Here is a 47528-nt window from a genome sequence, read left to right on the forward strand (position 1 = left end):
CTTCCACCACGGTCACCTTCGCTCCTGCGCGACGCAGCTCGCGCGGGATCACGTCGCGCGCGACTCGAGCGCGCACAAGCAGAACGCGCTTCCCTTTTACTTTGTATCTAAGTTCGCGCACCACTGCTTCAGCCACGTAATCCTGCGGCATCACGTCGGTGGGCACTCCGTGAGCCCTCAGCGCCTCCCGGGTCGCCGGTCCGATCGCTGCGACTTTGAGTTTACGAAGTGTTTCTGGTGGTACCTTGTGCCGTTGTAGCCGCGCGAAAAGCGCATCAACGCCGTTTACGCTGGTGAGAATGAGCCAGTCGAAGCGTGTGATATCAGCGAGCGCCGCATCCAACCGCCGGTAGCTCCGTGGCGCCCGTATCTCGATGGTAGGGACCTGACTCACGACTGCGCCGCGCTTGCGCAGGAGATCGGCCAGCGCGCCCGCCTGCTTACGCGCCCGGGTGATCAAAACCCGTAGTCCAGTTAGCGGCCTTCTCGCGGACTTACGGCCAGATGCGCTCACGGCTGCTCAGGCGCTGCCACGCTCTTGCCGTAGACCTGCTCGAGGATCTTGGTAGCTCCTCGCGCCAGCAATGCCTCCCCCACACTCCGGCCGAGCCTCTCAGGATCCGTGCCGGTGCGGCTTTCCCGCAGAACGCTTCCTCCGGATGGATCGGCAACGACGGCCATCACAGCGATCTCTTCGCCTTTGACACGTGCGTAGGCGCCGATCGGCACCTGGCATCCTCCCCCCAAAGTTCGGAGCACAGCACGCTCGCAGTCAGTGGCGGAGCGATCTTCGGCGGAATCAAGGAAGGCTAGCGCATCGCGCACCTTACGGTCGCCGGTGCGGACCTCGATCGCCAGCGCCCCTTGCCCCACCGCCGGGCACATCTCGCTTGGATCGAAGTGGGCGCGAACGTGGCCTCCAAGTCCCAAACGGTTCAATCCCGCTGCCGCCAGGATGATGGCCGCATATTCGCCCGATTCAAGTTTGCGCAGCCGAGTATCCACATTGCCCCGCAAAGGGTGTAACTCCAGATCGGCGCGAAGCTGTCGCAGCTGCGCTTGCCGCCGCAGACTGCTGGTTCCCACACGAGCGCCCTTGGGCAGCGCGGCCAATGAGTCATGGTGAGCAGAGATGAACGCGTCGCGCGGATCTTCCCGTTTGGTGATGGCGGCGATCTCGAACTGTGAAGCTAACTCAGTCGGTAGGTCTTTGAGCGAGTGGACCGCCAGATCCACAGTTCCGGCGTCGAGCGCCTCTTCGATCTCTTTGGTGAACATGCCTTTCGTCCCGACCTGCGCCAGGGCGACGTTGGCGATCTTGTCGCCTGTGGTCTTGATGATCTGGATCTCGACCTCGAGTCCGCGGCTACGCAGCTCTGCGGCAACGTGGTTTGCCTGCCAAAGGGCCAGCTGCGAACCACGGGACCCGATCCGCAGGAGGGGCATCAACGGTCCTCGCCCGCTTTTTTCTCGTGGAGATTGAAGACGCGCCGGATCATGTCGATCACCGTGGTCGCCTCCGCTTCCTTGGCCACCGACTTGAGGGTAGTAATGGGCGCGTGCAGCACTTTGTTCACTATGCCACGCGTCATCGCCTCGACCGCGAGTTCTTGCTCGGGCGTAAGCTTGCCAAGCCGGCCGCGCACGCGATCGATCTCCGCTTGCCGGATAGTCTCGAGCTGCTCCTGCAACGAGACGATCGTCGGCACCACGGAGAGCGTCTGTAGTCGAGCCTGGAACTTACTGACTTCCTCCTCCACGATCTGCTCGGCGCGCGCAGCCTCATGCTCGCGACCCGCCACGTGCTCTCCCACTACGTGCTGAAGGTCATCGATGTCGTAGACGAAGATGCCGTCGAGTCTTGCCATCTCCGGGTCCACGTCCCGCGGCACGGCAATATCAATGAAGAACATGGGCCGATTCTTGCGTCGCTCGAGGAACAGCTTGCCGTGCTCTTTGCGGAAGATGGCGAAGGGCGCGCCGGTGGAGGTGATCACGATGTCGGCTTTGTCGACTGTTTCATAGAGTTGCTCAAAAAGGTATGCCTGGCCGTTGAAGCGCTTCGCAAGTTCCTCCGCGCGCTCGAACGTCCGATTCGCAACGAATATCGTCCCCGCCCCGTGAGCAATAAGGTGCCGGGCCGCCAGGTCGCTCATCTTGCCTGCGCCTATCAGATAGACGCTTCGGCCTTCGAGCGTACCGAATATCCGTTTCGCTAACTCGACTGCCACCGATGCTACCGAGACTGCCGAACTACCGACGGCGGTCTCGGAGCGCACTCGCTTCGCTACCGCGAAGGAGCGCGCTATCAGCACATCGAGCTGTGAGGTGACAGCGCCCACAGCTCGTGCTGTCGCATACGCCTCTTTCACCTGCCCGAGGATCTGCGGCTCCCCGACCACCAGCGAATCCAGCGATGCGGCGACGCGAAAGATATGTCGCACCGCGTCGGGACCCTCTCTCTCATAGAGGCAGTCACTGTAGGCGGAAACATCGGCTTGGTAATGCTCTCGCAGGAACCCACGCAGGTCGGCATGGCCATTCGTCGTGCGCGTGAGCAGTTCGACGCGGTTGCAGGTCGAGAGCACCATGGCCTCAGCAACGCCTGGATGCTTCGCCAACCGGACCGTGACTTCGGCCAAGCGCGATTCGGGGATGGCAAGCTTCTCGCGCACCTCGACCGGCGCGCTCTTGTGATTCACGCCAATGAGTTGGAAGCTCATTGCCGCACCACGAAACTGTGGACGCCGCTGATGTAGTTCGCGCCCCACGCGGCTAAGGCCGCAATGAAGGCGCAGGTGACCAGATATGCCGCTTTGCGGCCGCGCCACCCGGAGTTCCACCGGGTGTAGAGCAGCACCATGTAAACGGCCCACATCAGGACCGAGAGCAGGATCTTGGGATCGAGCAGGAAGCGCGGTCCGAACGCCGCGCTCGCCACCACGGCGCCGGCTATCAAGCCGAAGGTCATGAAGGGGAAGCCAAGCAACAGCGAGCGATAACCGATCTCGTCTAGCGTCTCGAGCGGCGGCAGCCACGAGAGCACGCCACCCTTCTTCTTCGCCTTGAGATTCCTCTCCTGCAGGATGTAAAGAAGGCTGCTGACAAAGCTAAAGAACAGGAGCGCATAGCCGGCAAAGATCAGCGCGATGTGGACGATGATCCAACTCTTGCGCAGTAGCGGACTGCTGGTGAACTGTGGTGGCTCCTGGGCGATCGCGGCCGCGAATGTAAGCAGAAAGACGACCGGGAACACGAAGATGCCTTGCGACGTCACGCGATAGCGCAGAAAGATCGCCGCGAAGAACAGCATCAGCAGGAATGCCAGTAGGGATTCGGACTGGTGGAGCGTGGCCGGCGCGAAGTGACCGGCTTGGATCGTCAGCTCGGTGAGCGAGACGAAGTGGAATGCCAGCCCGAGGCCTGCGAGAGGCATCAGGAAGCGGGCTGCGGTGTCGCTCCGGCGCGCCAGGGCACTCAGGGCATAGAGCGTCCCCACGCCGTAGAACAAGAGCGCGACACGCAACCAGAAGATCGGCATTAGCACCTAGCCCGCGATCGTGACGGCCTCATCTGCGGGAAACACCAGATTATAGGCGGTTGCCGCACCTCCCCGGTGAGTAAGTCACAAACCGGTGTGCGGCGCTCTGTTCACCACAAGCTGCTCAGGGCTCATCCGACGCCAAGCTGCTCCAGCAGGGGCTGAATGGCGGCGCCATCGATGACCAGCCGGCGGCCTTCCTGCTGCATCCTCTCGACCTCGTCGAAGCCTTGGAAGAGGCGCAGCTTTGCTGCGGCATATTGCTCTGCATCGGTCAAAGGACGGCCGTGGGCGGCCTTCCAACTTTCTATAGCGCTTCGTTTGAGATAAACGCTTACCGCGAACATGGTCTTGCGGTCGGCGGTGACGTCAAAAATGTACTCGACCGCCGGTGACGCAGGGTCTTGCGGCATCGCGTCCCGCTGGCCAACGAAGTAGTACTGATACACGCGGCCGGTCTGGGCGGTATAGGTCTTCATCCGCCGCGTGGTCATCGCGAGGCCTTTGGCAGCAGGGTCATTGGTTCCTTGCCGCCGGTGGTAGCCACACCTCGGGGCCGGATCCGGCCCGACCTGGCGACAGGATATGCGGAGTCACCATCAGCATGATCTCGCTCTCCTGCACCTCCTTGTGGCGGCTGCTGGTCAGGAACGACAAGCCGGGGATCAGCGAGAGTCCCGGCAGACCGCCTAGCGACTTGGTCTCCGCTACTGTCACGTAGCCGAGTATCATCGCGCTCTCCCCTTCCTTGAGCCGTACGCTTCCTTTGTACTCGCGGTTCGTCAACACCGGTATCCCATTCAAGCTCGTTCCGCCTAGTCCTTTGATCGAGGCCTCGAGCGCCAGCGTTACCTCGCCGGCGTCGTGCACCCTCGGCGTAGTCTTCAGCGTGATACCGAGATCTTCGAACGTAAATGACGGGAAAGGCGCTATGAAACTGCTGTTCCCGATGACCCGTGCCAGCGCCGGCGTGTTGAATACTGGCGAGAACGTCGCATTCAGGACGGGATACCGCGTTCCGATCATGAACGTTGCAGGTGCGCCATCCCCGGCGCGCAGCGTCATATGTTGAAGCGTCTTGGCCTGGGACTCATGATGGTTCAGATTCAGCGTGATCGGACTCACGCTGATGCCGCTCAAGGAGAGGCCGCCTCCGAACGTAGCAAAGGATTGCGAGAAGATTCCGCCCTGCTGGCCCTTCAGTGCCGCAAGCAGGGCTGCCACGTCGGCACTGTTCGCCTGATTGATCCCCCCGGAGGCGATCAGTTGATTGATGAGTTGCTGTAGATCCGGGCTCTGTTGCAGCGCGAGTGCCGCTGCCGGAATGTTGAAGATGCGAAACTGCAGCGGGAGGGCTACGCCGAGCTCGCGCAGCAGGTTGCGATTGATCTCGTATGCCTTGACCTCGAGCAGGATTTGCGGGCGCCGGCGTGCCGTATCCTCAATCAGCCGGCTGGCCGCGTCCAGTGAACTCTTTGGGCCGCGCACCTGGATGACGGACTGCGTCGGATGCAGAGAAATAAAACGGATATCGAACAGGTTGCGGAATATTCCGGCGACCTGGTTCAGCTCCTCGGCTGAGGTCGCGCCCGAGAGATAGTAAGTACGCATCGACATCCGTTCGAACTGGCGACGGCTCTCGCTCGTGTCGGCCGCAACCAACATCTCCCGAGGGGACAACGGTACCCAAAAAGCCTTCGAGACCCTTGCCGCGGTGGCCATCGCAGCAGCAAAGTTGGCGCCTTCCACATTGAAATGGATGGGACGGGGCGTGAAGGAAGCATCAAAGATTGCAGCCACGCCAAATTGCCGCGCAACCTCCTCGATCAGCCCACGAGTGTCGCCACGGTAATGAAAGTCGCGCATTCCCACCTGCGGTGCGAGCTCCGTCTCGCTCGATTCCTCGGCCAACCGTAGGGATCCCGAGATCCTTGGGGTGTCGTCACCGAGGGCGTCCCGCAGTCGCTGTTGAGCGAAATCATTGGTGGGATCGAGTTCCACTGCACTGCGAAACTCGGCCAGCGCTTCGACCTGCCGTTTCTCCGCCAGAAAGAAGTTGCCGCGTTCGAGATGTTTCATCACCATCCGCTGGCGGACGATCTCGCGAGCGCTGATGTATTCCGGATGGGACGGGACCAGCTGCTGGGCCAGACCGAAGGACGTAAATGCCCTGTCGAGCTTATCTTGCCCTTCTAACTTCAACCCTTGCGTGAAGGCGTGTTGGGCATCGCGGATGTCGCTGGCGGAGGGTGTACATCCGGAAACCGCCGCAAACTCCCCGGTGGCACAGACCGGGGAGGCGGGGTCTCCGGCCCAAGCCAAGCCCGCCAGCAGCAGCACCGCGATGAGGGCGCGCACAGACATGACCCGCCATTGTACTCGGCTAGCCGCCGGGTCTGTCAGTCGCCGGCGAGCAAGTCAGCGCAGCATGAAAAGCACGCGTCGGGATGGTGCTTGGCCAGCCGGCATTGTGGCTGACCTCCTCGCACATATGCTCGATAAGTTGAGGGATCCCACTCTCGAAGCGCTCCGCCGGCACTCCCTCTCGCTCGAGGACCGCGCGCACGATGCCCAAGTCGGTATTGCCGTGCACCGGCACTCCGTCGATATGCGAAGCCACACCGAACACCGACGCGATCACATTGTGGAATGCGTGATAGTGAACGCCATCGCGGCTGTTCAGCAGCGTTCCATCGGTGTCGAAGAGGTAAGCGTCGCCATCGAGCCAGCCTCGGCCCTTCGAGCTAGGACTCACTTCTTTTCGGATGCGCGCGCCGCGCCTTCCGCCTGATCCTTCAGGATAAGGTGCTCGATCGAACGTGCTTCGCCGGTGTGCTCGTCAGCGTCCACCACAACGGCGCACAGCCAGGGGTCGCCGCTTGCTGGCGAGAACTTCCCCGGCATGTTGGTGAGGAACCGTTGCAGCACCTGTTCCTTCTCTACGCCGATCACGCTGTCATACGGTCCGGTCATGCCAACGTCTGTGCAAAACGCCGTCCCCCCGGGCAGCACGCGTTGGTCGGCCGTGGGCACGTGGGTATGGGTCCCCACAACCGCCGTCACCCGCCCATCGAGGTACCAGCCCATCGCCATCTTCTCGGAAGTGACTTCAGCATGCATGTCCACAAACACCACCTTGGCCTTCACCCGTTTTAACAATTCGTCGACTGCACGGAAAGGGTCGTCATTGTCCACCATAAAAACGCGGCCCTGCACGTTGATCACTGCGTACGCCATACCTGATTTCGTCTTGCCTTCGTAAAGACCGTGACCAGGACTGGTCGCGGGGTAATTTGCCGGACGCAGCAACCGGCCCGCGTGCGCGGCCCCATTGCTACCCGCGAGGTAGTCGTAGATCTCTTTCTTGTCCCAGACGTGGTTGCCGGTGGTGATCACGTCCACTCCGGAGGCAAAGAAGTCTTCTGCGATCTGCGGCGTGATGCCGAAACCGGCCGCGGCATTCTCGCCGTTCACGATGGTGAGGTCCACGCGGTGCTCGCGCACAAGCTCCGGCAAGCGCTTATAGAGGATGTCGCGCCCAGCGCGGCCAAACACGTCGCCAACGAAAAGGATGCGCACGCTTCGATACTAGCAGAGCCGCTAGCGCAGCTCCGCCCGCCGCAGGAACTCGTAATTCCCCGAAGGGTTCACCTGCACGTTGGTCACCCGCGCCGTATGCACCGCGACGTTATCCAGGTACCAGAGATTGATGTACGGTAAGTCGTCGGCCAGTATCTTCTGCAGTTCGGCGTAGATGGCCTTGCGCTTCTCCTGGTCGAGCTCGCGTCGGCCGGCATCGATCAACGCATCCGCACGCGAATTCACGTAGTAGCCGCGATTCGCGCGCTTGGGCGGCGTGCTGGTCGAGTAGAAGACGTACTCGAAGATGTCGGGATCCTCGTTCCCACCGATCCAACGCAGCGAGAAGAGCTGGAAGGAGCCTTTCTGTACGTCGGAATAGAAGGTTGCGAACTCGAAAGTACGGATGTCGAGCGCGATCCCCACTTCACGCAACTGCTGTTGCAGCACCGCCGCCATCAGGCGCGTGGATTCCTCCGTCGATGTCTTCATCGTCAGGTGAAAGCGCACGCTCTTCACCCGCTTGTAGCCTGCCTCATCAAGCAACGCGCGCGCCTTTGCTGGGTCGTAGTCGTAGCGCGTCACGTCGCCGTCGTAGGCCCAATGCTGTGGCGGCAGCACGCTGTTCGCCGGACGCGCCAGGCCGCGCCATAGGTATTCGATCATCGGACGCCGATCGATGGCATAAGCCAGAGCGCGACGTACCCGGACGTCTCGCAATACTGGATCGCGAAGGTTGAACGCCAGATATGCGAGCGTGGTGCCAGCCGTCTGTTCGACCGTGAGTTTCTTCTGGCGCTCGATCGTAGCCACGGTATCGGCCGTGAGTGAGTTGATAGCAATGTCCGCACTGCCTTTATCGAGCTCCAGGGCGCGGGTAGTGGAATCTGGGATCACGGTGAAACGCAGGCGTGGAATCTTCGGCTTGGCGCCCCAGTAGTCATCGTTGCGTGCGAGCACGACTTCCTCGTCCAGTTCGGCACTCACGAACTTGAACGGACCCGAGCCGACTAGCGATTGATTGAAGTCCTTGCCGCTGCCATAAGGCACGATGCCCATCGCGCCGTTTGAGACATTCCACAGCAGCGGCGCGTACGGCTCCTTGAGATGGAAGACCACTGTGGCGTCGTCCGTCGCCTCGACCGAATCGACTAGCCGATAGGCTCCGGCTCGCGCGCTGATCACCGTGCCTTTCAGCAGCGAGTCGAAGGTCCACTTCACGTCCCGCGACGTAAGCGGCCGACCGTCGTGAAAGCGCACCCCGCCACGCAGATGGAAGATGTACGTTCTTGGGTCAGGGATCTCCCACCGCTCCGCCAGGGCCGGTCGGAGGTTGAAGTGCTCGTCGCGTTGCACCAGCGAATCGAAGATCAGGGAGCCAATGCGCTCCGAGGCAGCGTCGGTGCCGATGCGCGGATCCAGGTTCGCTGGACTCGCCTCGATGATCATTACCAGGGTCTGCCGCTCAGGTTTGGCGGTGCAAGCAAGCAGCGGCAAAAGCAGCAATAGCGGCAGCAGCCTACGCATACGAGATCTTCCCCAAGATAGCGGGACGCTTGGCTCCCGTCGCGGACTGCATGTTCGATGGTTCGCGATGCCAGGTCTGATATGCCAAGACTGCAAAGGCGACCGCCTCTTTCGCATCTGAGGGAAGGCCGAGCTCGTCGATGGTCCGCAGGGTGACTCCGATCGGAGTGAGCTGATCGCCCAGCATTCGTATCAGCGTGCGGTTCTTCGTCCCACCGCCTGAGGCGATCATCTCCACTGGGCCAGGTCCAAAACGTGACAACGCGAACCGGCGCACACTCTCGGCGATGGACACCGCCGTCAACGCTGTGGCGGTCGCAATCATGTCTTCCTTGCGCGCGCGACCGCAATGCCGCAGGAAGACGCGAACGAATCCCCGGCCAAACTCCTCCCTGCCCGCGGTTTTCGGGGGCCGCATTCGGAAGTAGGGATCGTGAAGCGCCTCTGTCAGTGCCCTCGGCAGGGGCTTTCCGGTCGCTGCGAGCTCGCCATTTCGGTCGAACTGCTGGCCAAAAAGGTGCTGCATGCAAGCGTCGATGACCATGTTTCCCGGACCAGTATCGAAGGCGACGATTTGTTGCGGCTTCGCGTCCGCAGGGATGACAGTAAGGTTCGCGATCCCACCGATATTCTGCGCAATGCGGTTCCGCTTGCGATGACGGTAGAGGAGGTAGTCGAGAAATGGGACCAGCGGTGCTCCCTTGCCACCCGCGGCCATGTCGGCCGGGCGAAAGTCCGAGACGACCGGCGCACCTGTCCGGACGGCTATGATGGCGCCCTCTCCGGTCTGCCAGGTGCAGGCGATTGGGCCACCGAGGTACGGCGCCGACACGCCTTGGTGATAGATCGTCTGCCCGTGGCAGCCGACAAGATCCACCTTTACCCCTACCTTGTGCCGCGCCTCGATCACGGCTTCGGCATAGAGCTCGCCGAGGGTGAAGTTCAACCGTGCCAAGTCGGCCACGTTCGCCATCGAAGCGTTCATCGCCGCGAGCACGACCGCCCGCACCGCGGGCGGATACTCCACGTGGGTGTGCCCTAAGAGCTTCACCCGCGTCGCCAGTCCATGCCCAAGCAAACGAACGATGGCGACGTCGATGCCGTCGGCGGAAGTTCCGCTCATCACCCCGGCCACTATCATCAGAATGCCAGCCGCCGATGCAGCGCGTCCTCGAACTTCTTCACTCCGGTGCGCAGTCGTTCCACCGTCCTCATTGTTGGCGCCGGCGACTGCCTTAGCCAGGCTGCCACCCTTTTCTTATACGCGAACACGCGGCGCGCGCGTCCCTCGATGAGGAGCGCGAACTTGCGGTCGCGCTCGGCCTCCCTTACGACTGCCTCGTAGGTACCCGTGACGTGCGCCTCATCGTGGCAGACAAGATAGAGGTCGGCGCCGGCACGCAACGTCTGAACGGCTGCGTCCTCAATCGATGCAGCAGCCAGTACACCACCCATCTCGAGGTCGTCGGAGATCGCCAAGCCGCGGTAGCCGATCTTTTCTCGCAGGACTTCTCCCATCCACTTCGGGGAGAGTGAGGCAGGCGCCCGGTCACCGCCAACCTCCGGATAAGCCGCGTGCCCAACCATCACGAACGGAAGCTGTGCCCGCAGCGCCCGATACGGCGCGAGGTCCCCCTTCCATAGCTCCTTCCACGGCTTCGCGACTGACGGTAATTCATGATGGGTATCCAGAGTTGCTTCGCCCAGCCCCGGAAAGTGCTTGCCGCAACCGAGGACGCGCGCGTCCCTAAGACCGCGCAGGAAGTCGCCAGCATAGATCGCTACTTTCTTTGGATCCGCGGAGACTGCACGCGATCCAAGCACGGCACGGGACGCCTCGAATGCCAGATCCAGCACCGGCGCGAAGTCTGTATTGAAGCCCAAGGCCCGACACTCTTCGCCGATTATCCGCCCATGAGCGCGAAACATTCCTCGGTCGGCGCTCGCAAACACGTCGTCGGCGGCGGGCACGGGACAGACAACGCTCTTCAATCGATCGACCGTGCCGCCCTCCATGTCCACGCAAAGGAACGCGGGACTCCCGATGTCCTGGCGGCAGCTGCGCAGCAGCTGGTGCGTCTGCCGCGCGGTTTCCAGGTTGCGTGCGAACAGGATCACGCCGCCAGGTCTTGTCTCCGCCAGGATCCTGCGGAGGGAGGGTCCGACTGAACTGCCGTCAAATCCCATGATGAGCAACTGTCCAGCGGCACGACGGATGTCAGGCATCAGCTCAGTCGACCTGTTTCTTGAGTTCGTTGAGTAGGTTGAGGGCCTCGAGCGGCGTGAGGCGTTCGATGTCGGTCTCTCTCAGCGCGTCCACGATCTTCTGCGATAGCGGCGTAAAGATCGTCAGCTGCGCTGCGCCGGAACTCGCTGTCGGACTTCCATGGGTAAGTTCCTCGGACACGCGCTGCTCGGCGCTCTCGTGCCGCAGGAGCACTTCACGCGCACGACTGATCACCTCCGGCGGCAGCCCAGCCAATTTCGCCACCTCGATGCCGTAGCTGCGGTCCGCTGCGCCTGGCTCGACTTTGCGCAGGAACACAATGCCGCCGGCGGACTCCTTGACTGAGACGTGATAGTTCTTCACTCCCGGCAGGTCAGCGGCAAGTTCGGTCAGTTCGTGATAGTGCGTCGCGAACAGCGCCTTCGCTCGGGTTCGCGCATGCAGGTATTCAATCGCCGCCCAGGCTAATGCCAGGCCATCATAGGTGGCAGTGCCGCGTCCCATCTCGTCGAGTAGGAGGAGCGACTTCGGCGTTGCGGTGTTGAGGATCGCTGCCGTCTCCGTCATCTCGACCATGAACGTGGAGCGCCCGCGTGCAAGATTGTCACTCGCGCCGATGCGGGTGAACACACGATCGACGGCCGTCAACCGCACCGCACGCGCCGGCACAAAGCTGCCCATCTGCGCCATGATCACGATCAGCGCCGCTTGCCGCAGATACGTCGACTTCCCGCCCATGTTGGGCCCGGTCAATACCACGATCGTCTGTGCGCCGCTGTTGAGGTAAAGATCGTTAGGGACGAAGCGATCGGCAATCTGCATCAGTTCTTGTCGCTCGACCACTGGATGGCGACCTTCGATGATCTCCAGGTCGCCAGAGTCATCGAGCTTGGGCCGGCAGTAATCACGGGTGGCGGCAAGATGCGCAAAGCAGGCGAGCACGTCGATTTCCGCCAGCGCCAACGCGGTCTGCCGAATGCGCTTAGCCTCCGCCGCGATCGCGGCACGCAGTTCAGTGAAGAGGCGCCGCTCGATCTCGACGATCTTCTCCTGTGCCTCGAGGATCTTCGTCTCGTATTGCTTCAGCTCGGGCGTGGTGAAACGTTCGGCGTTGACAAGAGTCTGCTTGCGCTCGTAGTCCGTCGGTGCGAGGTGCAGGTTTGCTTTCGATATCTCAATGTAGTAGCCGAAGACACTGTTGAATTTGATCTTCAGGGATCCTATCCCCGTGCGTTTTCGCTCGCGCTCCTCGATCCGTGCCAAGTACTGCTTGCTGTTGCGGCTGATGTCGCGCAGCTCGTCGAGCTCGCGGTCCATGCCGCTTCTGATAACCCCGCCGTCAGCAAAACTGAGCGGGGGCTCATCTACCAGCGCCTTCTCGATGAGCTCGCGAATGTCCCCGAGCTCATCGAGCAAGCGGTGGAGCTCGCCTAGACGCTTTGCCTTGAAGCGGGCGACGCACGCTCTTACACCAGGGATCTTCGCTGCTGAGACCGCGAATGCCAGTAGGTCGCGCGGATTCGCCGTCTCTAGTGTCACGCGGCTGAGTAATCGTTCCAGGTCTAGGATGCCGTCGAGCGAACGCCGCAGCTCTTCACGGCCCATCACTTCGGCAGTCACCGCCTCGACCACGTCAAGGCGACCGTCGATCTCCGCCCGATCGAGAGAGGGACGAAGCAGCCACGCCCTTAGGAGGCGCTTTCCCATTGGGGTAGCCGTTTCATCGAGCGCGCGATAGAGCGTGACCTCGCTACCGGAGCTGGCGAACAGCGGCTCAATCAGTTCCAGATTGCGCACCGTGACGGCATCGAGTACGAGACAGTTCTGCCGCTCGTAGTAGCCAATGCGGTCAACGTGCGCAAGCGAGCCCCGTTGTGTGGAGCGAACGTAATGCAGGATGGCCCCGGCCGACGCGGCGGCTGCCGGCCGTCCGGCAAGACCAAAGCCCTCTAGGGAAAGCACCCCAAAGTGGTTCTCGACCTGCGGAATGGCGTAATCAGGGGCGAAGATCCAGTCGTCTAGAGGAGTCTCGGTGAATCCGGTGCTGCCGTCGCGCCGCTCTTGCCGATCGAACAGCGGCATCGATGAGCCAAACAATACCTCGCGAGGTCTCAGTTGTTGCAGTTCGTCGAGCACACGCCGCTGGGCGTCCTCTCCCCGGAACTCGGTCGCTCGGAATTCTCCGGTCGAGAGGTCAAGTGCCGCGAACCCGAAGCCGTCGGCTACGCTCGCGTACGCGGCCAGAAAGTTGTTTTCCTCCGATGCCAAACCGGAATCTACCGCGGTCCCCGGCGTAAGCACGCGAGTCACCTCGCGGCGCACCAGCGTCTTGGATTTTTTGGGGTCTTCCATCTGTTCGCAGATAGCGACCTTGAAGCCCTTCCGCAGCAACTTCGAGAGATAACCCTCGGCCGAGTGATAGGGCACGCCGCACATCGGGACGGCCTGCCCCTTTTCTTTATTCCGCGACGTGAGCGTGATCTGCAATTCGCGAGCGGCGACGACAGCGTCGTCGAAAAACAACTCGTAGAAATCGCCCAGGCGAAAGAACAGCAACGCTGTCGGGTGTTCCTTCTTGATGGCGGCGTACTGCCGCATCAATGGCGTGGAGGATTCGGTCATGCGCGCGATTGCCCCTTGCGTGCTGCGGATTATAGTAATTGGGCGCACAGCCTCTTGCTGTGGATTTCGACGGGTTTGACGCGGGCCGCGCAAGGTGGTTTCCTAGGACGGCGTTTTTACTCTCGCACATGGAACTACGCAAAGATCCCATCACGCGTTCTTGGGTCATCACCGGCGACGAGCCGCTTGAACGTTCGCGGCCCGAAGGTTGTCCTTACTGCCCCGGCGAGCCGAATGCCCAACAGGTCATCGCCTCGGCCGGTTCCGCAGAGGGATTCCCGTGGGGGTCACGGGCGGTAGTGCATCCGCAACCGGTATATCGCATCGAAGGCGACCCCGCCCGCCGCGGCGATGGGCTCTATGACCGCATGCGGGCCGTCGGCGCACACGAGGTGCTCGTCGAGAATCCGCGCCATGACCGTCAGATATGGGACGCGCCCGAAGCTGAGGTCGAGAACTTTCTCTCGCTGGCGGCGCAACGCATCCAGGATCTCAAGAAGGACCGCCGCTTCAAGTACATCACTGTCTTCAAGAATCACGGTGCGGTTGCCGGTCAGGAATACGAGCATCCCACCTCGCAGCTGACTGCGACCACCTTTGTTCCTCGCCGGGTGCTCTACGAGCTACGTTCGGGCCGCGAGTATCACGCGCAGAAAGAGCGCTGCGTTTTCTGTGACATCTTGGCGCAAGAGGAGCGGCAAGCAGTCCGACTGGTGGAATCCGTCGGCGACTACGTGGCTTCGTGCCCGTATGCGCCGCGCGTTCCTTACGAGATCTGGCTCATGCCGCGCTCGCATCAAGCTGCCTTTGAGCAAGGCGTGCTGACGCGCCACCACAACCTGCGTGACCTCGCTTCGCTGCTGAAAAGGACGCTGCGGCGCATCCGTACTGTGACGGAGGATTTCCACCTCGTGCTGCACACCACCCCTAACACCCTGCATAAATCCGACGTGCTGGAATATTGGCGGACCATCGATGAGGACTACCACTGGCACATCGAGATCCTGCCTATCCTGGCGCGCAAGGCAAAGTCCTACAGTTTCAAAGAGGTTTACTTCACCCCGGTAACGAGTGAGACAGCGGCGGCACGGCTGCGCGAGGCCGGCATCGGCTGATCACTTGCCGCTTTCGTGCGCCATCTTGATCTCGAACTCCACCATCGCTTTCAACTCCTCATAAGGTAGCGCGCTGATCGAGGAGATCCGGCGTCCGTTGATGAACACCGTCGGCGTGGCGTCTACTTTCAGCTCTCGACCCAGATCGAACGAACGCTTCACCGCCTGGGCTGTTGCGGGTAATGCGGCGCAAGCCGCCGTCGCCTTCCCATCCGCTCCCGCGGTGGTCGCCAATTCCGTCAGCTTAGTGTCGGCAGTCGACCCAGTGATGGTGCTTTGCGCGTCGAAGACGGCCTCGGCAAACCTCCAGAAAGCATCATCGCTCTTCTGCCCAACGCAGACCGCATACTGAGCCGCCTTCTGTGCCCAGTCATGCATCGGCAGCGGGAAATGCTGGAAGATGATCTTGGCTTGCGGCTCTTCCTTCCCTAGTTGCTGCAAAGTGGGAAACGCCACCTTACAGTGCGGACATTGAAGATCGCTGAACTCGACGATGAGCACAGCCGGCTTTGCTGCCCCTTCCGCGGCGCCATTCGCCTTCTGCTCGAGCGTGCGGCGCTCGTCAATGAAAGGGTCCGCTCCGAAAGGGACAGCATCGCCGAAGATGGCGTGCTCACCGTCTGCGGTAACGTAGAAGCGCATGCGCTGCGGCTGATCGCCAGCGCTATAGGTCATCATCACCGCAGCTAGGCCGGGCGCTTCCGATGCCTGGATCGAATCGATCTTCCAGCTGAACGATGGGTTATAGCCGAAGTAGTGCCTGATGAAAGAGTCCACGGTTTCTCTCGCGGGCAGCGCCGCCGGAGCCGCGGTGCCGGACTTCACGGTGGTGGCGGTCCCCTTGGATGCAGGTTTTCTCTGTGCCGCACCTGGTTGAGAAAAACCCAAGGCGCTCAAAGCGATCAAGACGATGAAACTCTTCAAAGGATCTCCTCAGAAGCCATCTAGGCTACCTGGCTAACAGTCAGCCGTCGAATTTCTGGGCAATGGGGAAACGCCGACCGGTGCCAAATGCCTTTTCCGTGATCTTCAAGCCCGGCGCTGCCTGTTGTCGCTTGTATTCCGATCGCTCGATCATTACGATGATGGTCTTCACCAGAACGAGATCAAACTTCCGTGCCTTCGCGATCTCTTCCGCGGACTTGTAATCCTCGACGTAGTCTTCGAGGATCGCATCCAGGGTGTCGTATGTCGGCAAGGTGTCCGTGTCTTTCTGGCCGGGACGCAGTTCGGCGGATGGCGGCTTCTCAATGGTCGCCTTCGGGATGCGCTCTCGTTCCCGATTCACCCAATTCGACAAGCGGTAGACCATCGTCTTCGGCACATCGGAAATGACGGCAAGCCCGCCTACCATGTCGCCATAAAGCGTGCAGTATCCGACCGCGAGCTCCGATTTGTTCCCCGTGCTGAGCACGAGCGCGCCTCGCTTGTTCGAAAGCGCCATCAAGGTGGCGCCGCGGACGCGGGATTGGATATTCTCTTCCGTCACGTCTTCCTTACATCCCTGGAAAGCAGGTTTGAGTGCCGCAAGATACGCTTCATAGATCTCTTCGATCGGGATGACCTCAAACCCGATGCCCAGGTTGCGAGCCAGGGAACGAGCGTCCTCGATGCTTCCCGAGGACGAAAACCTCGTCGGCATCCCTATCCCCATAACGTGCTCCGGGCCGAGTGCATCCGCGGCGATGCATGCCACCAGTGCCGAATCGATGCCCCCACTCAACCCGACCAACACCTGCCTGAACCCGCATTTCCGTACATAGTCCCGCGTTCCCATCACCAGCGCGGCATAGGCGCTGGCCTCTCGGCCAGTCACCTGCGCATGCACTTCACCGGTCAACACATCCGGATCGAAGTACACCAGGTCCTCTTCGAACGACTTCGCCTGTGCCACGATGCTTCCATCGGGCGCTATAACGACCGAAGATCCATCGAACACCAGGCTGTCATTGCCTCCAACCTGGTTCACGAGTGCGACCGGCGTGTGATATTCCGTGGCGATCGCCCTGAGCATGCGACAGCGGGTCTCGCGCTTTCCCGTGTGCCAGGGAGAAGCGGAGATATTGAGCACGAAGTTCCCGCCTGCCTTCACCAGTTGCTCGACGGGGTCGACACGGTACAGCCGGTGCGGCCAGAAATGCTTGTCATTCCACGCGTCTTCGCAAACGGTAAGCGCCATCTGCTTGCCGCAGAATGGCAACAGCTCTTGCTTTTCGGCAGGTGCAAAATGTCTCAACTCATCGAAGACGTCATAGGTAGGAAGTAACATCTTTGACTGGACGAAGTCGACCTTTCCGTCGCGCAACAATAAGGCCGAGTTCATCACTCGTTTGCCGGCCTCCTGGCGCGCGGGCGTGACCGCTCCACAGATCACGGCGATTCCGCGGGTTGCGGCTGCGATCTTCGCGGCACTCTCACCATTTCTTTGTAGGAAGGCTGGCTTTTCTAGCAGATCGCGGGGTGGGTAGCCACAGATAGAGAGTTCTGGAAAGAGAATCAATCCCGCGCCGTCAGCAGCGGCGCGCCGAGAGTATTCGATGATCTTCTCCGCATTGCCGCGAAAATCACCGACCGTTGTGTTGATCTGCCCAAGCGCGATCTTCACGCTATCAGTGTAACGGGGGCGAAAGGCTTCGGCAAAACCAAGCCTAACGCGGGGGGCTGCCGGGATTATCTGGCACGCTGCTGCCGTCTGGCATGCGGGGCCCGCCGTTGTCCGGAGTCATGACGGGCGGTGTTTGTGGCCGGATCACGGAATCCCCTTCCGTCGGTGCTTCCCCTGCGGGGCGCAACGACGGGCGTTGTTCGGCGCTCGCCGGCTTTGGCGCCGGGGCGCGCTGCGCCACCGCGCTCGCTCCCGCATTCGGGAAGTCCACCTCGCGCTCGGTGCGCACGATCTTGGTACCATCCTGCTTCATGATCTTGATCTGCGTGACTTCGTCGCCGATGAAGCGAATAAACTGCATGTCAGCCGGCGGCGTGCCGTAGAGCCACTCTTCGTACTCGATCTCGCCATCCTTCTCGCGTATTTTTTGACTGGGACGCCCGATCGCGGTGACGACCAGTTCCCGATTCATCCCCACCAGCGCCTCGTGGTTTTTCACCGCGCTACGGACCTTCGGAGGCAGGCTCTGCTCGAACTGGCCGGTCGCCGACTTGCCCGCACCGAAATCAAACACCGGCAACAACATCTGCTTGACCTGTTCGACCGTCAGGTTCGGCACGTATTTATCGAACGTTAGCGCAACGAAGGAACCTTTAGCATTCGGGTTCGGTCCGGGAGCGATGGGCGTCTCACCCGCCGAGCCTGCGATCGAGATGCGCTGATACCATTTCGCCTTCTTCTTCGGTCCACCATTGATCTCGAAGATGATCTTGTTGTCGCGGAATTCGATGTTCGTGATCTGCGCCCGCTCGCCGGGACGCGCGGCCGGCCCTTTGTTCGCCACCAGCGAGATCAGCGTACGATCATCCGGCGTGACTTGACCGTCACGGATCGCGAGTCCCTTCTCCCCTTGCGGAAACGGTTTCTTCACGAAGACGCGTTCCGCGTTGAGCATTCGCACGATGCTGTAACGCGTATCTATCGTGATCGGAGCGGTCGGCGTGGGCTTGGCAGCGGTGTCGTTGCCATCCGCAAACAACTGCGGGGCAAGCAGCAGGGCGGAGAGGGCGAGGAGGACTGAAGGTATGCGCCTCATGACGGGTTCCTGTGCGTATCATTCGCCTTCGAGCAGCGATTTGCAAGCCGAACTCTACCGATCCAGCTGCTTAGGATTGGGTGCCGCCAGCGCCACCTACGTCCACGCGAAGTACCGGTTTCCTCGACTGATCGTTGATGACTTCCAGCCCGGCCGTGGGTGGCCGGTAGAGGGAAAAGATGGCAGGCAGCGAGAGCAGAACGACTACGGTAGCCACTGCGCTAGCCTCGATCCCGTAATCGCCACCGGTAAGCCATAGAGGCCCAATAGCACGCCCGTGCACGAACACAGCAAAAGCGTTCAACCCACTCACCGGCAGCCCGAAGACCGCTCCCAACATGAAGTTCCAACCGAAATGTATGCCGATCGGAAGCCAAAGCGCCCGTGTCCGCAGATATGCGACTGCGAGCACCACCCCGATCAGCACCGTGTTGGCCGTGGAAAATATTGTGCGGCTCGGATTGCCCCAGTGCACCAGCCCGAATAAGACGGACAGCACCGTGATCCCAAGCACCGGCCCCCATCGCGGCCCGCCAGCCTCCACCAGCCTTTGGAAGGGGTAACCTCGGAATACCACTTCCTCCTTCATCGCAGCCACCAGCAGCAGCCCGCAGACCAGCGCGAGCGCCGGGACACTTCGTCCCGATATCTCTACGGTGAAGCTGACGCTTCCTAGGAGACGGACCGTGAGGACGCAGGCCGTGACCATTCCGGCGCCTAGTAAGACGCCGTCGAGCCCTTGCCGAAGCCAGGGGCCGGAGCGTGGCAGTCCTTGGGCAGTGAGTCGATCCTCATTCACGCGATCGGCTACGACGAGCAGCCCACTGAAGATCAACAGCGTGAGCCCCAGCGACAGGGGCTCCTGGATGAAAACGAACATCGCCGGCGCACCGCCGCCGGCAATAGAGCTGGCCACGAAGCGACTGCTGTACTCCGCGACTATTACGCCAAGCACGCCAAGCACGAAGCGCCAGCTCGAGCGCAGTCTCTCGTCACGCGCAATGAACAGCCTCGACATTCAGTTGCGCGCGCCCATCACGCTCACGCCGTTCCGTGCCACCTTAAACGGCAGTACTTGGCCACCGGAGCGGCGCAGTGCCTCGGCAACCTGCTCTCTCTTCTCTGGTGGAGCGAAGAATACGACGCAACCACCGCCGCCTGCGCCGCAGACCTTCGCTGCCAGCGCGCCGTTCTTAGTAGCGGCGGCGATCAGCCTGTCGATCAATGGCGTAGTGATCCCCGGCGCATTGGTTCGGCGCAGCTTCCACTCCGCGCGCAACAGACTGGCTACCTCGTGCCAGGCCCCGCGTGCCAATGCCTGATGCATGCCGCGCGCGATCTTTCCTATCTCATCGAAGTTACGCACCACTCGCCGGTCACCGTTGATGTGCGCCTGGAAGACTTCCCAATTGTTGATTCCCGATCGCCGCGGCGCCCCGGTGTAGGCCAGCACGAAACGTGACTCGATCTCATTCGGGGGCACGGAAATCGCCACGCGGTGGATCCCATCGGGTTCTAGCTGGATAGCATTCACTCCACCGTAAAGCGCTGGATAGTAATCCTGACAACCAGTCGGCACCTGGATGAGTTGGGCTTCCACGTTCTGCGCGATCGTTCGGATCTCTTCGCGCGAGAGCTTGCGTCCGGTCCAGCGGGCCAGCGCCGCCGTCGTGGCGACCATCAGGGCCGACGAACCTGCGATGCCAGCGCCGGCGGGCGACTCCGAGTTCGTCTCGATCTCAAGACCACCCTCCGGCTGGAAGAACCGCACCAGATACGCGGCCAACGGATGCTTGTAACTCTTTGTACGGCACAAGGCGGCAACGTCGACGAAAGTTTCTTCGCGCTTCGTGTCGATTGACTTCAGGTGGATCCTCTTGCCGGGCAGCGGCGCAATGCGACAGCGGGTGAGGATGTTCACGGCGAAATTCACCGTGACGGCTCCGGGATGGAACAGGTACAACGGCCAGATGTCCAAGGTGCCGCCCGCGAGGTCGACGCGGCACGCCGCGTGCGCAACGATGGTTCCCTTTTTCTCCATGCCGCGTAGCCGCGGACACCTCGTCCGCTTACTTCTCCTTTGCTTGTAAGGGTTACTCGCGGTTAGCTTACTCGAGGTTCAAAGCCCGCTTGAAGGAACCGCGCTCTTGCGCGATCTTCTCCTGCAACAGCGTGATGGCGTAGATCAGCTGCTCCGGACGCGGAGGGCATCCGGGGACATAGACGTCTACCGGTATCACCTGGTTCACGCCCTGGACCAGGGCGTAGTTGTTGAACACGCCGCCCGAGGTCGCGCAGGCGCCCATGGAGATCACCCACTTGGGTTCCGGCATCTGTTCGTAGAGCTGTTTGATCACGGGAGCCATCTTCTGCGAGACACGACCGGCGATGATCATCAGGTCGGCCTGCCGCGGCGAAGGACGAAAGACCTCAGCCCCAAAGCGCGCGATGTCAAAACGCGACGCGCCCATGGCCATCATCTCGATGGCACAGCATGCCAAACCGAACGTCATCGGCCAGATGGAGCTCTTGCGCACCCAGTTGACCGCCTTGTCGAGCGTGGTGAGGATCACGCCTTCCTGGTCCGCGTCGCCACCAAAGGTCGCGCGCACCATCTGCCGCAGGTCCTGTGGGTCGCCCACGGTGTTCAGAAATCGCTGGTCGCCCGTCTCGGGCACTTCGGCCGGCGGTATGGTGGTCTTGGCCATGTCTCTATTCTAGATGCCTGACATTATCCTTCGCTACGGATTTAGTACGACTTTCCCGAACTGTTCGCGCTTTTCCAGGCGCTCGTGTGCAGCGCGCGCCTCGCGTAGCGGAAAGGTCTTGTCTACTGCCGGCTTCAGCGTGCCGTTAAAGATGAACTTTAAGACCTCGAGCAGTTCGCCCATGTTCCCCATATACGAGCCGAGCAGGTTGAGTTGCTTGGAATATAGAAAGCGCAGCTCGAGGCCCACGTCCGGCCCGGTGGTCGCGCCACACGTCACCAGTGTGCCACCGGGCTTCAGGGACTTCACGCTCTCGTCCCAGGTCGCCTTGCCTACGTGCTCGAACACGACATCTACGCCGGCATTGCTGGTGATCTTTTTCACTTCGTCCGAGATCTTCTGTTGATAGTGGTTGATGGTGTAGTCGGCGCCGAGCTCACGCCCCTGCTCCATCTTCGATTCATCGCCCGCGGTGGTGATGACTTTGCAGTCGAACAGCTTCCCGATCTGGATGGCAGCCGTCCCGATACCTGAGCCGGCGCCCAGCACGAGTATGACCTGCCCCGGATGGATGTGTGCACGTCCCACCAGCATGTGCCAGGCTGTCAGGAAGACGAGCGGCACCGATGCTGCCTCGTCATACGTCAGCTCGCCCGGGATGGGGACAACATTGACTCGTTGGGCGGCGATGAACTCGCAATTCCCACCGTCATTCCTGTAGCCGAGCACGGAGAACTCGCGGCAAAAGTTCTGCTGGCCCGAGAGGCACGCCTGACAATGGCCGCAGAAGACCATGGGCGCAAGCAGGACCCGCTCGCCCACCTTTAGGTCAGTGATGCACTCTCCGACTTCGACGATGTCACCCGAGACGTCGGAACCATTGATATGAGGTAGCTTCACGCCGGAGAGGCCCTTGCGGATCCAGAGATCGAGGTGGTTCAGAGCGCACGCCTTCACCTTTATCAATACCTGGTCTTTGCGGATCTCCGGATCGGGCACGTCCTCGTACTTCAGGACCTCCGGCCCACCGAACTCGTGGAAACGAACAGCCTTCATCGCCCACCATCCTTGAAACCGACGAGATTATCACGCACGTGGCGGTAGAATGAGCACGTGGACGTCTACGAAGAGATCGTGCAGTTGCGCCGAGAAGGCCGCAAGGGTGCATTGGCGACCATCGTCAACGTGCGGGGCTCCATCCCGTCGTTCGAGACGGCGAAGATGCTGGTTCGCGACGACGGCACGATCGTGGGCACCATCGGCGGCGGTTGCGTGGAAGCCGAGGTCTGGCAGGCGGCGAAGGAAGTAATGGCTTCCGAGAAGCCGCGTACGTTGCACTTCGACCTGAACAACGACCCGAAGTACGATACCGGCCTGGTATGCGGAGGCACCCTCGAGGTCTTCGTCGAGCCGATAGCGCCCACTCCGCACCTGTATATCTTCGGCGCCGGCCATGTTGCGCACAGCCTGTATAAAGTCGCCCGCATCGCCTCTTTCGACGTCACCGTGATCGACGATCGCGAGAGCTATGCCAGCCGCGAACGTTTTCCCGAGGCGCGCGACGTCTACGCGGACGACTTCGACCACGTGATCTCCCAGCTCGCGCCGAGCGAGGGCTCCTACATGGTCATCGTCACCCGCGGCCACCGCGACGACATGCGTATTTTGCGCTGGGCGGTTGAGCAACCGAGCCGCTACCTTGGGATGATCGGATCCAAACGAAAGGTCATCGCGATCTACAAAGAGTTGGAGAAGGCTGGCATCTCGCACGAGCGGCTGCTCCGCGTGGCTGCTCCGGTCGGCCTTGCGATCGGAGCTATCACACCCCAGGAGATCGCCGTCGCCATCGTCGCCGAGATGATCGCCGTACGCCGTCACGCTGCGCCCTCAGTCCCACGCATGCGTTACTACGAAGAGCCGACCGGTCTCGTCCTGTGACCCGCTCACCCAGCTTCGCCGGGATAATCCTCGCTGCGGGCGAGTCGTCACGTATGGGACGCGACAAGGCCCTGCTCCCCTGGGACGGCGGCACGTTCCTCTCCGGCGCGATACAGATGCTCAGTCCCCACGTCGAACTGGTACTCGTAGTGACCGGCCAGAACGGAAACACTCTCGCCCCAGTCGTGAATGCGCTCGGAGCAAAGCTCATTGAGAATCACCATCCGGAACACGGACAGTTCAGCTCGCTGCAAGTCGGTCTGCACGAGGTGCTGAATCGCGGCCGCGACGCTGCGATCATCGCGCTAGTCGATCGACCGCCAGCGCACTCCAAGACCGTGGCCCACCTGAAGCTAGAATTCCTGCGCGTCGTCGAAGACGGCCAATGGGCAGTCATCCCGGAGCATGAAGGCAAGCATGGTCATCCCATCATCGCCGGCCGCGAACTGATGGAGGCGTGCCTGCGGGCGCCCCTACACTCGAACGCCCGCGACGTGGAGCATGCGCACCAAGCGAAGGTCGTCTATGTGCACGTGTCGGACGCGAACGTGGTCCGCAATGTGGACACTCCCGAGCAATATCAGGACCTGACTCGCGGATGACCGACGAACCTTCGCTTTTCATCGACTCGATTTTGGCACTCGCGCCCAAGACTGCCGCGTTCGACTGTGACGGCACGCTCTGGGACGCCGATAGCGGTATGGAGTTCTTTTACTGGCTGCTCGACCATGGGTTGGTCGACGCTGCGACCGATGCCTGGGCGCGGCCACGCTATCAGGATTACCTGGCAGGCCGCGTGGATGAACAGACCATGTGCGGCGAGATGGTGCAGATCTGCCGCGGCATGCGCATGGAAGTGGTCACCGATGCTGCGCGCGCATTCTTTCGCGAGAAGGTCGAAGCGCGCATATTTCCCGAGATGCTGCAGCTGACGAGCCGGCTGCGCGAGCTCGGCTGTGAGCTCTGGGCAGTCTCTTCCAGCAATCAGTGGCTCATCGAGGTTGAGGCCGCACCTTTCGGATTCGCAGCCGATCACGTGCTCGCTGCCGCCACCGAAGTCGAGGATGGCTTGATCACCGGCCGGCTCCTGCGTGTTCCTACCGGCCCGGGCAAAGCCACCGCCCTGAAGGAGCACGCGCAACGGCCCGTAGAGCTCGCCTTCGGCAACAGCATCCATGACCTGGCCATGCTGGAATCGGCGACCCACCCCTTCGTCATCGCCCACAATCCCGACCTGGCAGAGCTCGCGCGGATGCGTGGGTGGCCCATCTACCACCCCACGCTGTAACACACTTAGTTCCTTGCCTCCGCGCGCGTCCCTCGATATCCGCGCGCAGCTTAGTTCCCCCGCAATCCCCTAAGTAACGAACCTCAGAAGCACTAGGCCATTCACCTAATTGGCCGAATCTTCCTTGCGCCGTATCTTCCTCGGACCGAACGGCCCCGTCACTTCGTCGGCGCGGTCAGTGGTACCGCTGCTGGGATCTGTGATGGTTACCACTGGGTACGTGTTCGGCACACAGTGCAATCTGAAGGGCTCAAAGCAGTGGGACATTTGGGATTACAATCAGCACTGGATACCTACTGGGATTCCGTGTGCGGTGCCAACCGCGTACGCCTGGCATCACTTGACTTGGGAATTCGAACGCGTAAATGGGAAAATGCACTACATCGCGGTGACTTTGGACGGGAAGAAGAGTTATGTCGACCGCTATCAAGTCCCCCGTCCAAAGACCACACCTGAGCTGAACGTTGCTGTGCAACTCGACGGCAACAGTGCGATGACTGACTACTCCGAGTGGGTAGACAAGATCTCGCTCAAGATCTGGTAACGAAGACTCTCTCCCTTCGCGCCAGAAAGGCAAGGCCCTCCGCAAGGAGGGCCTTGCTATTTCCGAGCAAGATTCATGAACGCAGCTCGCAGCGCATCGATGGCGAGGTGGCTGGCGTGCTCGCTCGCAGGCGGTAGCCCGCCGACTGCCGCAACGATTTCTTCGCGCGATAAACTCTGCGCCTCATTGACTGTTCTCCCGATGATCGATTCGGCCAGCGCCGATCCGCACCCGATCGCCGCTACGCAACCCTTTGCCCGATAGCGCGCTTCTGCGATCCGTCCACCTGCGATCTTCAGCTGTAGTGCGATCACGTCACCGCATGCCGGGTTTTCGACCTCGGCCGCGGCGTCCGGAGCGGCGAGCTCGCCCACATGGCGTGGATGTTCGAAATGGTCGATCAGCTGCGGCGAATACATGGGCTGGTATCCTAATCGTAATGTCCGCGGACTACAGCCCTCGACGCCTGGTCGCGCTGCAGCCCAGCGCCACGGTCACCCTCGCGGACCTCGGCCTGCTCGACCGCCTGGTCGCCTGCACGAAGTGGTGCGCCGATGTCGTTCCCGAAGTTCGCACCGGACGCACGATCATCGCCGATTCCTGGACGGCAGACTCGGCGCAGATCCTTGCCGCCAGACCGGATCTGGTGATCGCCTCCGTTCCGTATCAGGCCGAGGCCGTCGCTGAAATATTGAAAGCCGGCGCGCGCTTTCTTGGGCTGGCGCCGCGGACGCTCGCCGACGTCTATGCCGACATTGCTGCCATCGCCGGGATCTTGCAGGTCGCCGAGCGAGGCGATGCGCTCATCGCGCGCATGCGTCGCGATATCGAAGCTGTCTGCGATCGTACGCGGGATCTCCCACGGCGCCGAGTGTTTTGCGAGGAGTGGGGAAAGCCCATCATCCATTCCCAGCCGTGGGTTGCGGAGCTGGTCGCAGCGGCCGGAGGCGAGTTCCTCGGTACGCCCGGCGCTTGCACGGACGCCGCCGCGGTGGCTGCGCTGCAGCCAGATGTCATTGTCGCGGCGTGGTGTGGCGCCGGCGACCGCGTTCCCCTCGAGAAGATCGTGCGCGAGCGAGACTGGACCGAACTTCCTGCCGCGCGCTCGAGCAGTATCTATTGCATTGCCGATGAGTTGCTGAACACGCCCGCCTCAACCCTGGTGGGCGGCCTTCACGCGCTCGCTGCAGCGATCCACCCGGAGACCATGCCGGCGGCTGCGCGTGGACTCCGCCGCATCCAGCCCGCTACTGAGCCTGTGATTAAATAGTTGTCATGCCTGTCGCTACCCATGACATTGGTCGCGAGCTCGACCAACTCGCCGCTTCTTCGCTTTCCGTCGAGGAGTTGATGACCCTCATCGTCGGCCGCCTCAAAGAACGGCTGCCGCACTACGACTGGGTTGGCTTCTACATGATCGAGACCGGCAAGCTGCCGGATGAGAAAGACGTTCTCGTGCTCGGCCCCTATATAGGCGCGCCGACACCCCACACGCGCATCCCACTCGACCAGGGCATTTGTGGCGCGGCAGCGGCCACCGGCGAGACCATTGTGGTCGACGACGTGACCTCCGACCCCCGCTATCTCGCCTGTTCGGTAGCGACCAAGTCGGAGATCGTAGCCCCGGTACGCGTGAACGATAGGGTCGTCGGAGAGCTCGATATCGACAGCCACACTCCCGCCGCATTCACCGCCGAGGATCGCCGCCTGGTCGAGCACTGCGCTGCCCTCGTGGGACGATACCTCGAGAACATTTCCGCATGAAGGTTGAGAAAGGCACCGTTCGCGCGCCGGAGATCGGACGCATCTGGCTCAACTCGTCGCCGCTTTCCATCCGCCAGCTGCGTGGCAAGGTCATCTTCATCGATTTCTGGGATTACACATGCGTGAATTGTCTCCGCACTCTTCCCTACGTGCAGGCTTGGCACGACCGTTACAAGGATCATGGCCTGGTTGTGATCGGCGTGCATACGCCCGAGTTCACGTTCGCCCAGTACGAACCTAACGTGGAGCGCGGCGTGCGCGAGTTCGGGCTCACGTATCCCGTAGTCATCGACAGCAACTACGAACTGTGGAAGACCTTCGCCAACCGGTATTGGCCCGCACAATACCTGATCGACCAGGAAGGCTACTTGCGCTGGGCACACTTCGGAGAGGGCGCCTACGCGGAGACGGAGCAAGCGATCCAGGAGCTGGTCCGCGAGATCGTCCCTGACGCCCAGCTGCCGGCGATCATGTCGCCGGTGCGCGAGAGCGACATGCCGGGAGCTGTCTGCTATCCGCCCACCGCCGAACTGTACCTCGGCAATGCCCGTGGACGCATCGGCAACAAGACCGGCTTTGTCGAGGATCAAGTCTCGGATTATTCGTTTGACGGCCCGTCTACCGAAGGCGCCTTCTACCTCGAAGGTCGCTGGGCCTCGACGCGCGAGTTCGCCGCGCTCGATACCGCGCCGGGAAAGATCGCGCTCAGGTACTCCGCCGCCGGCGTGAATCTGGTGATGGCGTCAACCAGCGGCAAGCCGATTGCGCTTGAGCTCCGTCAGGATGGGAAGCCTCTCACCGCTGAGAACCGGACGGAGGATGTCCGGCTGCGCGAGGGGGGAAGCTTCGTCGACGTGCAGAACGCGCGCATGTATCGACTGGTCGACAATCACGATTTCGGCACGCATACTCTGGAGCTGCATTTCACCGAACCAGGCGTCGCGGCCTTCGCTTTCACCTTCACCAGCTGCGTCGATCCGGAGCGGTCCGCCGTCAGCCAAGAGGTGGCGGGATGAAGCAAGTCGCGGCTGGTCTTATCGTGCGCGAGGGCAAGCTGCTGATCTGCCAGCGCACCAAGCACCAGCCTATGCCACTCAAATGGGAGTTCCCCGGCGGCAAGATCGAGCACGGCGAGCAACCCACCGACGCGCTACGGCGTGAGTTGGAGGAAGAGCTCGGCATCGAAGCGAAGATCGGCGACGAGGTCGCACGTATCAAGCACACTTACCGCAATGGGGGTGCGATCGAACTTCGCTTTTTCGTGATCCGGGAGTATGCCGGAGACATAGAGAACCGGATCTTCAAGGATGTCCGCTGGGTCGAACGCAGCGAACTGCCCGCGTATGACTTCCTCGAGGCCGACGTCGGACTGGTAAGTGATCTCGCTTCCGGCAAGCTGCTCTGAGCTACTCGAATCCCATCCACAAGAGCGTCGCTGAGAGCACAACCATGATCACCGTGGTCGCGATGGCGATCGCGTTGTAGGTGCGCGAGTTTACGAACTTGCCCATCAGGGAGTCCTTATTGATGAGCAACAACATGAAGACCAGCACGAAGGGCAACAGGATGCCGTTCAAGACCTGCGACAGTACCGTGATCTTTAACAGCGGGAATCGTGGAATCAGAATGACGCCCGCACCCGCGGCGATCAAGAAAGTGTAGAGCCAGTAAAAGACCGGCGCTTCGCGAAACTTCTTGTCCACGCCAGATTCAAAACCGAGGCCCTCGCACACGGTGTATGCGGTCGAAAGTGGGAGGATGGATGCCGCGAAGATCGAGGCGTTGAGTAGTCCGGCAGCGAACAGGAGATACGCCCAATCGCCCGCCAGGGGACGAAGTGCCTGGGCCGCGTCGGAAGCGCTGCCAATATCGCGGGCGCCACGAGTAAAGAGCGTCGCCGCGCACGCCACGATGATGAACCACGCCACCACGTCGGTAAAGATCGAGCCGAACAACACATCGAGCCGTGCGGCGCGATACTGCCGCACGGTCGTCCCTTTCTCCACCACGGATGCCTGTAGATAAAACTGCATCCATGGCGCGATAGTTGCGCCGACGATGCCGACCATCATGTAGACGTAACTCGGGTTCGTCAGCAAATGCCGCGGTGGCGGCTGGAGAGTCGCTTTAACCGCTTCGCGCCAGTCCGGTCCGGCGAGCACGCCCGCGATGATGTACGCGATGTAGAAGAGCGAGGCGACGAGGAAGACCTTTTCCACCGTCTTGTAATCACCCTTCACCACGATGAGCCAGACTGCCGCGGCGGCGATGGGCACGCTCACGTACTTGCTCACGCCGAAGAGTTCCAGGCTGCTCGCCACGCCGGCGAACTCGGCGACCACATTCGCAAGGTTCGTCAAGACCAGCGCGATCATCATGAAGAACGTCACGCGGAAGCCGAATTCCTCGCGGATCAGGTCGCTCAGGCCCTTGCCGGTCACCACTCCCATGCGTGCCGACATCTCCTGCACCACCACCAAGGCGATGGTCATGGGGATCACGGTCCAGAGAAGGCTGTACCCAAAGCGCGCGCCGGCGAAGGAATAGGTGAATATGCCGCCGGCGTCGTTATCGACGTTGGCAGTAATGAACCCGGGCCCCACCACGGCGAGAAGGAAGAACAACCGCGTGCGCCATAACCGGAACGTTCTCTTCATCAGCGTCTTCCATGACCGCAGGCCGCCGACCAGAATAAACGAAGTGCTCGCCAGACGCGCCGCCTGCAGAAAAGCTGGCGTTTCTTCCGCAGGCTGTTGCCTTCCTCGATTCCCGTGTTTCTTCGGTTATTGTCCGTGTTTCATGGGTGTTTTACAGTTGGGACCGATGGAGCTCCCCACACTAAAAGTCGGCGACATTGCCCCGGATCTCGCGCTCGCCGCCGCGAACAGTGCTGACGTTGTCTCCTTGAGCGATTCCTTGCGCAAGGGGCCGGCCATCATCGAGTTCCTGCGTGGCACATGGTGACCGACCTGCGTGAAGCGCATGGCTCAGTTCGAGCCCCTCAAAGATCGGATCGCGAAGGTGGGTTCGCTCCTGTTTGTGGCCGGACAGAAACGCGGCGGCATGTTCAAGCCGGAGAAGTACCTCGCCGAGCATCCCATCAGTTTCCCTTTTCTGCTGGACGAAGACCGCAACGTCACCAAACAATACGGCGTTTACCAGCGTGTCGGACTCGACGGCATCAACCTCGCACATCCTTCAACCTTCGTGGTCGATGCGAGTGGGTACATTCGCTTTCTTCATATTGGGACCACCCAGTTCGACCGCGCTCCGGTCGAAGAGGTGGTCGCGGCGCTTGAAAATGCGAAATAAGTCTTCTGGAGGCACGATGAAACGTTCGCTCGCGCTACTGCTCTTCATTGCTTTGCTCGCCGTCACCGCTTTCGCGGCTGACGACTTGGCTGTGCCGGCCGGAACCGGCATCAAAATGAAGCTCGAGACAGCGATCTCGACTTCCACGACCAAGGTCGGTGATGCCTTCGCCGGTCGCGTTGTCGAACCTGTCATGCTTGATGGCAAGGAAGTTGTTCCAGTCGGCGCCACGATCCAGGGCCACGTGTCGCGCATTACCGAACCGCGTCGCCTCAAGGGAGTACCCACCATCGGCATCAATCCTGACCTGCTCATCATGCCCACGGGCGAGAAGTACACCCTCAACGCTGCCGTTGTTGACACCGCGAAAGACACGCACACGCGTGTGGACGATGAAGGTGAGATCAAAGGTAGCGGCCACGACAAGCGCGACCTGCTCGTCGCGGGAGTGGGAGCTGGCGCCGGAGCGGGCGTCGGTGCGGCGGTCGGAGGCGGAAAGGGCGCGCTCATCGGCGCGGTGATCGGCGGCGCAGCCGCGGCGGGTCATTGGCTATGGCGCAAGCACTCGGCCGAGCTTCGCCCCGGCACCGTGATCACCATGGAGCTCAGCCGCCCAATGCAATTCAATACTGGCGCCAGCGGAAAGTAGCAGCAACGGGGGCGGGCTCTGGGCGGGCGCTCGCCTCTCCTATGCTCGGCTACTCAACTCTGCTTCGCTCAAAACGGCAATCTCGATCTCACCTTCCGCCGGCAACGCATCTACCGGCAGGTTATTGCGCCAGAGGGTGCAACGAAAACGGATGCGGCTTTCCTTCTGCACACCCAGTACCTCCAATGGCAGCTTGAATTCCAGCATCTTACGAACCGCCGCGTGGAAGCCAGGCGCGGCATCAGCACGCAGCTCGATCTCCTCTTCATCCTCGGAGAGCCTCGCTAGCCTCCAACCACGGACCAGGCCAGCATCGAGGCTCAAGGTAATCAAAAACATCGTTGTCCGGCCCTGGGTCACAGTCGAGAAGTGCAATTTTATCGCGACAGATTGCTGGGGTGGAGCGCCGACGAAGTCTACGCGGCCATAGAAGTTTGCTTCATCGATGCCGGCGTAGATGGTGTCGAGCACAAACTGTTTTCCGTGCATCGCGGCAGAGCGCCGGTCCGCGGTGTACATCGCCGCGCCGATCCAGTCGAAGTATCGTCCCGGCTCGCCATCGATCTCCGGATGGATGTATGCCGTCTGGGGCACGAAGTACGCACGTCCCTCAAGGTGCGCGATCGGCTGCGCCAAGTAACCAGGCGGCGCCTGCCCCAGGGCGTGGTACACGTTCGACAAATGCTTGCGATAAAGCTCGTCGAAATCGCGGTCGTTCGCGGAGTGGTGTTCGGGACCATACCACCAGTTCCAATCGCTTCCCTCTGCGATCAGCAGCTCCTCGTATGCCAACACACGCTGCGCCGCGGAGACTGTTCCCTCCAGTTCAGCGAATCGGTCGCGAGCAGCAGCCAAGTAGTCCCAGGCTCGGTTGTCTTCGGGTGCACCGATCCAGACGTTGAAGTTGGCATTGATCCATGATCCTGGCACCAGGGAATGGAGCGTCTCCGTATCCTGCTGCCTCGCCAGCGCCTCGGAGATGGTCACCGCTTGTAGCTGCGGGTCGCGCGTGAGCTGCTCATAGACGTAGCGGAGGAAGTCGCGCCCTGATTCGGGATAGTATTCCCACGCGTTTTCCCCATCGAGGATGATCGACACGATCGCATCCTTACCGTTCGCCACAACCGGTTGCGCAGCATTCTTAATGCCTTGAATGAAGTGGTTGGCAGCTTCCTTGGCGGGCATTTTTGAATAGACAAAGCCGATCAGGTCGCTGAGAGCGTGATCGCGAAACACCAGGCGCATCTCCGTGCCAGCCTGCTCGAAGCGCCACAACGTATAAAGCTTTGCCGCGGCCTCCGGTGACATCCTCCCGTCGGAGCCACGGGTAAAGTCAACCCCTTGTGAGCGGCCCAACACGCCCTCGTCGGACGCCATCCATCGCAGTCCAACCTCGTGGCCAATACGCATCACCTCGTCCGAGACGCTGCCCTCGGAGGGCCACGCTCCCACCGGACGCACGCCGAACGTCTTCTCATGCAGTTCCAGACCACGCAGCAACTGGTCGCGCGCATCTTCGGGATGCCGGAAGCGGCGGCTGGGGAGCGGCAGCCCAGGCGCCGAGACTCGACCCATGTCGGTATCGCAAACGAGCGGCAAGATCGGGTGATAGAAGGGTGAGGTCGAGATCTCGATCCCAGACCGCTGGGCTGCAGCCGCGTACACCGGCAAAACGCGTCCCATCAACGCGCGTTGCTTTATGCTGGCGTACCGCTGATCATCTTCTGAGAAATCTGAACCCTTCTTGACCAGCGCCGCTGCCTCCGGCTCCTCAAGAAAGAATTCATCGAACCACGCCAGTTGTGAGAGGACTTGCAGGTCAGTAAAGTCGGAGGAGGTGAAATACTTCTCGGCGCGCACCGCATCTTCCCCGGCATTCTTGAATTTCTCCCAGAGCTCACGGAAGCGCGGATAACGTCCTATGAGGTTCGTTTCATTTGCCTGAAACAGGTAGGTCAGCGCGAACCGTTTCTCTTCCGAAGTCAGGGTCGTTGCCGGCCTGGCCGCAACGTCGAAATACGGGTCGCGCGCCGTTCCCAGGACATAGTCCTGGATCTGGGTGATCAGCGCTGGAACGAGGTTGAACGTCTGGTGTACGTCAGGAAACTCGTCCAGCAGTTTCACCATACCGTAGTAATCCTTGAGCGCGTGCAGCCGCACCCAAGGCAGGCGGTACTCACCGCTCACCAAGTCCTTGTAATAAGGCTGATGCATGTGCCACAAAAAGACGACGCGGATAGTGGGCATGGGGCAACACAGTGTAGCCTTGCGGTTGCAAGATTCAAGTCGCTCGCCTCTATACTTGTGCCGTGCGGATATTCACTCGCTACATCCTGAAAGAAGTGCTGGCGCATGCCGCCATCGGCACCGCCCTGTTCACTTTCGTAGTGTTCATGCGCGACGTGAGCCGCATCCTCGAGCTGGTCGTGCGCAACAGCGCACCCCTGCCGAGCGTAGCGGAGATCTTCTTTCTCGCTTTACCCTCCGCGCTCACCGTCACCATCCCAATGGGCGTGCTCGTCGGTATCCTCATCGGGCTGAGCCGGCTGGCGGCTGATAGCGAAGTCACCGCCATGCGCGCGTCGGGCCTTGGGGTTGGCCTGTTCGTTAAGACCGTCGCGATCTTTGCCGCCTCTGCCTGGCTGATCGCACTGGTCAACCAGACGCTCATCATGCCCAGATCCGCGGCATCCCTGGCTGCGCTGCAGAGCCGATTGAAGACTGCGCAGGCGTCTTTCGAGGTGCAGCCACGAGTCTTTTATGAGGACTTCAAGAATTACGTCCTCTATGTTCAGGACTCGAGCGCGGCCGACCGCGCCGCGATCTGGCACGGCATCTTCCTCGCAGACATCAGCACGCCGGGCGCACCCAAGATCACGCTGGCAGACGAAGGCATCGCGCTGCCTGAGGGCGAGAACAAGATCCGCCTGCACCTGACGAACGGCTCGCAGCACGAGACCAATCCGCGAGAACCCGGCAAATACACCATCACCACGTTCGAAGAGACTGATATCCCGATCGACGTCCCGCAAGATACAGCCCAGCAGCAGCAACGCCAGTCGCTATCTGAGATCTCGACCAGCGAGTTGCTGCGGCTCTCCCGCCTGCCCAAGTACCGTTGGTACCTGACCGAGTTCCATCGCCGGCTGGCATTGCCCACCGCTTGCCTCGTCCTCGCGCTCGTCGGGATCCCGCTGGGTCTTTCGTCGAAGAAGGGAGGGCGTTCCACTGGATTCGTGCTCACCATCATGCTGGTCTTCCTCTATTACTTCATCTCCCTAGCGGGCGTGGAGATGGCGCGCCAGGGGAAGATCCCTCCCATCGTCGGCGCATGGATGGCAAACCTGCTTTTCGCCGCGACTGGCGCCGCCTTGTTATGGCGCGTGGACAAGATGCCGATCGAGATCGGTAACTTGGGCATCTCTTTTGGTGGCGTAAAGCGGTGGTGGGACCGCCGCAAAGCAGCGAAGAGCGAGTCCGTCGTGGCGCGGCGCGGTCGCGGGATCTTTGGGGGCCGCTTCCCACAAATCCTCGACGATTACATCCTGCGCGACTTTTCCAGCTATACCGGCCTCATCCTGGCGGCTTTCGTAACGCTAACGCTCGTGTTCACCTTTTTTGAGATCCTCGGTGACGTGGTGAAGAACAAGGTTCCACTCATAACGGTGGGCGAGTATTTGCTCAACGTCGTTCCCTCGATGCTCTACCTGATGATGCCGATGTCAGTCCTGCTTGGTGTCCTGGTCACTTTTGGTCTCTTACAAAAGCAGAACGAGATCACCGCCATGAAGGCTACTGGGATTAGCGTCTATCGCCTGATCCTTCCGGTAATGATCGTCGCGGCTGGACTTTCGGTGGCGCTGTTTTTCTTCGACCACTTTTACCTCCCCCATACCAACAAGCGGCAAGACCAGCTCTGGAGCACGATCAAGGGCAGGCCGCCCGAAACCTATTTGCGCCCGGATCGTAAATGGATATTCGGACAGCACTCCACGATCTACTACTACGAGTTCTACGATCCCGACCAGAACCGCTTTGGAAACATCTCGATCTTCAGATTCGACCCCAAGACATTCGCCATCACCGAACGCATCTTCGCGGCGCGCGCGCACTGGGAAGAGGACCTTGGGCGCTGGGTCTTCGAGCAGGGTTGGCGACGCGACCTGCGCGGCGCAGCCATTGCACGCTTCGAGCAGTTTGACGCCACCACGCTCCCCGAGGTCTCCGAGCGGCCCAGCTACTTTAAGAAGGAAGTGAAGCAGTCCCAGGAGATGGATTACGCCGAGCTGCGCCAATATATCCACGACTTGCAACAAAGCGGCTTCGACGTTGGACGCCTGCGCGTGCAGCTCCACCGCAAGTTTGCTTTCCCTCTCATCACTCTTGTGATGGCTGTACTTGCGGTTCCCTTTGCGCTGACCGTAGGACGGCGAGGCGCGCTCGCGGGCGTCGCCGTCGCCATCGGCATCGCCATCATCTACTGGATGACCAACGGTTTGTTCGAAGCCATGGGCAACGTCCATCAACTTCCTGCGGCACTCGCCGCTTGGGCTCCCGATCTCATCTTTGGCATGATCGGCGGCTACCTCATCCTTAAAGTGCCTACATAAAAGCTTTCGGCCCTGGATTTCCCGCATCGCCTCGCTGCTATCATTCATCTGTTACATAGTTCCGCATGCCCAACCGCCTCAAGCCACTCGCGCCGTATCTCTGGAAATACCGCTGGCCGCTGATCTGGGGCGGTCTCTGCGTGTTGGCAAACAACGGTATCGCGGTCCTATTTCCTCAGGTCATCGGCACCGCCATCGACGCGCTTAGAGTCGGCGTCACTCGTCACAACCTCGCCATATTCTCCGAGCTGATCGTGGCCATCATGCTGGCCAAAGGCATATTCCAGTACCTGACACGTAAGATCCTTATCGGAGTCTCGCGCGATATCGAGTACGACCTGCGCAATGACCTGTTTCGTCACCTGGAAAGCCTGAGCTACAGCTACTACCAGCGGAACCGCACCGGCGACATCATGGCGCGCGCGACCAACGACCTGAACGCCGTCCGGATGCTCCTGGGCCCGGCGATCATGTACTCCGCCAACACTATCGTTTTCACACTTGCGGCTTTGTTCTTCATGTTGCACTACAGCCCGAGGCTCACGCTGTGGGCGTTTCTCCCGCTGCCGATCGTCTCGGTGCTGCTGCAATATTTCGGCCGTAAGATCCACGAGCGTTTCGAACGCATCCAGGCAATGTTTTCGGATATCTCCGCGCAAGTGCAGGAGAACTTCTCCGGTGCGCGCCTGATCAAGGCGTATGCGCAGGAGGAACCGGAGATACGGGCATTCGAGACTGCGAATAAGGAGTACATCGCGCGCAGCCTGAACCTGGTGCGGCTGATGGGAATGCTGTGGCCGACCTTGGAGCTGCTGCCCGGGCTGGGACAGATCCTTGTCCTCTGGCTGGGTGGCCGAGAAGTCCTCTTGCATCACATGACGGTTGGCGGTTTCGTCGCCTTCAACCTCTACATGGCCATGCTTACCTGGCCGGTCATCGCATTGGGATGGGTGATCAACATCTTCCAGCGCGGCACCGCCTCTCTGGGTCGCATCAACGAGATACTGGTTGAACAGCCGGAGATCCGCGACTCGAGTGCAGATCTGGTGCCCAGTCCGATCGTCGGGGAGATCGAGTTTCGCGGCTTGAGCGTCTCCTACGGCGGCGTCCCAGTGCTCAAGGACATCAACCTTCGCATCCCGTCGGGGTCGAGCCTGGCTATCGTCGGCCCGACGGGCTCCGGTAAGACCACGCTCGTCAGCCTGATCCCCCGCATTCACGACGCGCCCGCGAATGGCCATCCCAGCGTGCTGATCGACGGCCGTCCGGTCAGCGAGTATCCGCTTGCTCACCTGCGCAAGAACATCGGATTTGTTCCGCAGGAGACATTTCTGTTCTCCGATACCATCCGCGAGAACATTGCCTTCGGTACCGACAGCGCTGCCCTTGAGGATGTTCGCCGCGCAGCTGCTGGTGCCAGCATCGCGCCTGACATCGAAGAGTTCCCCAAGCAGTATGAGACGGTCGTGGGCGAACGCGGCATCACGCTTTCGGGTGGCCAGAAGCAGCGCACCGCCATCGCCCGTGCCATCATCCGCGATCCACGGATTCTCATCCTCGATGATGCGCTTTCGAGCGTGGACACCTACACCGAGGAGAAGATCCTTGATCATCTGCGCGAGGTCATGACCGGCCGCACCACGATCTTCATCTCGCATCGCGTCTCGACCGTCCGTAATGCTGACCGTATTGCTGTACTTCACAGTGGTCGCATCGTCGAAGTCGGTACCCACGATGAGCTCATCGCTCGCAACGGGTACTACACCGAGCTGTACAACAAACAGCTGCTGGAAGAAGAGCTCGAAACGGTCTAGCCGCCTATGCGCCGCAGCGTCGTCCCCGAACTGCTCGATACCGACGCTGGGACCCCCAGCGAGATCGAGGCTTCCCTCGCCGACCTGCGCGCCATCAACCGCCGCTTCGGTGGCAGCGAGACGCTCTACAGTCTTGTGCGCGGCGTTGCTCGGGAATGTTGCCTCACTCAGCTTTCGTTGCTTGATGTCGCCGGCGCCAGCGGTGACGTTCCCCACGCCGTTCAGTCGCGCCTGCGCCGCGATGGTGTCGAACTGGACGTCACGCTGCTCGACCGCGCAACCACTCACCTGGGCCGGCAGTTTCCCGCCGTTGCGGCCGACGCGCTAAAGGTGCCATTCGCCGACGGGAGCTTTGACCTGGTTAGTTGTTCTCTCTTTCTCCATCATCTCGAGCCCGGTGAGATCGTGGCTTTTGTTGAAGAGGGCCTCCGCGTTGCGCGGCACGCGGTGCTGCTGAACGATTTGCGCCGCTCACGGCTCCATCTCACGCTGGTTTACGCCGCTTCGCCTCTGTTCGGGAGCCGTCTGACACGTCACGATGCGCCGGTTTCGGTCCGACGCGCCTATACTCCCTCAGAATTGGCCGAGATGCTCCGCCGCACTCACGCCACCGAGTGTTCTATCCGCAACACATTCTTCTTTCGCATGGGCGCCATCGCCTGGAAAGCCGCTCCCGACAAAGGGCGCCGATGCTGACCTACGATCTGATCGTTATCGGCGGGGGACCGGCCGGCACCGCGGCGGCGATCACCGCCGCGCGTGCGGAAAAGCGCGTGTTGTTGTTGGAGCGCGGGCACTTGCCGCGACACAAGGTATGCGGTGAGTTCATCTCGCCGGAAGCGACCGGCCTGTTACGCGACCTTCTTGGCCCCGAAGAGGAGCGCGTCCTGACAGGTGCGCCTGTGCTCAGTCGCTCCCGCTTGTTTGTTGACGCCAAAACGCTCGCCGCCCCGATCGTCCCCCCAGCCCGTAGCGTGCCTCGCAACACCCTAGACGCCGCTCTATGGCGTGTTGCAATGCAGGAAGGTTGTGACGGTAGAGAAGGAACCGCAGCCGACGAGATCCGGGTTGGAGATGCTTTGGAGGTCCGCAGCGGAAAAGAGCGCTGGCAGGCAGCAACGGTGATCAACGCCTCTGGTCGCTGGTCGAATCTGCCGTCCAGAGACCTGCCAGCCGATGCTCCACGCTGGCTTGGGATCAAAGCGCATTTCCGTGAAGCACTCCCCCCTCCCTCGGTAGACCTCTATTTCTTCGAGGGCGGCTACTGCGGCGTGCAGCCGATCGGTAAGGATGCCGTCAATGTTTGCGCCCTGGTCCAAGCCAACATCGCTAGGACGTTGGATCAGGTGTTCTCCCGGCACCCGGCGCTATGGCGTCGCAGTCGTGACTGGGAGGCGATCTCTGAGCCGGTGTCCACCGCGCCACTGATCTTCCGCAGCCCTTCTCCGCTCGGTGACGGTGGCGTTCTAAACGTCGGCGACGCGGCGGGATTCATCGATCCATTCGCCGGGGATGGCATCGCCGTCGCGCTTCGTTGCGGAGCGAGGGCAGCGGTCTCCAGCGCGGAGGAATATGCCGCTTGGTACCGGCGCGAGATACTGCCAGCGTTTCGTGGTGCCGCTCGCTTACGCAGGCTCACCGCGGCGCCACACTGGGTGCGCTCAGCTGCTTTAGTGTTGTTAAGCGATCGCCGCGTGGCGGCTTGGGCGGTAAAGACCACGCGCGGGCGCACCCCGCGGAACGTCTAGCGAACGACCAGTACTTCGCGAACGTTGTCTTTGGCAAGGAAGAACTTCAGCGACGAGAAGTCCTTGAACAGGTTCTCGATGTGGCGGTTGTTGAATATGCGTTGCAGGCGAAACCGCGGGCCCTTCTGCAGCTCCAGAGTGTCGTTCCCCACCATGTGATAGCGATAATAGGGCGCCTCCGGGCCGGCGTCGCGGGTGTGGAAGAAGGCCAGCAGCACACCGCCGGGCTTGGTGACGTAGTGCAGGCGCTCCACCATCGGCTTCACTAGCGCCTCGTTGAGGTAGTCCGGAACGTCCCAGCACAGAACGGCATCGAACCTGTGCCGCTCATGGCGCAAGTTCTCCGCCAGGAATTTGTCAGGACTGATGGTTTGCCTGCCATCTTCGGCGGTCAACTGGAAGGCCGGATCCATCGATCCCAGTAAGAGATCTTCGTTATAGACCTTCTGCCCTTGCTCGGTGAGCCGTGCAATATTCGTCGGGGAAGTCGGTCCCAGGTCCAGGATGTGAAGGCCTTCTTCTTTTCCCAGCGTGCGCACGAACTCTTGCAGCCCACTTGATCTCCGGGTCATTCGTCCGTGCGACACGGAGACACCCGTAACCTGGGCAGCTTCCGCCGCCGAATCGCCAAGGATCTTCTTGAAGAAACTCAGGTTGGTCCCCATTCGGCCCGAACGCTAAGACCTTTTAGACCTTCTTCTGGTCGAGCAATGTGGACTGCCCGCCCACATTACTGCCCGAAGCCGATGAGGCATTGTACGACGGCACCGAAGGTGCTGGTCCCGAAGAGTAAGACGCCGGTGTCGCAATCGATTTCTCTCGCGTTGCCTCGGCCTTGCCTTCCTTCTTGATGTCGATCGCGCCCTTGAAGAAGGCGCCGTCCTCAATCACGATGCGTAGCGTCGCGATGTCGCCGGTGAGCACAGCCGAACGTTTCAGTTCCACCCGGTCGGTGCCACTCACGTTGCCGTCCACCTTGCCATGCACGACCACGTCCTTCGCCTGGATATTCGCGCGCACGCGGCCGTTGGGGCCGATGGTCAGGTTGTGGTCGCGCAGCAGGATGTTCCCTTCAACCTCGCCGTCGAGGTATAAATCCTCGCTCCCCGAGAGTTCGCCTTTGATCAGAACGCTCTTGCCAATATGCGCAACGTCAGCACGATAGTTGTCAGCAGTCTTAGGGATTTCCATGGGGCGAACCTCCTTGGGCGTTGCACTCGCAGTGACGTTCACCGCCGCTGGCTGGGACACGGACGGTACAACCGGCTTCTCGTCTCGAGACTTCCACATATACTGATCTCCTGGAACTTGCGGCCACTATACCCGCGTTTATCGCGGGCGGCAATCGCGTTTTCCCGCCCTGCGCTTGAGCCCGCCGCTCCGCTCATCCAGCTCTTGCAGGTTCGGCTTGGATCCTGAAGTCGCGTGACCTCGCGTTGGTTTGCGCAGGCTCATCAGAACCACGGTGCATAGTGGTGGCACTCAGATGCTAACTGTTGAGTATATATTGCACTCATCATGTTTCCTATTACGGATATAGATGACGGCCTACCATGGGATGCCACAAGTGACTGATTCTACGCTAATTGACGGCCTAACACCGGAGTATCGGCGCTCAGAGGTTTGGCCCTGCCATTGCTTATACCAAGGCGTCGGCCCTGACGGAACTGTCGTGCCGGATTGGCTGGAGCCGAAAACCAGGGGAACAGCGGCTTCAGTCTGACGGGCGCGAATCAAACCAATGGGACTGCCTTTTCTGACAGGGCCGACACTGCCTAATACATCCTCCTTCCTTTCACCCGGTCCCGCTTAGCGGGGCCTTTCTTTCTTGCGCTCGCCCTGGCTCGTCGGTACTACGAGCAACAGAACAGAGTCGCTGTTCGTCTAATCAAGCAGCAGGTACCCATGAACCGCCGCTTTTACTCGAGATCCTCGCTCATTTCCGCTACGTTGCTGCTTTTGTCGTGGCCCGTCTGCGCGCAGAGCGGCGCTGCCAACGAGCTTGTTCGTCGCGTGATCCAGAATGAAGACAGGGCCAGCACCAGCGGCCCGCGCTACACGTACCGCCTGCGCTCCGAGAAACCGGAACGCACGGTGGTGAAGCAGATGATCGAGACCAACGAGGGAACGGTCGCTCGCTTGGTCTCGGTAAACGACAAACCGCCCACTCCCGAGCAGCGCGCCGCCGACGAGAAGAAACTCGAGAAGATCCTGCACGATCCCGAGGAACAGAGACAGCGCCGCGAGGAGCAGCAGAAGGATGAAGCCCGCACGCGTCTGATGGTGAAGGCCCTGTCCGAAGCGTTTCTCTACGATTTCGACGGCAACGATGTCGTGAGCGGCGTTCCCGTCGTACGCCTGCGATTCAGACCCAACCCCAACTTCGACCCGCCTGCGCGCGAAACCATGGTGTATCGCGGCATGCAGGGACGCATGTGGATCGACCCCAAGGAAGAACGGCTGGTGAAGATGGATGCGCAACTTGTCGACGACGTCACCTTTGGCTGGGGGATACTCGGCCGTCTGAACAAGGGCGGTCACTTCATCATCGAGCAATCGAAGATCGGCCCGGGACGTTGGGAAACAACCCACATGGACCTCGACTTTGTCGGCAAGGCCCTGCTGTTCAAGACCATCAAGATCAAGGAGAACGAGACCGCCAGCGATTTCCGTCCCGTACCGTCGAACCTCACACTCGCGCAGGGAGTCGAACTGCTACGCAAAGTAGACGAGGTAGTGGCGGAGCGCTCCGCGCTGCGTGGACGGCAGCTGCGCTAGCCGGCGACGGCGTTTCCCCGCCGGATGGTTTCCTTCTTCACTGTCAGCTTCTCGATCACGTCTTCACGGACGCTGTAGCCCGTTCCCGGGACATCCTGCACTGCAATGAACCCGTCGGTACTGACCTCCACGGCCGGCTCGATCACGTCTTCCTTCCAGTACCGCTTTGAGGCTGACACGTCTCCAGGCAGCGTGAACCCCTCCAAGGTGGAGAGCGCGATGTTGTGGGCCCGTCCTATGCCCGATTCGAGCATCCCGCCGCACCAGACCGGCACGCCGCGTTCGCGGCAGACGTCATGCGTGGCGATGGCCTCGGTAAAGCCGCCCACACGGCCGACCTTGATGTTCACGATCCTGCAAGCGCCCAGTTCGATCGCCGCTTGCGCGTCGCGAGCGTTGCGGATCGCCTCGTCCAGGCAGATCTTCGTCTTGATCTGCTTCTGCAACTGCGCATGAAAATAGAAATCGTCATGCCACAATGGCTGCTCGATCATCAGCAAGTTGTAACGGTCGAATTGCTGGAGCAGTGGTAGGTCGTCAAGCGTGTAGGCAGAATTGGCGTCGCAGCTCAGCACAATCTCCGGCCAACGGGCGCGAATGCGCTCGAACGCCTCCACGTCCCAGCCTGGCTTCACCTTGATCTTGATGCGGCGGTATCCGGCGGCCAGCTCGGTCTCAACCTTCTCCAAGAGCTGGTCGAGCGTGTTCTGGATGCCGATCGAGACCCCACAAGCGATCTCGCAACGCCTGCCGCCGAGCAGCTTCCAGAGCGGTACCTGGCGCTGCATCGCCTCCGCGTCCCAGAGCGCGTTCTCCACCGCAGCTTTCGCCATGCGGTGCCCTCGGACCCGTCCGAACATTGGGGCTGCATCCCGGCCATGCTCGAGTGTTCTTCCCACCACCGCGGGCGCCAGGTATTTGGCAATCGTGTGCCACGCCGTCTCGAAGGATTCTTCGCTGTAGAAAGGGTCCTCCCCGGCGACACACTCACCCCAGCCGTTCACACCTTCGCAGTGCACCGTCACGAGCACTATGTTCCGCTCGGTCGTCCGCCCGAAGCTGGTCTCGAAGAAATGGACCAACGGCATGCGGATCTCACGCAGCGTGATGGTTTCGACCTTCACTTCTCTTCCCTCTGCTCCTCTTCACCGGGGGCGGTCGCGTATCCCCAGCGCTCGTCCCACCGCCCTAAGAGAAAGCGCCCGTTCCCTTCCTGGTCGCGCTCATAACCAAGCACGGTCAGTCCCGCGGAGAACGCTCGCAGGAACTCTTCGCGGTTACCTAGCTGGATATCTCTCGCCTTTTCGCGTTCCTTCTCGTCCGCCTTCCATTGGTAGATCTGCGCCGGGACCGCGATCGTTTTCTCGACCGCAACGTTCGGCCGCGAACCGCCTTCCAGCAGCACCTTCACCCGTCGCGACTGCAACCACCACTCCGCGACCAGGCGGTCGGTCGGCAGCCCACCTTGCAGCGGCGACGACGAGATGCCGTATTGATTGATGTTGTAGCGGCGTGCGATCGCTCCCAGTCGTTCCAGGTTGAGGAACGAGTTCTTGATCTCCAGCGGGTCGAACGTCCACTCGATCAGCTCGAAGCCGCGCGCGATCCCATCTTCCCGCTGCAAGAGCTTCATCTGCTTTCCCAGCCCGGCGTTGCGGTATCTCTCGCGGACCGCGAGCATGTGCGAGTGTAGATAGGGATGGCCACCGCGACTGCCGGGGATGGAGAGCGCAAAGCCGACCAACTCGTCACCGTCGAAACTGCCGATGATCTGGCCGCCGATCCTGTCAGCCACCACGAACAACCGCAGAGGAATGAGATCCACGTCGGCAAAGTTCCACACCTCCTTTTGCAGGCCGACGCAATCCTGGAACTCGGCTACCGTCGTGCACTTGCGTATGACAATATTGGTGGTGTCGACCTCGGCCGTCATCGCTCGCGCTCCTTCGCCTTCTGCCACAGTGCTTCCATCTCGTCCACCGCAGCGTCCTGCACACTCCGGCCGTGCTTGCCCAACTCTGCTTCCATCCATTGAAAGCGCCGCTTGAATTTACGATTCGTCTTGCGCAACGCCGACTCGGGATCGAGCGAGAGATAACGCGCGATGTTCACGAGGACGAACAACATGTCGCCCACCTCGTCCTCGAGGCGCCCGCGCAGCGCCTCCGGAAGGTGCGTCGCCCCGGCGCCGGCCACGCCCCGCAGTTGAGGCATCGGCGCCTCCGGCAACTGCGCGATCTCGCGCTTCAGTTCGCCGGTCTCTTCCCGCAGCTTGTCGAAGAGCCCGCCGATCTCGGGCCAGTCAAAGCCCACGTGTGCGGCGCGTGAACTGAGCTTGTAAGCCTCGAGCAACGCCGGCAGGGCTGACGAGATGCCCGCCAACACCGATACTGGCTTGTCGTGCTCGACCTGTTTTCCACCGCCGGCCACCGCCCGCATCTTCTTCTCTTCGGATTTCAGCGCCTCCCAGTTACGCAACACATCGCTCGCGGTCTCGGCCTTCGCGTCTCCGAACACGTGTGGATGTCTGCCCACGAGTTTGCTCGCCAGTCGTTCCAACACATCATCGATGGCAAAGCGTTTCTCCTCACTCGCCATCTGGGCGTAGAACAAAACCTGTAGCAGCAGGTCCCCGAGCTCCCCGGGCAACTCTTCCCAATCGCGAGCGTCGATCGCCTCAAGCACCTCGTAGGTCTCTTCCAAAGTGAATGGCTTGATGGTGTCGAAGGTCTGCTCGCGGTCCCATGGACATCCACCCGGGCCCCGCAGCCGTGCCATGATCTGCACCACACGCTCGAATCTGTCGCCTGTCGCTCCCATAAGAATCCACTAATGTAATCTCTGCGCGTCCTCCCTGTCTCTCCAGCACATCTAGCGGGCTCGGCCGACCTGCTTCGTGTAGTAAACTCGAAAGGTTGGGAAGCAGGCAGCCGAGCTTCAGGTCTGCATCAGGCGAACCTACCTATGAAGTCCTCCCCACAACCAACCGGATACGTCACTTTCGTCCTGCACTCCCACCTGCCTTATGTGGTGCATCACGGAACGTGGCCGCACGGGCTCGACTGGCTCCATGAAGCCGCGGCGGAAACATATCTTCCGATGCTGCGTGTGTTCAGCGAATTGGAGCAGGCAGGAGTCTCGCTCAAGGCGAACGTTAATCTTTCACCCATCCTGCTGGAACAGCTCTCGCACCCTACGTTCAAGGACGAGTTTCCGATCTACGTGCAGCGCAAGATCGAAGCTGCCCGCAAGGACGAGGCAGACTTCCGCGCTCAGGGTGAGGATCACTTTGTGCGCGTGGCTGGATTCTGGCAGAGGTTTTTCGAACGCGCGCTGCAGGATTTCGAAAAGCTCGACCGCGACATAGTGGGCGGCTTCAAACGGTTCTACGATTCCGGCGCCATCGAGATCATCACCTGTGGAGCGACGCATGGATACTTCCCGCTGCTCGGGACCGACGCGTCCATCCGTGCGCAGGTTCGCTTGGGCATCGCTACCCATGAACGCTTCTTCGGTCGCAAGCCGCGCGGCATGTGGCTGCCCGAATGTGGCTACCGTCCCGGAGGCCTGTGGAACTTCCCGGTATCGACCAACGGCGCCTCGCGCCCGAAGCGCCCGTTCCTCCGCGATGGTGTGGAGCAGATCCTGGCCGAGAATGGCATCGACTTCTTCTTTGTGGATACGCACTTGGTCGAGACCAACGTGCGTTTCAGCCCTTACCAGCTGCTGGCGGGCGACGTGCCGATCGCGCTCGAGGAAGAGGTAGATGGCAAGCATCCATCGCTTTACCGGCCTTATTACGCGGGACCGCGTCGCGACGGGGGGAACGTTTCATTCTTCGCTCGCGACCCCAAGACCGGCGTCCAGGTGTGGAGCGGCGATCACGGATATCCCGGTGACTCCGTCTACCTCGACTTCCACAAGAAACGCTGGCCGGGCGGCCACCGCTACTGGCAAGTCACCCACCCGCGCGTAGACCTGGGCGGCAAGACCGCGTACTACCCGAACGTGGCTGAGGAGCGGACTCGCGCACACGCTGAACATTTCGTTGGCATCACTTGCAATGTGCTCGCCGCCGACCCCAAAAACGGAGCCGGTCACGATGCACCACCCATCCTGTGCGCGCCCTTCGATGCCGAACTCTTCGGGCACTGGTGGTTCGAGGGAGTGGCTTGGCTGAAGAACATCGCTCTCCAATACGCTGATCCAAAGTGTTCGGTAAAGCTCGTCACTTGCTCCGAGTACTTGGACCAACACAAACCTAGCGGATACCTCGTCCTCGACGAAGGCTCATGGGGAAAGAACGGAACCAACGAAGTCTGGCTTAATCCCGATACAGAGTGGACCTGGAAACACATCTACCCGGCGGAAGAAGCCGTCCTCCAGATGGCGGAAGGGGGCAGATGGAAGGCCAGCCCACAGGCAGAGCGTCTCGCTAGCCAGCTCTGCCGCGAGCTGATGCTGCTGGAGTCTTCGGACTGGCAGTTCCTCATCACCACCGAGCACGCGCGCGACTACGCCGAAAAACGGTTCAACACTCACCTCGACCAGTTCCGCGCGTTGCTCGAGGTCTGGCGGCGCTTCGAGTCCTCCGGTGAGGTCTCGCCCGAAGGTCTGCACAAGCTGGAGGAGATCGAGCAGCGCGATTCCGTCTTCCCCGATATCACGCCGCAAGCCTACCTGCGTTAGCCAGGGACTCCCATTTCTGTTGGCTGATGTGCGATTCACTGATGAGCGCGCGTGCCATCACCGCTCTGCCTCTTGCTGCTTTGCCTTAATAAAGTCTGCCTCGAGGAAGCCGGTGGTTACCGGCTGACGCGCGGGCAAGGGCAAGCCGCGGGCTTCGAGCAGCCGCCGATATTCCTTTTCCAATTCGCGCCAGATACGCACCGGACGAAAATCACGCAGCACCCAGCGACGTCCTGCGTCGCCCATCTCGTTGCGCGTGACCGGCGACTTCAGCAGCGATTCGAGCGCCGCCGCCAACTCCACCACATTCCCTACGGGGACGAGGATCCCGGTGCCTTCATCCATCACTGCATCGATGGCGCCGGTGGCGCGGGTCGCCACCACCGGCTTGCCGGCCGCGTAGGCCTCGAGCACGGTATTGGGAAATCCTTCGCTGTGCGTGGGCAGCGCGAGCACGTCCATCACGTGGTAATAAGGCGCGACGTCGGGGACAAAGCCAGTACACACGATGGTGCGGTCAGACTGGAGTTGCTCGCGTGTCTCTGCCGGCAGCGGGCCGCCGCCGTCCTCGGTGCCGCCGATTACTAGCAGCCGCGAGCCAGTCACTACTCGCTTCAAGATGTCGTGCGCCGCCACCAGCTCCGGTAATCCTTTGTCACTGGTCAATTTGCCGACGTAGCCGACCACGAGCGCATCTTCCGCGATGTCGAGCTCGTGCCGCAGCCGCTTCGCGTGCGCCACTCGATCGCCGGTCGGCGAAAAGCGCTCCGCCTCCACGCCGTTGCTCGAGCCGGAGGCCAGCACAGCGGAGCCCTCGGGAGTGAGCAGTCCCTGGAGCTCGAGCCGCTTGCGCACCGATTCGCTCACGCACAGCGCGCGATTCGCGCAGGCGCATGCCATGCGCTCCGCGCATTGCATCAGCCAGCGGCGCACGCCGGTCGCCGTCTCGTAGCGGATGCCGCGCAGCACGTAAACGCGCACCGGTACTCCGGTGGCGCGCGCCGCCAGGCCGCCAAGCAATCCGGCCTTAGTCGTACTGACGTTGGTGATGTGCGGCTTGCGCTGCTTCATCAGCCTGCGCAGGGCGAGAAAGGCGCGCCAGTCGGCTACCGGCGAGAGGTCACGTTCCATCGCGATGGGGATGGCGGTAAGGCCATCGCGCTCCTCAGCAGCATCGAGCTCTCGGCCGGGCGCCGAGACCACGGTAACGTCAAAGCCCGCCGCCGCCATGTAACGCAACTGTCCGCGCAAGGGACTGACGGTGCGCGGCGACGTGACTACGTACATCAGGCGTGGCCGCTGGGCTTCACTGCCTCGACCCGGGCTGCTTTGAGCCTGTGTGTTTTGCGCTTGATCGTTTGGGGAGCTCTCCAC

Annotated in this window: 46 protein-coding genes; 18 read left to right on the top strand and 28 right to left on the bottom strand. The window is 61.2% G+C overall.

Features of this window, described 5'->3' with window-relative positions; translation table 11 throughout:
* The 12 genes from M3P27_13180 to mutS form a co-directional block, all read right to left on the bottom strand.
* The coding region (locus M3P27_13180; GenBank protein MDP9269258.1) for a uroporphyrinogen-III synthase at positions 1-460 on the bottom strand (460 nt) is incomplete at its 3' end.
* A gap of 50 nt (positions 461-510) precedes the next feature.
* Complete coding sequence (gene hemC, locus M3P27_13185; protein MDP9269259.1) at positions 511-1446, bottom strand: hydroxymethylbilane synthase; 936 nt, start codon at positions 1444-1446, stop codon at positions 511-513.
* The gene (hemA, locus tag M3P27_13190) at positions 1446-2723 is read right to left on the bottom strand and encodes a glutamyl-tRNA reductase (GenBank protein ID MDP9269260.1); all 1278 of its coding nucleotides are present in this window, start codon (positions 2721-2723) and stop codon (positions 1446-1448) included. Before hemA ends, hemC begins: the two co-directional genes overlap by 1 nt.
* The gene (locus M3P27_13195) at positions 2720-3541 is read right to left on the bottom strand and encodes a cytochrome c biogenesis protein (protein ID MDP9269261.1); all 822 of its coding nucleotides are present in this window, start codon (positions 3539-3541) and stop codon (positions 2720-2722) included. Before M3P27_13195 ends, hemA begins: the two co-directional genes overlap by 4 nt.
* Positions 3542-3672: 131 nt before the next feature.
* Positions 3673-4035, bottom strand: coding sequence for a hypothetical protein (locus M3P27_13200; protein MDP9269262.1), 363 nt, complete (start codon positions 4033-4035; stop codon positions 3673-3675).
* A gap of 22 nt (positions 4036-4057) precedes the next feature.
* The gene (locus M3P27_13205; protein MDP9269263.1) at positions 4058-5905 is read right to left on the bottom strand and encodes a type II and III secretion system protein; all 1848 of its coding nucleotides are present in this window, start codon (positions 5903-5905) and stop codon (positions 4058-4060) included.
* Positions 5906-5924: 19 nt separating this feature from the next.
* A complete protein-coding gene (locus M3P27_13210; GenBank protein ID MDP9269264.1) occupies positions 5925-6296 on the bottom strand; it encodes a hypothetical protein in 372 nt (123 codons plus the stop codon).
* Positions 6293-7120, bottom strand: coding sequence for a TIGR00282 family metallophosphoesterase (locus M3P27_13215; GenBank protein MDP9269265.1), 828 nt, complete (start codon positions 7118-7120; stop codon positions 6293-6295). Before M3P27_13215 ends, M3P27_13210 begins: the two co-directional genes overlap by 4 nt.
* Before the next feature lie 21 nt (positions 7121-7141).
* Positions 7142-8647 (bottom strand): ABC transporter substrate-binding protein, encoded by a 1506-nt coding sequence (locus M3P27_13220; GenBank protein MDP9269266.1) that lies wholly within the window; start codon positions 8645-8647, stop codon positions 7142-7144.
* Positions 8640-9788: an anhydro-N-acetylmuramic acid kinase gene (locus M3P27_13225; GenBank protein ID MDP9269267.1), complete on the bottom strand. Its 1149-nt coding sequence runs from the start codon at positions 9786-9788 to the stop codon at positions 8640-8642. The genes M3P27_13220 and M3P27_13225 overlap by 8 nt, the downstream gene beginning before the upstream one ends.
* A complete protein-coding gene (nagZ, locus tag M3P27_13230; protein MDP9269268.1) occupies positions 9788-10834 on the bottom strand; it encodes a beta-N-acetylhexosaminidase in 1047 nt (348 codons plus the stop codon). The genes M3P27_13225 and nagZ overlap by 1 nt, the downstream gene beginning before the upstream one ends.
* 43 nt (positions 10835-10877) lie before the next feature.
* Complete coding sequence (gene mutS, locus M3P27_13235; GenBank protein MDP9269269.1) at positions 10878-13496, bottom strand: DNA mismatch repair protein MutS; 2619 nt, start codon at positions 13494-13496, stop codon at positions 10878-10880.
* Between the two features lie 128 nt (positions 13497-13624).
* On the opposite strand from mutS, the gene M3P27_13240 reads away from it, so the two are divergent.
* The gene (locus M3P27_13240; protein ID MDP9269270.1) at positions 13625-14611 is read left to right on the top strand and encodes a hypothetical protein; all 987 of its coding nucleotides are present in this window, start codon (positions 13625-13627) and stop codon (positions 14609-14611) included.
* Here the strand turns inward: M3P27_13240 and M3P27_13245 are convergent, their stop codons facing one another.
* The 7 genes from M3P27_13245 to M3P27_13275 form a co-directional block, all read right to left on the bottom strand.
* Positions 14612-15436 (bottom strand): thioredoxin domain-containing protein, encoded by an 825-nt coding sequence (locus tag M3P27_13245; GenBank protein ID MDP9269271.1) that lies wholly within the window; start codon positions 15434-15436, stop codon positions 14612-14614.
* A gap of 139 nt (positions 15437-15575) precedes the next feature.
* The gene (locus M3P27_13250; protein ID MDP9269272.1) at positions 15576-17216 is read right to left on the bottom strand and encodes an NAD+ synthase; all 1641 of its coding nucleotides are present in this window, start codon (positions 17214-17216) and stop codon (positions 15576-15578) included.
* Positions 17217-17259: 43 nt separating this feature from the next.
* Positions 17260-18312, bottom strand: a complete 1053-nt coding sequence (locus M3P27_13255; protein MDP9269273.1) for a hypothetical protein — start codon at positions 18310-18312, stop codon at positions 17260-17262.
* A 70-nt stretch (positions 18313-18382) separates the two neighbouring features.
* The gene (locus M3P27_13260; protein ID MDP9269274.1) at positions 18383-19330 is read right to left on the bottom strand and encodes a CPBP family intramembrane metalloprotease; all 948 of its coding nucleotides are present in this window, start codon (positions 19328-19330) and stop codon (positions 18383-18385) included.
* A complete protein-coding gene (locus tag M3P27_13265; GenBank protein ID MDP9269275.1) occupies positions 19331-20353 on the bottom strand; it encodes a GHMP kinase in 1023 nt (340 codons plus the stop codon). It abuts the gene before it with no gap.
* Positions 20354-20420: 67 nt separating this feature from the next.
* Complete coding sequence (locus M3P27_13270; GenBank protein MDP9269276.1) at positions 20421-20927, bottom strand: NADH-quinone oxidoreductase subunit B; 507 nt, start codon at positions 20925-20927, stop codon at positions 20421-20423.
* A gap of 126 nt (positions 20928-21053) precedes the next feature.
* Positions 21054-22076 (bottom strand): zinc-binding dehydrogenase, encoded by a 1023-nt coding sequence (locus tag M3P27_13275; GenBank protein MDP9269277.1) that lies wholly within the window; start codon positions 22074-22076, stop codon positions 21054-21056.
* Positions 22077-22133: 57 nt separating this feature from the next.
* Between M3P27_13275 and M3P27_13280 the strand changes: the two genes are divergently transcribed.
* The 4 genes from M3P27_13280 to M3P27_13295 all read left to right on the top strand — a co-directional run bounded on the left by M3P27_13280 (position 22134) and on the right by M3P27_13295 (position 24790).
* Complete coding sequence (locus tag M3P27_13280; GenBank protein MDP9269278.1) at positions 22134-22958, top strand: XdhC/CoxI family protein; 825 nt, start codon at positions 22134-22136, stop codon at positions 22956-22958.
* Positions 22959-23011: 53 nt separating this feature from the next.
* Positions 23012-23560: a nucleotidyltransferase family protein gene (locus tag M3P27_13285; GenBank protein ID MDP9269279.1), complete on the top strand. Its 549-nt coding sequence runs from the start codon at positions 23012-23014 to the stop codon at positions 23558-23560.
* Positions 23557-24246 (top strand): HAD-IB family phosphatase, encoded by a 690-nt coding sequence (locus M3P27_13290; GenBank protein ID MDP9269280.1) that lies wholly within the window; start codon positions 23557-23559, stop codon positions 24244-24246. Before M3P27_13285 ends, M3P27_13290 begins: the two co-directional genes overlap by 4 nt.
* 388 nt (positions 24247-24634) lie before the next feature.
* The gene (locus M3P27_13295; protein MDP9269281.1) at positions 24635-24790 is read left to right on the top strand and encodes a hypothetical protein; all 156 of its coding nucleotides are present in this window, start codon (positions 24635-24637) and stop codon (positions 24788-24790) included.
* 56 nt (positions 24791-24846) lie between these two features.
* Here M3P27_13295 and M3P27_13300 read toward each other — a convergent pair whose 3' ends face one another.
* Positions 24847-25209, bottom strand: a complete 363-nt coding sequence (locus M3P27_13300) for an iron-sulfur cluster assembly scaffold protein (protein ID MDP9269282.1) — start codon at positions 25207-25209, stop codon at positions 24847-24849.
* 20 nt (positions 25210-25229) lie between these two features.
* Here M3P27_13300 and M3P27_13305 point away from each other — a divergent pair, with 20 nt between their 5' ends.
* The 4 genes from M3P27_13305 to M3P27_13320 are packed head-to-tail and all read left to right on the top strand — an operon-like array spanning position 25230 to position 27959.
* On the top strand, positions 25230-26060 hold the full coding sequence (locus M3P27_13305) for an ABC transporter substrate-binding protein (protein ID MDP9269283.1): 831 nt from the start codon (positions 25230-25232) through the stop codon (positions 26058-26060).
* A gap of 5 nt (positions 26061-26065) precedes the next feature.
* Positions 26066-26554: a GAF domain-containing protein gene (locus M3P27_13310; protein ID MDP9269284.1), complete on the top strand. Its 489-nt coding sequence runs from the start codon at positions 26066-26068 to the stop codon at positions 26552-26554.
* Positions 26551-27570 carry a redoxin domain-containing protein gene (locus tag M3P27_13315; GenBank protein ID MDP9269285.1) on the top strand — a complete coding sequence of 340 codons (1020 nt, stop codon included), beginning with the start codon at positions 26551-26553 and terminating at the stop codon, positions 27568-27570. The genes M3P27_13310 and M3P27_13315 overlap by 4 nt, the downstream gene beginning before the upstream one ends.
* The gene (locus M3P27_13320) at positions 27567-27959 is read left to right on the top strand and encodes a (deoxy)nucleoside triphosphate pyrophosphohydrolase (protein ID MDP9269286.1); all 393 of its coding nucleotides are present in this window, start codon (positions 27567-27569) and stop codon (positions 27957-27959) included. The genes M3P27_13315 and M3P27_13320 overlap by 4 nt, the downstream gene beginning before the upstream one ends.
* A gap of 1 nt (position 27960) precedes the next feature.
* On the opposite strand, the gene M3P27_13325 is transcribed toward M3P27_13320, so the two are convergent.
* Entirely contained in the window at positions 27961-29211 is a 1251-nt protein-coding gene (locus tag M3P27_13325; protein ID MDP9269287.1) for an Nramp family divalent metal transporter, read from the bottom strand.
* A gap of 166 nt (positions 29212-29377) precedes the next feature.
* Between M3P27_13325 and M3P27_13330 the strand changes: the two genes are divergently transcribed.
* The 3 genes from M3P27_13330 to M3P27_13340 are packed head-to-tail and all read left to right on the top strand — an operon-like array spanning position 29378 to position 30515.
* The gene (locus M3P27_13330; protein ID MDP9269288.1) at positions 29378-29518 is read left to right on the top strand and encodes a hypothetical protein; all 141 of its coding nucleotides are present in this window, start codon (positions 29378-29380) and stop codon (positions 29516-29518) included.
* Positions 29519-29575: 57 nt separating this feature from the next.
* A complete protein-coding gene (locus M3P27_13335) occupies positions 29576-29866 on the top strand; it encodes a redoxin family protein (protein ID MDP9269289.1) in 291 nt (96 codons plus the stop codon).
* Between the two features lie 16 nt (positions 29867-29882).
* Positions 29883-30515, top strand: a complete 633-nt coding sequence (locus M3P27_13340; GenBank protein MDP9269290.1) for a hypothetical protein — start codon at positions 29883-29885, stop codon at positions 30513-30515.
* Positions 30516-30554: 39 nt separating this feature from the next.
* Here the strand turns inward: M3P27_13340 and M3P27_13345 are convergent, their stop codons facing one another.
* Positions 30555-32762, bottom strand: a complete 2208-nt coding sequence (locus M3P27_13345; protein MDP9269291.1) for a glycoside hydrolase family 57 protein — start codon at positions 32760-32762, stop codon at positions 30555-30557.
* Between the two features lie 62 nt (positions 32763-32824).
* Between M3P27_13345 and lptF the strand changes: the two genes are divergently transcribed.
* The 4 genes from lptF to M3P27_13365 all read left to right on the top strand — a co-directional run bounded on the left by lptF (position 32825) and on the right by M3P27_13365 (position 38687).
* Positions 32825-35125, top strand: coding sequence for an LPS export ABC transporter permease LptF (lptF, locus tag M3P27_13350; GenBank protein ID MDP9269292.1), 2301 nt, complete (start codon positions 32825-32827; stop codon positions 35123-35125).
* A 65-nt stretch (positions 35126-35190) separates the two neighbouring features.
* The gene (locus M3P27_13355) at positions 35191-36939 is read left to right on the top strand and encodes an ABC transporter ATP-binding protein/permease (GenBank protein MDP9269293.1); all 1749 of its coding nucleotides are present in this window, start codon (positions 35191-35193) and stop codon (positions 36937-36939) included.
* A gap of 6 nt (positions 36940-36945) precedes the next feature.
* Entirely contained in the window at positions 36946-37635 is a 690-nt protein-coding gene (locus M3P27_13360; GenBank protein MDP9269294.1) for a methyltransferase domain-containing protein, read from the top strand.
* Positions 37629-38687: an FAD-dependent oxidoreductase gene (locus M3P27_13365; GenBank protein MDP9269295.1), complete on the top strand. Its 1059-nt coding sequence runs from the start codon at positions 37629-37631 to the stop codon at positions 38685-38687. The genes M3P27_13360 and M3P27_13365 overlap by 7 nt, the downstream gene beginning before the upstream one ends.
* Here M3P27_13365 and M3P27_13370 read toward each other — a convergent pair.
* Positions 38684-39259, bottom strand: a complete 576-nt coding sequence (locus M3P27_13370) for a class I SAM-dependent methyltransferase (protein ID MDP9269296.1) — start codon at positions 39257-39259, stop codon at positions 38684-38686. The genes M3P27_13365 and M3P27_13370 overlap by 4 nt on opposite strands.
* A gap of 115 nt (positions 39260-39374) precedes the next feature.
* A complete protein-coding gene (locus M3P27_13375) occupies positions 39375-39878 on the bottom strand; it encodes a polymer-forming cytoskeletal protein (protein MDP9269297.1) in 504 nt (167 codons plus the stop codon).
* Between the two features lie 714 nt (positions 39879-40592).
* Between M3P27_13375 and M3P27_13380 the strand changes: the two genes are divergently transcribed.
* Positions 40593-41465, top strand: a complete 873-nt coding sequence (locus M3P27_13380; GenBank protein ID MDP9269298.1) for a hypothetical protein — start codon at positions 40593-40595, stop codon at positions 41463-41465.
* Here M3P27_13380 and menC read toward each other — a convergent pair.
* Genes menC through mazG form a run of 3 tightly spaced genes read right to left on the bottom strand, consistent with a single transcriptional unit; the run spans position 41462 to position 44285 of the window.
* Positions 41462-42589 carry an o-succinylbenzoate synthase gene (gene menC / locus M3P27_13385; GenBank protein MDP9269299.1) on the bottom strand — a complete coding sequence of 376 codons (1128 nt, stop codon included), beginning with the start codon at positions 42587-42589 and terminating at the stop codon, positions 41462-41464. The two genes, M3P27_13380 and menC, sit on opposite strands and share 4 nt — an antisense overlap.
* Entirely contained in the window at positions 42586-43398 is an 813-nt protein-coding gene (locus tag M3P27_13390) for a GNAT family N-acetyltransferase (GenBank protein MDP9269300.1), read from the bottom strand. Before M3P27_13390 ends, menC begins: the two co-directional genes overlap by 4 nt.
* Positions 43395-44285 (bottom strand): nucleoside triphosphate pyrophosphohydrolase, encoded by an 891-nt coding sequence (gene mazG, locus M3P27_13395; GenBank protein MDP9269301.1) that lies wholly within the window; start codon positions 44283-44285, stop codon positions 43395-43397. Before mazG ends, M3P27_13390 begins: the two co-directional genes overlap by 4 nt.
* A 144-nt stretch (positions 44286-44429) precedes the next feature.
* On the opposite strand from mazG, the gene M3P27_13400 reads away from it, so the two are divergent.
* Entirely contained in the window at positions 44430-46154 is a 1725-nt protein-coding gene (locus tag M3P27_13400) for a DUF1957 domain-containing protein (GenBank protein ID MDP9269302.1), read from the top strand.
* A 57-nt stretch (positions 46155-46211) separates the two neighbouring features.
* On the opposite strand, the gene M3P27_13405 is transcribed toward M3P27_13400, so the two are convergent.
* On the bottom strand, positions 46212-47528 hold a 1317-nt coding region (locus tag M3P27_13405), incomplete at its 5' end, for a glycosyltransferase family 4 protein (GenBank protein MDP9269303.1).

It is taken from the genome of Acidobacteriota bacterium, from assembly GCA_030774055.1.
Lineage (GTDB): Bacteria > Acidobacteriota > Terriglobia > Terriglobales > Acidobacteriaceae > JACPNR01.

Excerpts from the sequence above, each read along its gene's own strand:
- hemC (MDP9269259.1), bottom strand. The coding sequence starts at position 1,446 with ATGCCCCTCCTGCGGATCGGGTCCCGTGGTTCGCAGCTGGCCCTTTGG.
- hemA (MDP9269260.1), bottom strand. The coding sequence starts at position 2,723 with ATGAGCTTCCAACTCATTGGCGTGAATCACAAGAGCGCGCCGGTCGAG.
- M3P27_13195 (MDP9269261.1), bottom strand. The coding sequence starts at position 3,541 with ATGCCGATCTTCTGGTTGCGTGTCGCGCTCTTGTTCTACGGCGTGGGG.
- M3P27_13200 (MDP9269262.1), bottom strand. The coding sequence starts at position 4,035 with ATGACCACGCGGCGGATGAAGACCTATACCGCCCAGACCGGCCGCGTG.
- M3P27_13205 (MDP9269263.1), bottom strand. The coding sequence starts at position 5,905 with ATGTCTGTGCGCGCCCTCATCGCGGTGCTGCTGCTGGCGGGCTTGGCT.
- M3P27_13220 (MDP9269266.1), bottom strand. The coding sequence starts at position 8,647 with ATGCGTAGGCTGCTGCCGCTATTGCTGCTTTTGCCGCTGCTTGCTTGC.
- M3P27_13225 (MDP9269267.1), bottom strand. The coding sequence starts at position 9,788 with ATGATAGTGGCCGGGGTGATGAGCGGAACTTCCGCCGACGGCATCGAC.
- nagZ (MDP9269268.1), bottom strand. The coding sequence starts at position 10,834 with ATGGGATTTGACGGCAGTTCAGTCGGACCCTCCCTCCGCAGGATCCTG.
- mutS (MDP9269269.1), bottom strand. The coding sequence starts at position 13,496 with ATGACCGAATCCTCCACGCCATTGATGCGGCAGTACGCCGCCATCAAG.
- M3P27_13240 (MDP9269270.1), top strand. The coding sequence starts at position 13,625 with ATGGAACTACGCAAAGATCCCATCACGCGTTCTTGGGTCATCACCGGC.
- M3P27_13255 (MDP9269273.1), bottom strand. The coding sequence starts at position 18,312 with ATGAGGCGCATACCTTCAGTCCTCCTCGCCCTCTCCGCCCTGCTGCTT.
- M3P27_13260 (MDP9269274.1), bottom strand. The coding sequence starts at position 19,330 with ATGTCGAGGCTGTTCATTGCGCGTGACGAGAGACTGCGCTCGAGCTGG.
- M3P27_13265 (MDP9269275.1), bottom strand. The coding sequence starts at position 20,353 with ATGGAGAAAAAGGGAACCATCGTTGCGCACGCGGCGTGCCGCGTCGAC.
- M3P27_13270 (MDP9269276.1), bottom strand. The coding sequence starts at position 20,927 with ATGGTGCGCGCGACCTTTGGTGGCGACGCGGACCAGGAAGGCGTGATC.
- M3P27_13275 (MDP9269277.1), bottom strand. The coding sequence starts at position 22,076 with ATGAAGGCTGTTCGTTTCCACGAGTTCGGTGGGCCGGAGGTCCTGAAG.
- M3P27_13285 (MDP9269279.1), top strand. The coding sequence starts at position 23,012 with ATGGGACGCGACAAGGCCCTGCTCCCCTGGGACGGCGGCACGTTCCTC.
- M3P27_13290 (MDP9269280.1), top strand. The coding sequence starts at position 23,557 with ATGACCGACGAACCTTCGCTTTTCATCGACTCGATTTTGGCACTCGCG.
- M3P27_13300 (MDP9269282.1), bottom strand. The coding sequence starts at position 25,209 with ATGTATTCGCCGCAGCTGATCGACCATTTCGAACATCCACGCCATGTG.
- M3P27_13305 (MDP9269283.1), top strand. The coding sequence starts at position 25,230 with ATGTCCGCGGACTACAGCCCTCGACGCCTGGTCGCGCTGCAGCCCAGC.
- M3P27_13310 (MDP9269284.1), top strand. The coding sequence starts at position 26,066 with ATGCCTGTCGCTACCCATGACATTGGTCGCGAGCTCGACCAACTCGCC.
- M3P27_13315 (MDP9269285.1), top strand. The coding sequence starts at position 26,551 with ATGAAGGTTGAGAAAGGCACCGTTCGCGCGCCGGAGATCGGACGCATC.
- M3P27_13320 (MDP9269286.1), top strand. The coding sequence starts at position 27,567 with ATGAAGCAAGTCGCGGCTGGTCTTATCGTGCGCGAGGGCAAGCTGCTG.
- M3P27_13325 (MDP9269287.1), bottom strand. The coding sequence starts at position 29,211 with ATGAAGAGAACGTTCCGGTTATGGCGCACGCGGTTGTTCTTCCTTCTC.
- M3P27_13330 (MDP9269288.1), top strand. The coding sequence starts at position 29,378 with ATGGAGCTCCCCACACTAAAAGTCGGCGACATTGCCCCGGATCTCGCG.
- M3P27_13340 (MDP9269290.1), top strand. The coding sequence starts at position 29,883 with ATGAAACGTTCGCTCGCGCTACTGCTCTTCATTGCTTTGCTCGCCGTC.
- M3P27_13345 (MDP9269291.1), bottom strand. The coding sequence starts at position 32,762 with ATGCCCACTATCCGCGTCGTCTTTTTGTGGCACATGCATCAGCCTTAT.
- M3P27_13355 (MDP9269293.1), top strand. The coding sequence starts at position 35,191 with ATGCCCAACCGCCTCAAGCCACTCGCGCCGTATCTCTGGAAATACCGC.
- M3P27_13360 (MDP9269294.1), top strand. The coding sequence starts at position 36,946 with ATGCGCCGCAGCGTCGTCCCCGAACTGCTCGATACCGACGCTGGGACC.
- M3P27_13365 (MDP9269295.1), top strand. The coding sequence starts at position 37,629 with ATGCTGACCTACGATCTGATCGTTATCGGCGGGGGACCGGCCGGCACC.
- M3P27_13370 (MDP9269296.1), bottom strand. The coding sequence starts at position 39,259 with ATGACCCGGAGATCAAGTGGGCTGCAAGAGTTCGTGCGCACGCTGGGA.
- M3P27_13375 (MDP9269297.1), bottom strand. The coding sequence starts at position 39,878 with ATGGAAATCCCTAAGACTGCTGACAACTATCGTGCTGACGTTGCGCAT.
- M3P27_13380 (MDP9269298.1), top strand. The coding sequence starts at position 40,593 with ATGAACCGCCGCTTTTACTCGAGATCCTCGCTCATTTCCGCTACGTTG.
- M3P27_13390 (MDP9269300.1), bottom strand. The coding sequence starts at position 43,398 with ATGACGGCCGAGGTCGACACCACCAATATTGTCATACGCAAGTGCACG.
- mazG (MDP9269301.1), bottom strand. The coding sequence starts at position 44,285 with ATGGGAGCGACAGGCGACAGATTCGAGCGTGTGGTGCAGATCATGGCA.
- M3P27_13400 (MDP9269302.1), top strand. The coding sequence starts at position 44,430 with ATGAAGTCCTCCCCACAACCAACCGGATACGTCACTTTCGTCCTGCAC.